At 62.8% G+C, this 55,822-nt stretch carries 53 protein-coding genes, 1 tRNA gene and 3 pseudogenes (1 of these 57 cut by a window edge); 32 read left to right on the forward strand and 25 right to left on the reverse strand.

From position 1 onward, the window contains the following. Nucleotides 1–109: 109 nt before the first annotated feature. From gspL to H3V53_RS18530, 3 genes and pseudogenes are all read left to right on the forward strand, one after another. A pseudogene (gene gspL / locus H3V53_RS18520) lies at nt 110–673 on the forward strand (type II secretion system protein GspL); the annotation flags it as partial. Beyond that, the gene (locus tag H3V53_RS18525) at nt 670–1,173 is read left to right on the forward strand and encodes a type II secretion system protein M (protein ID WP_336599200.1); all 504 of its coding nucleotides are present in this window, start codon (nt 670–672) and stop codon (nt 1,171–1,173) included. The pseudogene gspL and the gene H3V53_RS18525, both read left to right, overlap by 4 nt. Before the next feature lie 22 nt (nt 1,174–1,195). Beyond that, entirely contained in the window at nt 1,196–1,975 is a 780-nt protein-coding gene (locus H3V53_RS18530) for a type II secretion system protein N (protein WP_054918099.1), read from the forward strand. A gap of 139 nt (nt 1,976–2,114) precedes the next feature. Here the strand turns inward: H3V53_RS18530 and H3V53_RS18535 are convergent, their stop codons facing one another. Together H3V53_RS18535 and H3V53_RS18540 are read right to left on the reverse strand one after the other, a co-directional pair. Next, the gene (locus tag H3V53_RS18535) at nt 2,115–3,722 is read right to left on the reverse strand and encodes an efflux transporter outer membrane subunit (RefSeq protein WP_336599201.1); all 1,608 of its coding nucleotides are present in this window, start codon (nt 3,720–3,722) and stop codon (nt 2,115–2,117) included. 313 nt (nt 3,723–4,035) lie between these two features. Then, on the reverse strand, nt 4,036–4,401 hold the full coding sequence (locus tag H3V53_RS18540) for a hypothetical protein (RefSeq protein ID WP_336599202.1): 366 nt from the start codon (nt 4,399–4,401) through the stop codon (nt 4,036–4,038). A 268-nt stretch (nt 4,402–4,669) separates the two neighbouring features. On the opposite strand from H3V53_RS18540, the gene H3V53_RS18545 reads away from it, so the two are divergent. Both H3V53_RS18545 and H3V53_RS18550 read left to right on the forward strand, forming a co-directional pair. After that, nucleotides 4,670–5,206 carry a MarR family winged helix-turn-helix transcriptional regulator gene (locus tag H3V53_RS18545; protein WP_336599203.1) on the forward strand — a complete coding sequence of 179 codons (537 nt, stop codon included), beginning with the start codon at nt 4,670–4,672 and terminating at the stop codon, nt 5,204–5,206. A gap of 251 nt (nt 5,207–5,457) precedes the next feature. Next, complete coding sequence (locus H3V53_RS18550) at nt 5,458–7,005, forward strand: DHA2 family efflux MFS transporter permease subunit (protein WP_336599288.1); 1,548 nt, start codon at nt 5,458–5,460, stop codon at nt 7,003–7,005. 33 nt (nt 7,006–7,038) lie between these two features. Here the strand turns inward: H3V53_RS18550 and H3V53_RS18555 are convergent, their stop codons facing one another. The 6 genes from H3V53_RS18555 to H3V53_RS18580 form a co-directional block, all read right to left on the reverse strand. Further along, nucleotides 7,039–7,770 (reverse strand): OmpA family protein, encoded by a 732-nt coding sequence (locus tag H3V53_RS18555; protein ID WP_336599204.1) that lies wholly within the window; start codon nt 7,768–7,770, stop codon nt 7,039–7,041. Between the two features lie 103 nt (nt 7,771–7,873). Further along, nucleotides 7,874–8,347, reverse strand: a complete 474-nt coding sequence (locus H3V53_RS18560; protein WP_054918090.1) for a hypothetical protein — start codon at nt 8,345–8,347, stop codon at nt 7,874–7,876. Between the two features lie 254 nt (nt 8,348–8,601). Further along, a complete protein-coding gene (gene gshA, locus H3V53_RS18565; protein WP_336599205.1) occupies nt 8,602–10,215 on the reverse strand; it encodes a glutamate--cysteine ligase in 1,614 nt (537 codons plus the stop codon). 362 nt (nt 10,216–10,577) lie between these two features. Continuing rightward, entirely contained in the window at nt 10,578–11,501 is a 924-nt protein-coding gene (locus H3V53_RS18570) for a DNA-3-methyladenine glycosylase family protein (protein ID WP_336599206.1), read from the reverse strand. Beyond that, nucleotides 11,498–12,628, reverse strand: coding sequence for a bifunctional DNA-binding transcriptional regulator/O6-methylguanine-DNA methyltransferase Ada (ada, locus tag H3V53_RS18575; RefSeq protein ID WP_336599207.1), 1,131 nt, complete (start codon nt 12,626–12,628; stop codon nt 11,498–11,500). The genes H3V53_RS18570 and ada overlap by 4 nt, the downstream gene beginning before the upstream one ends. Before the next feature lie 132 nt (nt 12,629–12,760). Beyond that, a complete protein-coding gene (locus tag H3V53_RS18580; protein WP_336599208.1) occupies nt 12,761–13,030 on the reverse strand; it encodes a hypothetical protein in 270 nt (89 codons plus the stop codon). Here H3V53_RS18580 and H3V53_RS18585 point away from each other — a divergent pair. Continuing rightward, nucleotides 13,001–13,414: a VOC family protein gene (locus tag H3V53_RS18585; protein WP_336599209.1), complete on the forward strand. Its 414-nt coding sequence runs from the start codon at nt 13,001–13,003 to the stop codon at nt 13,412–13,414. The two genes, H3V53_RS18580 and H3V53_RS18585, sit on opposite strands and share 30 nt — an antisense overlap. A 45-nt stretch (nt 13,415–13,459) precedes the next feature. Here H3V53_RS18585 and H3V53_RS18590 read toward each other — a convergent pair whose 3' ends face one another. Continuing rightward, nucleotides 13,460–14,038 (reverse strand): YaeQ family protein, encoded by a 579-nt coding sequence (locus H3V53_RS18590; protein WP_336599210.1) that lies wholly within the window; start codon nt 14,036–14,038, stop codon nt 13,460–13,462. Between the two features lie 523 nt (nt 14,039–14,561). Continuing rightward, nucleotides 14,562–14,903, reverse strand: coding sequence for a surface attachment protein Sap1 (gene sap1 / locus H3V53_RS18595; protein WP_054918080.1), 342 nt, complete (start codon nt 14,901–14,903; stop codon nt 14,562–14,564). Nucleotides 14,904–15,401: 498 nt separating this feature from the next. Between sap1 and H3V53_RS18600 the strand changes: the two genes are divergently transcribed. The 4 genes from H3V53_RS18600 (at nt 15,402) to H3V53_RS18615 (ending at nt 17,091) form a co-directional block, all read left to right on the forward strand. After that, entirely contained in the window at nt 15,402–16,028 is a 627-nt protein-coding gene (locus tag H3V53_RS18600; RefSeq protein ID WP_336599211.1) for a LysE family translocator, read from the forward strand. A gap of 148 nt (nt 16,029–16,176) precedes the next feature. Next, nucleotides 16,177–16,341 carry a hypothetical protein gene (locus tag H3V53_RS18605; protein WP_336599212.1) on the forward strand — a complete coding sequence of 55 codons (165 nt, stop codon included), beginning with the start codon at nt 16,177–16,179 and terminating at the stop codon, nt 16,339–16,341. 36 nt (nt 16,342–16,377) lie between these two features. Continuing rightward, on the forward strand, nt 16,378–16,509 hold the full coding sequence (locus tag H3V53_RS18610; RefSeq protein WP_336599213.1) for a hypothetical protein: 132 nt from the start codon (nt 16,378–16,380) through the stop codon (nt 16,507–16,509). Between the two features lie 297 nt (nt 16,510–16,806). Further along, entirely contained in the window at nt 16,807–17,091 is a 285-nt protein-coding gene (locus tag H3V53_RS18615; protein ID WP_336599214.1) for a hypothetical protein, read from the forward strand. A 229-nt stretch (nt 17,092–17,320) separates the two neighbouring features. Here the strand turns inward: H3V53_RS18615 and H3V53_RS18620 are convergent, their stop codons facing one another. Both H3V53_RS18620 and mnmE read right to left on the reverse strand, forming a co-directional pair. Continuing rightward, nucleotides 17,321–18,451, reverse strand: coding sequence for a tyrosine-type recombinase/integrase (locus tag H3V53_RS18620; RefSeq protein WP_336599215.1), 1,131 nt, complete (start codon nt 18,449–18,451; stop codon nt 17,321–17,323). 463 nt (nt 18,452–18,914) lie between these two features. Beyond that, nucleotides 18,915–20,309, reverse strand: a complete 1,395-nt coding sequence (mnmE, locus tag H3V53_RS18625; RefSeq protein WP_336599289.1) for a tRNA uridine-5-carboxymethylaminomethyl(34) synthesis GTPase MnmE — start codon at nt 20,307–20,309, stop codon at nt 18,915–18,917. 344 nt (nt 20,310–20,653) lie between these two features. Here mnmE and H3V53_RS18630 point away from each other — a divergent pair, with 344 nt between their 5' ends. Beyond that, nucleotides 20,654–21,076 (forward strand): transcriptional regulator, encoded by a 423-nt coding sequence (locus tag H3V53_RS18630; protein WP_054918021.1) that lies wholly within the window; start codon nt 20,654–20,656, stop codon nt 21,074–21,076. Nucleotides 21,077–21,171: 95 nt separating this feature from the next. Here H3V53_RS18630 and yidC read toward each other — a convergent pair whose 3' ends face one another. The 4 genes from yidC to rpmH all read right to left on the reverse strand — a co-directional run bounded on the left by yidC (nt 21,172) and on the right by rpmH (nt 23,829). Continuing rightward, entirely contained in the window at nt 21,172–22,824 is a 1,653-nt protein-coding gene (gene yidC / locus H3V53_RS18635; protein WP_054918019.1) for a membrane protein insertase YidC, read from the reverse strand. A 30-nt stretch (nt 22,825–22,854) separates the two neighbouring features. Beyond that, nucleotides 22,855–23,085, reverse strand: coding sequence for a membrane protein insertion efficiency factor YidD (yidD, locus tag H3V53_RS18640; protein ID WP_007581797.1), 231 nt, complete (start codon nt 23,083–23,085; stop codon nt 22,855–22,857). A gap of 73 nt (nt 23,086–23,158) precedes the next feature. Next, complete coding sequence (gene rnpA, locus H3V53_RS18645) at nt 23,159–23,668, reverse strand: ribonuclease P protein component (RefSeq protein ID WP_336599216.1); 510 nt, start codon at nt 23,666–23,668, stop codon at nt 23,159–23,161. Between the two features lie 26 nt (nt 23,669–23,694). Continuing rightward, nucleotides 23,695–23,829 (reverse strand): 50S ribosomal protein L34, encoded by a 135-nt coding sequence (gene rpmH / locus H3V53_RS18650; protein ID WP_004198824.1) that lies wholly within the window; start codon nt 23,827–23,829, stop codon nt 23,695–23,697. A gap of 385 nt (nt 23,830–24,214) precedes the next feature. On the opposite strand from rpmH, the gene dnaA reads away from it, so the two are divergent. The 3 genes from dnaA to gyrB all read left to right on the forward strand — a co-directional run bounded on the left by dnaA (nt 24,215) and on the right by gyrB (nt 29,717). Beyond that, nucleotides 24,215–25,771, forward strand: a complete 1,557-nt coding sequence (gene dnaA / locus H3V53_RS18655) for a chromosomal replication initiator protein DnaA (protein ID WP_336599236.1) — start codon at nt 24,215–24,217, stop codon at nt 25,769–25,771. A 257-nt stretch (nt 25,772–26,028) separates the two neighbouring features. Then, the gene (dnaN, locus tag H3V53_RS18660; RefSeq protein ID WP_054918018.1) at nt 26,029–27,132 is read left to right on the forward strand and encodes a DNA polymerase III subunit beta; all 1,104 of its coding nucleotides are present in this window, start codon (nt 26,029–26,031) and stop codon (nt 27,130–27,132) included. 113 nt (nt 27,133–27,245) lie between these two features. Next, a complete protein-coding gene (gene gyrB / locus H3V53_RS18665) occupies nt 27,246–29,717 on the forward strand; it encodes a DNA topoisomerase (ATP-hydrolyzing) subunit B (RefSeq protein WP_336599237.1) in 2,472 nt (823 codons plus the stop codon). Between the two features lie 104 nt (nt 29,718–29,821). On the opposite strand, the gene H3V53_RS18670 is transcribed toward gyrB, so the two are convergent. The 3 genes and pseudogenes from H3V53_RS18670 to H3V53_RS18680 all read right to left on the reverse strand — a co-directional run. Then, nucleotides 29,822–30,049 carry a hypothetical protein gene (locus H3V53_RS18670; protein ID WP_336599238.1) on the reverse strand — a complete coding sequence of 76 codons (228 nt, stop codon included), beginning with the start codon at nt 30,047–30,049 and terminating at the stop codon, nt 29,822–29,824. 47 nt (nt 30,050–30,096) lie between these two features. Then, on the reverse strand, nt 30,097–30,573 hold the full coding sequence (locus tag H3V53_RS18675) for an AraC family transcriptional regulator (RefSeq protein ID WP_336599239.1): 477 nt from the start codon (nt 30,571–30,573) through the stop codon (nt 30,097–30,099). A gap of 115 nt (nt 30,574–30,688) precedes the next feature. After that, a pseudogene (locus H3V53_RS18680) lies at nt 30,689–30,964 on the reverse strand (helix-turn-helix domain-containing protein); the annotation flags it as partial. A gap of 269 nt (nt 30,965–31,233) precedes the next feature. On the opposite strand from H3V53_RS18680, the gene eat reads away from it, so the two are divergent. From eat to eutC, 3 genes are all read left to right on the forward strand, one after another. Further along, nucleotides 31,234–32,637: an ethanolamine permease gene (gene eat, locus H3V53_RS18685; protein ID WP_054918011.1), complete on the forward strand. Its 1,404-nt coding sequence runs from the start codon at nt 31,234–31,236 to the stop codon at nt 32,635–32,637. 84 nt (nt 32,638–32,721) lie between these two features. Continuing rightward, nucleotides 32,722–34,116: an ethanolamine ammonia-lyase subunit EutB gene (locus tag H3V53_RS18690; protein WP_336599240.1), complete on the forward strand. Its 1,395-nt coding sequence runs from the start codon at nt 32,722–32,724 to the stop codon at nt 34,114–34,116. Continuing rightward, nucleotides 34,113–34,907, forward strand: coding sequence for an ethanolamine ammonia-lyase subunit EutC (gene eutC / locus H3V53_RS18695; RefSeq protein WP_336599241.1), 795 nt, complete (start codon nt 34,113–34,115; stop codon nt 34,905–34,907). Before H3V53_RS18690 ends, eutC begins: the two co-directional genes overlap by 4 nt. 126 nt (nt 34,908–35,033) lie before the next feature. On the opposite strand, the gene H3V53_RS18700 is transcribed toward eutC, so the two are convergent. The 3 genes from H3V53_RS18700 to H3V53_RS18710 form a co-directional block, all read right to left on the reverse strand. Then, on the reverse strand, nt 35,034–35,429 hold the full coding sequence (locus H3V53_RS18700; protein WP_336599242.1) for a DUF779 domain-containing protein: 396 nt from the start codon (nt 35,427–35,429) through the stop codon (nt 35,034–35,036). Nucleotides 35,430–35,506: 77 nt separating this feature from the next. Next, nucleotides 35,507–37,027: an aldehyde dehydrogenase gene (adh, locus tag H3V53_RS18705; protein WP_336599243.1), complete on the reverse strand. Its 1,521-nt coding sequence runs from the start codon at nt 37,025–37,027 to the stop codon at nt 35,507–35,509. 11 nt (nt 37,028–37,038) lie between these two features. Continuing rightward, entirely contained in the window at nt 37,039–37,248 is a 210-nt protein-coding gene (locus H3V53_RS18710; protein ID WP_336599244.1) for a hypothetical protein, read from the reverse strand. 139 nt (nt 37,249–37,387) lie between these two features. Here H3V53_RS18710 and H3V53_RS18715 point away from each other — a divergent pair, with 139 nt between their 5' ends. From H3V53_RS18715 to H3V53_RS18765, 11 genes and pseudogenes are all read left to right on the forward strand, one after another. Next, nucleotides 37,388–38,392, forward strand: coding sequence for a helix-turn-helix domain-containing protein (locus H3V53_RS18715; protein ID WP_336599245.1), 1,005 nt, complete (start codon nt 37,388–37,390; stop codon nt 38,390–38,392). A 489-nt stretch (nt 38,393–38,881) separates the two neighbouring features. Next, on the forward strand, nt 38,882–39,067 hold the full coding sequence (locus H3V53_RS18720) for a hypothetical protein (protein WP_007581925.1): 186 nt from the start codon (nt 38,882–38,884) through the stop codon (nt 39,065–39,067). Nucleotides 39,068–39,081: 14 nt separating this feature from the next. Then, nucleotides 39,082–40,473, forward strand: coding sequence for an ATP-dependent RNA helicase DbpA (gene dbpA / locus H3V53_RS18725; protein WP_336599246.1), 1,392 nt, complete (start codon nt 39,082–39,084; stop codon nt 40,471–40,473). Nucleotides 40,474–40,820: 347 nt separating this feature from the next. Beyond that, nucleotides 40,821–41,975, forward strand: coding sequence for a pyridoxal phosphate-dependent aminotransferase (locus H3V53_RS18730; RefSeq protein ID WP_336599247.1), 1,155 nt, complete (start codon nt 40,821–40,823; stop codon nt 41,973–41,975). A gap of 10 nt (nt 41,976–41,985) precedes the next feature. Further along, nucleotides 41,986–42,828: a carbon-nitrogen hydrolase family protein gene (locus tag H3V53_RS18735; RefSeq protein ID WP_336599248.1), complete on the forward strand. Its 843-nt coding sequence runs from the start codon at nt 41,986–41,988 to the stop codon at nt 42,826–42,828. Nucleotides 42,829–42,858: 30 nt separating this feature from the next. Next, the gene (locus H3V53_RS18740) at nt 42,859–43,650 is read left to right on the forward strand and encodes an ABC transporter substrate-binding protein (protein ID WP_336599249.1); all 792 of its coding nucleotides are present in this window, start codon (nt 42,859–42,861) and stop codon (nt 43,648–43,650) included. A gap of 162 nt (nt 43,651–43,812) precedes the next feature. Beyond that, nucleotides 43,813–44,550 carry an anti-sigma factor family protein gene (locus tag H3V53_RS18745; RefSeq protein WP_336599250.1) on the forward strand — a complete coding sequence of 246 codons (738 nt, stop codon included), beginning with the start codon at nt 43,813–43,815 and terminating at the stop codon, nt 44,548–44,550. Nucleotides 44,551–44,692: 142 nt separating this feature from the next. Next, nucleotides 44,693–45,211 carry a sigma-70 family RNA polymerase sigma factor gene (locus H3V53_RS18750; RefSeq protein WP_336599251.1) on the forward strand — a complete coding sequence of 173 codons (519 nt, stop codon included), beginning with the start codon at nt 44,693–44,695 and terminating at the stop codon, nt 45,209–45,211. Beyond that, on the forward strand, nt 45,208–46,053 hold the full coding sequence (locus H3V53_RS18755) for an anti-sigma factor family protein (RefSeq protein WP_336599252.1): 846 nt from the start codon (nt 45,208–45,210) through the stop codon (nt 46,051–46,053). Before H3V53_RS18750 ends, H3V53_RS18755 begins: the two co-directional genes overlap by 4 nt. A gap of 171 nt (nt 46,054–46,224) precedes the next feature. After that, nucleotides 46,225–46,494 (forward strand): DUF4148 domain-containing protein, encoded by a 270-nt coding sequence (locus tag H3V53_RS18760; protein WP_336599253.1) that lies wholly within the window; start codon nt 46,225–46,227, stop codon nt 46,492–46,494. Between the two features lie 428 nt (nt 46,495–46,922). Then, nucleotides 46,923–47,282: pseudogene (locus tag H3V53_RS18765) on the forward strand (DUF2345 domain-containing protein); the annotation flags it as partial. A 231-nt stretch (nt 47,283–47,513) separates the two neighbouring features. Here H3V53_RS18765 and H3V53_RS18770 read toward each other — a convergent pair. Then, a tRNA-Lys gene (locus H3V53_RS18770) sits at nt 47,514–47,589 on the reverse strand. Nucleotides 47,590–47,829: 240 nt separating this feature from the next. Between H3V53_RS18770 and H3V53_RS18775 the strand changes: the two genes are divergently transcribed. Beyond that, nucleotides 47,830–48,234: a hotdog domain-containing protein gene (locus H3V53_RS18775; RefSeq protein WP_054918102.1), complete on the forward strand. Its 405-nt coding sequence runs from the start codon at nt 47,830–47,832 to the stop codon at nt 48,232–48,234. Nucleotides 48,235–48,288: 54 nt separating this feature from the next. Then, nucleotides 48,289–49,155 carry a patatin-like phospholipase family protein gene (locus H3V53_RS18780; protein WP_336599254.1) on the forward strand — a complete coding sequence of 289 codons (867 nt, stop codon included), beginning with the start codon at nt 48,289–48,291 and terminating at the stop codon, nt 49,153–49,155. A 51-nt stretch (nt 49,156–49,206) separates the two neighbouring features. On the opposite strand, the gene H3V53_RS18785 is transcribed toward H3V53_RS18780, so the two are convergent. Then, nucleotides 49,207–50,220 (reverse strand): D-2-hydroxyacid dehydrogenase family protein, encoded by a 1,014-nt coding sequence (locus H3V53_RS18785; protein ID WP_336599255.1) that lies wholly within the window; start codon nt 50,218–50,220, stop codon nt 49,207–49,209. A 349-nt stretch (nt 50,221–50,569) separates the two neighbouring features. Here H3V53_RS18785 and H3V53_RS18790 point away from each other — a divergent pair, with 349 nt between their 5' ends. Further along, nucleotides 50,570–52,426, forward strand: a complete 1,857-nt coding sequence (locus tag H3V53_RS18790; RefSeq protein WP_336599256.1) for a phosphoenolpyruvate carboxykinase (GTP) — start codon at nt 50,570–50,572, stop codon at nt 52,424–52,426. A gap of 337 nt (nt 52,427–52,763) precedes the next feature. Further along, entirely contained in the window at nt 52,764–53,858 is a 1,095-nt protein-coding gene (locus H3V53_RS18795) for a LysR family transcriptional regulator (RefSeq protein ID WP_336599257.1), read from the forward strand. 190 nt (nt 53,859–54,048) lie between these two features. Here the strand turns inward: H3V53_RS18795 and H3V53_RS18800 are convergent, their stop codons facing one another. Next, a protein-coding gene (locus tag H3V53_RS18800; protein ID WP_336599258.1) for a DNA topoisomerase III crosses the window boundary here: on the reverse strand, nt 54,049–55,822 show its 3' portion. It continues 875 nt past the right edge of the window; the window shows 1,774 of its 2,649 coding nt (coding positions 876–2,649); its start codon lies beyond the right edge, outside the window; it ends in the stop codon at nt 54,049–54,051.

The following is a 55,822-nucleotide window of genomic DNA, read 5'->3' on the forward strand; positions in this document are numbered from 1 at the left end:
TTAATCCGGCTTTCGCCGGGCTATCCCCCACTCCAGGACACGTTCCGATGTCTTACTCACCCGTTCGCCACTCGCCGCCAGGCCGAAGCCCGCGCTGCCATCCGCGTTTGCCGGCGCGCTGCCGCTGTCGTTCGAGACGCTCGCGCGCAACGCAATACAGTGTCGCTTCGATCTCTGCCAGTTCGAGTTCGCGGCGCAGCCGTGGCGCCTCGATCGCGCGACGCTGCGCCGCCTGCGTTTGCCGTTGTGGTTGCTGGTCGGCACGGTGCTGGTCGCGATCATCGGCGCGAACGTGCAGTGGCTGATGCTGTCGCGTCAGCGCGATGCGATCAACGCGCAGATGACGGAGCTGCTGCTCAACACGTTTCCGAAAACGACGGTCGTGCTCGATGCGCCCGATCAGATGGCGCGCCAGTTGCAGCAACTGCGTGTCGCTGCGGGCGAACTGTCGCCGGACGACTTTCTCTCGCTCGCGGACGGGCTCGCGCGTTCGCTGGGACCGGTGCCCGTCAACGGCATTGCCGCGTTGGACTATCACGACCGGCGGCTCGACGTGACGTTCAAGCCCGAGGTGAAGATCGATCCCGGTTTTCAGCAGCGTTTGGCGCGCAACGGGCTGAACGGTGCGATCGACAGCAATACGGGCAAATGGACGATCAGGAACGGACAATGAAAGCAGAACTGTTGAACGCGTGGGCCGGTTTCTGGGAAGTGCGCACACCGCGCGAGAAAGCCTTGCTGACCTGGGGCGGCGCGGTGCTTGCGGTGGTCATCGTGTGGTCCGTGCTGTGGGCGCCCGCGCAGGAAGGCCGCGCGCGTCTGCGCGCATCGATTCCCTCATTGCAGCGCCAGCTTTCGCAGATGACGGCGCAGGCGAACGAGGCGCGCTCGCTGTCGGCGGCGGCGCAGGGCGTGGCGCCGACAGGCGGCGCGCTGAAGGACGCCCTCGCCGCTTCGCTGAACGATCACGGTCTCGCGGCCACGCAGGTCCAGGTGCTCGGCAACGCGGTGCAGATCCAGCTGAAGAACGCGTCGTTCCCGGCGTGGACACTGTGGCTCGACGACGCCCGCAAGCAGTTCAAGGTGCAGGTGGCCGAGACTCACGTGACGGCGTTGAAGGAGGACGGTCAGGTCGATCTGACGGCCTCGTTGCAGCCGGCGGCGATCAAATGACGGCGCTGCCACGGGATCACGCATGAGCTTCTGGATGCGGCGATTGCGCGCCGCGCTGCCTTGGCTCGCCGTCGCGCTGATCGCCAATGTCGTGATGCTGCTCGTGATGGCGCCCGCCGCGTGGGTCACGCCCCAGTTCGCGAAGGCCACGCAAGGGCACGTCAATCTCGTCGAGCCGTCGGGGTCGCTGTGGCGCGGCTCGGCTTCGCTGATGCTGTCCGCCGGACCCGGCGCGGAGTCGGCGACGCTGCTGCCTGGGCGGATCGAATGGCGCACGTCGTTCTGGCCGTTGCTCGTGGGCCGCGTCCACATGCAGATGCGGCAGAGCGAGGCGATGCCCGATCCCGTCAACGTCGACGCGACGCCGCGTAGCGCGACGCTGTCGGGTGGCAGCATCGCCGTGCCGGCAGCATTGCTTGCGGGTCTGGGCGCGCCCTTCAACACGCTCGATCTGCAAGGCGACGTGCGGCTAAGCTGGACGGACTGGCGCAGCTTCAACCGGCAGGCGTTCGGCCAGCTGATCGTGACGCTCAACGACATGAGCTCGCGCGTGTCCCGCGTGAAGCCGCTCGGGTCGTATCGCGTGGTCTTCCAGGCGGCAGGCGGCTCAGGCACGCTCGATCTGACGACCACCAAAGGGCCGCTGCTGCTGAACGGTCACGGCACGGTGAGTCCCGCTTCGACGGCGTTCACGGGCATGGCGAGCTCGACCCCCGATGCCGCCGATAATCTGGCGGGGTTGCTGAACCTGCTCGGACGTCCGGTCGGACCGGGCCAGGTCGCGCTGAGCTTCGTCCACTGAGATTCACCGGGCCGCACCGAAGGTCACCGGACCTCGCTGGGCCCCGCTGAGGCTCTAGAGCCGCCAAAACACGACGGCCGCCATGTTTGCCGGTGGCGGCCGTTTGTGTTGGTGCTCGTCGTGCGGCTGGCGATGCAGATCAGCCGGTTGTCGCCGACGTTCTGGAAACGGGCGCGACAGGCGCGGAGGGCGGCGACGCCGGCGCGGCCGCGGGGGCTGCCACATCGCCTGTTTCGCGGCTCATCTGCGAGACGTCCCAGCCGCCGCCGAGCGCCTTCACGAGCCCCGCCGACGACACCATCCGCTGACCCGCGATGCTGGCGAGCTTCTGCTCGGCGGTGAACGCGGTGGTTTGCGCCGTCAGCACGTTCAGATAGCCGACGGTGCCCGACTTGTACTGGTTCGTCACGATGTCGAGCGCCTGTTGTGCCGACTGCACGGCCTGCTGCTGCACCGCGATTTCCTGCTCGAGGATGCGCAGCGACGCGAGGTTGTCTTCGACGTCCTGGAACGCCGCCAGCACGGTTTGCCGGTACGTGGCAACGTCCTGATCGTAAATGGCGCGCGCGGCGTCCGTCTGCGCGCGGCGCAGGCCGGCGTCGAAGATGGTTTGCGCGAGCTGCGGGCCGAGCGTCCAGAAGCGCGACGGCGCCGTCAGCAATTGCGAGAACACCGAGCTTTCGTAGCCGCCGCTCGCCGACAGCGTGAGCGTCGGGAAAAACGCCGCAATCGCGACGCCGATCTGCTCGTTCGCCGCGGCCGCCTTGCGTTCCGCCGACGCGATGTCCGGCCGCCGTTCGAGCAGCGCGGAAGGCAGTTGCGCGGGGACGGGAGGCGGCACGGCGTCGAGGGGCGCGGGCGGCAGCGAGAACGTCGAGGCCGGCTCGCCGATCAACACGGCGATCGCGTGTTCGTTCTGCGCGCGCGCGACGCCGTTGTCGATTGCCGAGGCCTGTGCCGATTGCAGCTGCGTTTGCGCCTGGATCACGTCCGAGCGCGCGGCAACGCCCTGCGCATAGCGATTTTGCGTGAGCGTCAGCGAGCGCTGGTAAGCGGCGACGGTATCGTCGAGCAGCTTTTGCTGCGCGTCGAGCGAGCGGATGTTGAAGTACGTTTGCGCGAGCGTGGCCTGCGCCGAGAGGCGCGCGTTGGCCAGATCGGCGGCGGCGGCCAGTTGACCCGCCTGCTGCCCCGCCACCGTCCGGCTTACCTTGCCCCATAGGTCGGGTTCCCAGGTGGCATCGAGCGAGAGGCTGTAGCTGTTGCTGATCGTGCCGGAACTGCTCAGCGACGACGTGGTGCCGCCGCCGCCGCCCGTGACCGAGCCGCTGAAGCGGCGGCTCGGCGAACGCGAGCGCGAGCCGTCCGCCGCCGCGCTGATCACGGGGAAATACGCCGAGCGGGCTTCGGCGACGAGCGCGCGCGCCTGCCGGTAGGCGGCGGCGAACTGCGCGATGCTCTGGTTCGACGCGTCGAGCTTGTCTTCGAGCGCGTTCAGCTGCGGATCGTTGTAGATAGTCCACCAGGCGCCGCGATCCTGCTGGTCGGCGGGCTGCGCGACTTTCCAGCCTTCGGCGGCTTCCTTGTATGACGCGGGGATGTCGACGGACGGCCGCTTGTAATCGGGACCGACGGCGCAGCCAGCCAGGGCCACGGCGAGCGCAGCGGCGACGGCCGCCGTCAGGACGCGCGGCCTGGCGTCGTACGCGACAGCGGCGCGGGCGCGCGTAGTTCGATCAAACTGCATGCAATTGAATTCCTGTCGATACGGATGACGCCCGCTGCGCGTGCGTTTCGCGCGGCGGCGGATCGCGTGATTCGGGCGCGTGCTCGCGTTGGCTCGAATGTTAGCTCACGCGAAACCGGGCGAGGAAAACGGAAAGATTAATGCGGGGCTGGCCCAGCGTGTGTTACCGACGGTGAGGCGTCGGTTACGCGCTGTTACGGGGCGATATGGTTGGCCGGATGGCGCGCAAACAGGCCAAAACACAACCAACGCGAAAAACGAAAAGGCCGCCCGATGGCGGCCTTCGTCGGTGAAGCGGCTTCCGATGTGCCCGTCAGACGCGCGGATCGGCCGTGGTCTGCCGCGCCTGTTTGCCCGCTGCGGCGCGGCACGCAGGCGCATCCGGACGGGACTGGCAGACAGTCGAAGCAGGCGCGATCGTCGGATGGCCGGATGTCGAGCGGGCCTTGAGCGGCGCGGCAAGCAGCGCCAGCGGCTTCGCGACTCGTGCCTTGGCGCTGCGCGAGCGCCGATTTTCGAACCACGCGAACAGCAACACCCCGATCGACCCGCCCGGCAGCACGAAGATCACCGCGTACAAGGCGACTTTCCACCAGCGGTTGCCGCCTTGAAACGTTTGCAGCGCAGAATCGGTCAATGAGCGGCCCCAGCCGCCAACGGTGTTTTTCAGGTACAGCATCGCGAGAATCCTCTATGCGCCGGGAAAGGAAGGCGCACGCAAGTGCGGTCAGAACATGGTCTCCGATGACGCGGAACGCGTAACTCGTTGCCTGCCATAATATTGACCATGCAATCATTTTTCAAGATACTGTGCATCGCAGCATGGTCTTGTGTTGTTTTTTGGCGTCGTAACCCACGGATTCTGCAGGTGGTTTTTGGTTCGCTGCCTAAGCAGATACAATCGGCGACACTCTTAGCCAGGCTCAGGCGTTTGCACAACAGCGTTCATGACAGACGGTCCTTATCAGCCGGACTCGATTCATCTGGAATCGAGCCTTGGTTATTTCCTGACGAAGGCGCGCAACGTGTTGGTCGACCGCACCGATCGCGCGGTCGCGCATCTCGGCCTGACGACCCAGCAGATCGGCGTGATTCTGCTGCTTGCGTCCGGCCGAGCGACGACGCCTTTTGAACTGTCACGGGTGATGTCGTACGACAGCGGCTCGATGACGCGCATGCTCGACCGGCTCGAAAAAAAGGAACTGATCGCCCGCTCGCGCAGTGAGGCCGACCGGCGGGTCGTGAAGCTGGAACTGACGCCGCAGGGCCGGCACGCTGCATCGCAATTGCCGGCGATCGGCGCGGCGGTGCTGAACGAACAGTTGCGCGGCTTTTCCGACGCGGATCTGGCCGCTTTGATGGATTTGCTGAGCCGCTTCATTGCGAACGGTATCGACGGCGGAAACGGCGCCTGCGGTTGCGGCACCAACGTCGCCAGCAACGAAGAAGACCCCGGGAAGTCCGTTTCCGGTCACATGGGCTGAATGGCCGCGCTCCGGCGCGGCTTCGTTTTAAACGATTATCTGTCTGGGCAGAGAATGTCGGGACATGAAAATGTGCACGCCGGTCAGGTGCTTTTCCATGTCATGACAAGTTTCGCCGCGCGACAAGGAGAACACGCGAAATGAGCGCATCCATTTCAGCTTCGGCTTCCGCTTCCGCATCGGGCGATACGGCCGTCGACCTGCCGCCGTCCGATCCTGTCGGGCAGGAGGCGCCGCCACCCGGCGGTCCCATGCCGGGGGAGCCGGCGCCCGCCGCGCCTGCCCCGCTCGCGGGCGGCACGCTCGCGCTGCTGACCGTGGGGCTCGCGCTGGGCACATTCATGGAAGTGCTGGACACGTCGATTGCCAACGTCGCCGTGCCTACGATCTCAGGCAGTCTCGGCGTCGCGACCAGCGAGGGCACGTGGGTGATCTCGTCTTATTCGGTGGCGTCAGCGATCGCGGTGCCGCTCACGGGCTGGCTCGCGCGACGGGTCGGCGAAGTTCGCCTGTTCACGTTGTCTGTGCTGCTGTTCACGCTGGCGTCGGCGGCGTGCGGATTCGCTCAGAATTTCAAGTCGCTGATCGCGTTTCGTTTGCTGCAAGGACTTGTTTCCGGTCCGATGGTGCCGCTCTCGCAGACGATTCTGATGCGATCTTATCCACTGGAGAAGCGCGGACTCGCGCTCGGCCTATGGGCGATGACTGTGATCGTTGCGCCGATTTTCGGCCCCGTGATGGGCGGCTGGATCACCGACAACTACACCTGGCCGTGGATCTTCTACATCAACCTGCCGATCGGCCTGTTTTCGGCGGCGTGTGCATACTTTCTGCTGCGCGGCCGCGAAACGCCGACGGCGAAACAGCGCATCGACGGCATCGGTCTGGGCTTGCTGGTAGTCGGCGTGTCGTGCCTGCAGATGATGCTCGACCTCGGCAAGGATCGCGACTGGTTCAATTCGTCGTTCATCGTCGCGCTCGCGATCATCGCAGTCACGTCGCTCGCCTTCATGCTGGTTTGGGAGATGACTGAGAAAACGCCTGTCGTCGACTTGTCGCTATTCAAAGATCGGAATTTCGCGCTCGGCGCGCTCATCATTTCCTTTGGCTTCATGGCGTTTTTCGGATCGGTGGTGATCTTTCCGCTCTGGCTTCAGACCGTGATGGGCTATACGGCGGGACTCGCCGGGCTCGCGACGGCGCCTGTCGGACTGCTGGCGCTCGTGCTGTCGCCGATGATCGGGCGCAACATGCATCGGCTGAATCTGCGGATGGTCGCGAGCTTTGCCTTTGTCGTGTTTGCCTTCGTGTCGGCGTGGAATTCGACGTTCACGCTCGATGCGCCGTTCAACCAGGTGATCTTGCCGCGCCTCGTACAGGGCATCGGGGTTACCTGCTTCTTCGTGCCGATGACGACGATCACGCTATCGAGCATCTCCGACGAACGACTGGCGAGCGCGTCCGGCCTGTCGAACTTTCTGCGCACGTTGTCAGGCGCAATTGGCACAGCAATCAGCACGACGTTTTGGGAAAACGACGCGATTTATCACCATGCGGTTCTGTCGGAATCGGTGAATGCCTATTCGGCGAACACGATGACCTATAGCGACTTGCTGACGTCGTTGGGCTTCAAGGGACAGACGGTGACGGCGCAACTGAACGAGATCGTCACGCAACAGGGCTACATGATGGCGACGAACGACTTCTTCCGCATTTCCTGCGCATGTTTTGTCGTGCTCGCGTGTCTCGTTTGGATTACGAAGCCCCAAAAGGGCGCGGCGGCGTCAATGGGACATTGACGCCGCCGCTGTTTCCGATCTTTCGCGGAAGGCTTACTTGCCGTCGACCTGAATCTCGACACGACGGTTCTTCGCGCGGCCCGCAGCCGTCGTGTTCGGCGAAACCGGCGATGCGCTGCCGTACCCTTGCACGTCCCACTTCGACGCGCGCAAGCCGCCGTTGGCCAGATAGCCCTGCACCGCGCGTGCGCGTGCCGCCGACAGACGGTTGTTCAACCGGGCCGAACCCGTCGAATCGGTGTAGCCGGCGATCGTCAGATGATCGATATCGACGCCCTGGTTCGCCGCGATGAAGTCATCGAGGCGGGCGGTGGCCGCGGGCATCAGCGTCGCGCTGCCGACGGCGAAGTTCGCGTCGCCCTGCAACGTGACCTTGCGGGCCGGGGCCTGGCGAACGGGCGCCGGTGCCGGCGCTGCGACTGGCGCGACCACCGGTGCGACCACGGCGGGCGCCGGCTGAACGGGCTGCTCGACCACAGGTGCGCCGCACTGGAAGGTGATTTCGCGCGGATCATCGTCCGACTTCAGATTGGAGTTGATGCGATCGACGGACGAGACGCGCATCGCCGGCTTGTCGCCGCAGATACGCTTCACTTCGGCCATACAGCTTTTGGCGCTTTCCAGCAGGCCAAGGCACTGGACGCGATACGCCTGAGCGCCGTTCGCGAGCGTGACGACGTCGGTATTGTGGGTGGGACCGGAATAGGACGTGCAGCCTGCGATGCCGGCAGCGCAAGCAATGGCGATCAACGTACGGACGAACATGAGACTTCTCACGAGAAAATTGGAACTCCGAGACGATAGGTGTTGCTAGTCTCGTGACCAATCGGAGAAGTCTTAAAGAAATGTGAAAAATGTCCGAATCGGCTTATTGGGAAGCCGGTTCGCCTGTCGGCGATGTAGTCGATTGCCCGCCCGCTCCCGCCGATTGCCTGCTAGGCGTAGCCGTCGCGTCGGATGGGCTGCCGCGTACGAACTGCTTGAAGTCGGCACCCGCTTCCCACGGATTCGGCTTGCATCCCAGCGAGCTGTCGCAATGCGCGGCAAACCCGATCGTCGACGTGCCGTCGTTGTTCGGCGTCCTCGTGATTTCATACGAGAGCGCGCGTTTGCCGCCTTCCGGGCCGGCCGTCTGAATCAGCGTATCCGTGGACGCGGCGAGCTCGTATTTCGAATGGCTCGTCACCCAGTTATGCGCACGCTGCCACCATGCGTCGCACTGGCTCTTGCTGGTACAGGTCAGCGGCGCCGTGGCGATTTGCATCACGTCGGGGTCGACCTGTCCTCGCGTCGAGCAGCCGGCAGCGACGACGCAGCACGCGGCGATCAGACTTTTGTACATAACCCGGTTTCCTCCCTCGTATGTGGCGAGCGGCGAAGCGCTGCGCTATAAGGGTTGGACCGCGACGCCGCAGAGGCGTTTCATGCGGCGCGCTAATCGAACCAGCGCCAAACAGCGCCGAACAGCGCGAATCAGTTCGATCGCACGGTCAAGACAGCAATTTCCGGCCCCGCCCCGCATCGTGCAGCATGAAAAAAGGGCAGCGCGAAGCTGCCCTTCTGTCCGACCTTCCGGCCGCGTGCTTGCGCGGATCGCTAGACGCTGAAGCGGTTCAACGTGTACGCGCGATACGCCGCAACGAACGCATCGAACGAACCGACTTCTTCGCGTTCGAGCTTCGTCTGCTCAGCAAGCGATTGGGCGGCCAGCGCGGCGAACTCCTGTGCTTGCGCGGCGTCGAGCGGACGCGCGCGGAAATAGTCGGCATGCGCCGCGCTTTGCGCGAGACCGAAGTCGAGGAAGCTTTGCTGCTTGTCGCGCATGATTTGCAGCACGCGCGCCGACGGCGTCAGCGACGCGTCCGCGAGTCTCGCGCGCTGCACCGCCACCGAGCGCGCGTGGCTGTCGTCGCCGCGGATCGAATCGAGCGCGGCGGCGGTGTGATCGATCTTCGCGAGCAGCTCGTTGGCCCAGTCGAGCATCTTGACGGGCTGTCCGTCACGCATCAGTTCGAGGCCCGGCATGCGCCCTTCCATCGTCACGCGGCCGAAGTTCTGGTTTGCCTCCGTGTAAGCCGGCGGCGGCAGCGGCGCGCTGTCGTCGAGCGCGCACACGAGAAGATAGGCGTCGAGAAAACGCGCGGTTTCCAGCGAAATACCCGTCGGCTCGAACGGATCGATGTCCATGCAGCGCACTTCGACGTATTGCACGCCGCGCGCGGCGAGCGCATGCAGCGGACGTTCGCCCGGATAGGTGACGCGCTTCGGCCGGATCGTCGAATAGAACTCGTTTTCGATCTGCAGCACGTTGGTGTTGATCTGCACCCATTCGCCGTCGCGCTGCGTGCCGATCGCTTCGTATTGCGGATACGGCTGGCTGACGGCTTTCGCGAGCGCGTCGAGATAGCCGGGCAGTGTGTCGTAGTCGGCGTGCAGCGCGGCTTGCGCCGTCGTATTCGAATAGCCGAGGTCGCTCATCCGCAGGCTGGTCGCGTACGGGCGGTACAGCGTGTCGGCGTCGAACGTGTCGAGTGTGTGGGGACGTCCGCGCAGAAAGCGACGGTCCAGCGCGGGCGATGCGCCGAACAGATACATCAGCAGCCAGCTCGTGCGCCGGAAGTTGCGGATCAGCGCGAGATAGCGGTCCGATTGAAAATCGACGGCATTGGCCGTCGACTGCTGATGGGCGTGCAACTGGCGCCACACTTCTTCGTTCAACGAATAGTTGTAGTGGATGCCCGCGATGCATTGCATCGTGCGTCCGTAGCGCAGCGCGAGACCCACGCGGTACACGTATTTCAGCTTGCCGATGTTCGACGTGCCGTAGCGCGCGATGGGAATCTCGTCGTCGTTGGGCAAGAGGCCCGGCATTGAGTTGTTCCACAGCAGTTCGTCGCCGAGCACGGAATAGACGAAACGATGCAGCGTGTCGAGACGCTCGAGCGTGATCGAAGGATCGCGGTCGGCGGGCGTGATCAGTTCGAGCAGCGCTTCGGAATAATCCGTCGTCAGCGAGGGATGCGTGAGCGCCGAGCCGAGCGGGCGCGGATGCTGCGTCATCGCCAGATGACCGTCGGGCATGACGCGCAGACTTTCTTTTTCGATGCCGCGCAAACCAGCCGTCAGCGCGTCGCGCTGCGGGCCGGAAGTCAGCACGGAGAGGCGCTGCAACAGCGCGTCGGTCGTGCGGGAGGATGTCGTGTTTGGCATTGATGCGGATCGAACAGGGTCGGCCGCCATGCGCCGCACGGAGCTGCTTTGCGCGGTCGACCACGTTCGGCGGAATTTTCAGTAGCGGGCACTTTAACATCTCGCCAGAAGGGCTGCTTGCCGCCGCCTCAGGCCGCTGCGGCGCCCCTGTCGGCCATGCTGGCAATGTCTGGCGCGCGCCTCTCACTGTACGCCGCGCGGGGCCGCGAAGTCGATTGGCGGCATGCGCTGGAATGTGCGCAAAGCCGCTCGCCGCCGTCACGGCGGGCGGCGGATATCGGCTGATATATCGGATAAAAAAGCGCGAGTAAAAGCGCGCCGCACCAGCGGCTAGGCCGGCGGCTAAAACAGCAGTTGCAGCATCACCCGCCGCGCGCCGCGCCGGCGCGATCGGCCACGTCATTCCACAGATGCATCGCGGCGTACGCGCGCCACGGCCGCCAGGCGTCGCTGCGCGCGCGCTGCTGGTTGGGGCGCACGAGCGCGGGATCACGCGCCGCGATCGCCTGCATCAACACGAGATCCCACGCGGGCCACGCGTCGGCATCGCGCCACGCGCGCATCGCGACGTATTCGACGGTCCACGGCCCGATACCCGGCAATGCGAGCAGCGACGCGCGCAATTGCGCGATATCGAACGACGCGCTGTCGACGTTGTCGATGGGCACGCTCCCGTCGGCTACCGCGCGCGCAAAGCCTTGCAGCGCATCGATGCGCTTGCCTGGCATGCCGATCTGCGCGAGCTCGGCGGCGGCGAGCGCTGCCGGGCTCGGAAAGCGCCACGCGGTGGTGTCGTGCGGATGACCGTCGATGCGTTCGCCCGCGCGCTGCACGATCCGTCCAATGATCGTCGTCGCTGCCTTCACACTGACCTGCTGCCCGACGATCGCCCGCACCACCAGCTCGAACCCGGACCACGCGCCCGGCACACGCAGGCCGGGCGCCGCGGCGACGAGCGGCGCGAGCCATGGATCGGCGGCGAGACTCGCGCCGATCGCCTTGGGATCGGCGCGCAGATCGAACATGCGCGCGATCGGCGCCCCGAGTGCCTCGGCATGGCGGCTCACGCCGCCGTCGAGCGTCGCGACGATGCAGTGCTTGCGCGGATGCTTGCGCACGGCGAGCGTGCCGCTGTCGCCATTCCAGCCGATCGCGCGGCGCCAGACGCCATCTTCGACGACTTCGACGCCAGGCGTCGCGCGCGCGCCGAAGAAGCGCAGGACGCGCGGCCAGTCGTAAGGCGCCTTGAAGGGGAGTTCCAGCGTTGCGGTCGGCGCGGTGCTCAAGCGGCGTGATCCATGTCGGCGGCAGGTTGAGCGCCCGTGTCGGCGCGGCGCGCGTCGGAATGCGCCTCCGTGTCGAGCAGCGTCGCCTTGCGCGCGACGCCCCACCGATACCCCGCGAGCGCACCACCCTTTTGTACGACACGGTGGCACGGTATCGCGAGCGCGACGGGATTGGACGCGCACGCGTTGGCGACGGCGCGCACCGCGCGCGGCGAGCCGACCGCTTCGGCGATTTGCGAGTAGGTGCGCGTCTCGCCGTAGGGAATGTGGCGCAGCGCTTCCCACACGCGCTGCTGGAACGCTGTGGCGGCGATGTCGAGGGGCAGATCGAAGCGCTGGCGTGTGCCGCGCAGATAGGCGTCGATCTGCGCGACGAACGGCGCGAGCCGCTTCGGATCGTCGATCAGTTCGGCACTCGCGAATTCCTCGCGCAGGTCGCTGAGGAGCTGCGCTTCGTCGTCGCCGAACGCGATCTTGCAGATGCCTTTGTCGGTCGTCGCGACGAGGACAAGACCCAGCGAGGTTTGCGCGCTCGCGTAACGGACGCGCAGCCCGGCCCCCTTGCGCCGATAGACGGAAGGCGCCATGCCCAGCTCGGCCGCCGCCATGCCGTACATGCGCGACGGCGAGCCGAAACCCGCGTCGACGGTCGCGCGCGTGACGTCGGTGCCTCGCTGCAGTGCGTCCCGCAGCGCCGCGCCGCGCTGGGCCGCCTGATACTGTCGCGGCGACACGCCGACCACGCGTTTGAAAAGGCGCTGCAAATGAAACGGGCTGACGTGCACGGCGTCGCTCAGTTGCGCGAGCGTGAGGCGCTGCTGCGGATCGGCGTCGAGCGCGGCGCACGCGCGATTGACGATCTCCAGCTCGCGCGGCAGGCCGCCGGGCTGACAGCGCTTGCATTCGCGATAGCCGGCGGCACGCGCGTCGTCCGCGGAGGCGAAGAAGTCGACGTTCTCGCGCCTCGGCAGGCGTGACGCGCACGATGGGCGGCAGAACACGCCCGTCGTGCGGACGCCGTAGAAGAAGGCGCCGTCGGCGGACATGTCGCGTCTCAGGACGGCCGTCCAGCGCTCGTCATCGCTGGCGAAGGCGGCGGCCATGGCTTCAGGGAAGGGAGTGTTCATCGTTTGCCCCGGAGGACGGTTTCGATGCTTGCCACTTTAGCGGGCACCTGCACACAGTACGCTCCGGTTCTTGCGGTGTCATTTGGGCTGTTGTCGGGACGCTGTTTGACCGCTATCGGTTGCCGCGGATTCTCAAATATCGGGACAAATCGGGCCTGAAAAAAAGTTGGGGTTTTCCCTTAAAAAGTTATTGCGTCGCATCAAGGTGGCGTGTATAGTGGTTCCTGTCTCCTCCATGTCTCCTCCTGATATGGATTCAGCCCGCTCCAACCGAGCGGGCTTTTTTTCGTCCAGCGTTTCCCCTCGCTTCTTCGCGGCGCGAATCCCTCTACACTGGTTTTCCACTGGAACGCCAACCACGGACGCCGCGCCATGAATTTCCAGATTCTCGATATCGACCACGTCGTCATCCGCGCGCTGAACGTCGACGCAATGACGCGCTTTTACTGCGACGTGCTGGGCTGCACGCTGGAAAAGGCGCAGCTCGACCTCGGCCTGATCCAGCTGCGGGCGGGACGCGCGCTGATCGATCTTTTGCAGGTGGGCGGGCCCATCGACCGGCCGGAAAGCGGCACGCCGGGCAGGGGCTGCAACATGGATCACGTTTGTCTGCGCGTCGAGCCGTTCGATGCCGACGCGCTGAAGGCATGGCTCACGGAGCGCGGCGCGCGCCTGGGGGAACAGGCGACGCGGTATGGTGCGGATGGTTATGGACCTTCGTTGTATCTGTTCGATCCGGAAGGCAACATGATTGAGCTAAAAGGGCCGCCGACATCATCGGCCTGATTTGTGACGTCGGTTTTTGGTACACAGGCACGCGTGGGGCAGTGATCAGCGGCCGCCATGCGCTGCCGGACGGGCATCGGCGGCGGCTTTCAGAACGGTCCATTCGATCGGTACGGCGTCAGCGGTCTCGCTGCCCAGCCAAGCCGCGTTGTCCTGAACCGTGCATTGCAGACGCATCGTCCGCTCGGCCAGCCCGCCCAGTGCGGCGGCGACATTTTCGCCAAGCGACCAGACTGTCACGTTGCGCAGACGGTCCACCTTGTTGCGTGCGCCTTGCCACCAGATGTCGGAGGTGCGGCCGCCATAAGCGATGACGATCACTTCGTTCGCGCGGCTGCTGGCCTTCGCGATGCGGCGCTCGTCGGGCTGGCCGACCTCGATCCATGTATCGATTGCGCCCGTCAGGTCTTTCGCCCACAGGTCCGGTTCCTCGATGTCCGAAAGCCCCTTGCAGAATTCGAGGCGTTCCTGCGCGAACAACGCGAACGCGGCGACGCGAACCATCATGCGCTCGTTGGTTTCTGACGGGTGCAGCGCGATCGTCAGCGAATGGTCGGCGTAGTAATGCCGGTCCATGTCGGCGATCTGCAGTTCAGCCTTATAGATTGTCGATTTGAGAGCCATGCTACAACCAGGTCCCGCAAACGCGGACCGGATAGTGAATAAAGAGTCGGCGTACCTTGCCATGATCGTTCGTCCCTGCGGTGCAGCGTCACGCCAGGCCGCGCGTCTCGCCGTTGAAGCACATTTGCCGGATCGCCGGGACGTTCGGGCTTAGCCCGTGTCGCGTCGACCTCCCTGCTTTCGCTTGCTACACATACAGCAACAGGCGTGCCGGGCGCGGCGGCGGATCTCGGACGAAACGGACATGCGCAAGGTCGGAGCGTGATGATACCGAATATGCGGGGGCGGTATGACAGCGCGATGAGACGTCGACGGCGCGCTCATGCGGGGATGGAATAAGCCGGCGGCGGCTCGCGCGCGAGATGGCGTCTTTCCCGACGGGAACGATCACGTGAAAAGACTGCGCGCGGAAAATGAAAATGGCCGGTCAATAAGCCGGCCATGCGAAATCGCGAGGGGCGTTTTCGTTAAAGCGTTGGTATTTACCCGACATTGAATGTCGGGGGAAATCCGACTTTATTCGCTATTGCTTGATAAAGCGGTCGTTGGTCCAAAGGCCTTGCGTATCGCTATTGCCCGCATTCACGAACTCAACGTCATGTCCGACTACGCGAACCACGCGAAAATCCGAATGTTCGGGCGTCGAAATACATTCGTAGCCGGAGAAGAACTCCTGCATCTTTTGTTGCTCGCCGGCCTGCGCGTGTTGCGTGACCGCGTCGAGCTTGTCTTTTGACAGGCAGCCATACGCGTTGGCCTTGAACTGCACGGTTTGCTGGGGCTTGATCACGACGTCCTGCGCCTGCGCGCCGGCTGCCGTCAATAAGCCCGTCAGTGCGAAGAAAATGGCGACTTGTTTTTTCATGATTACCTCCGTGCGGCAAGGCTCGGTTAGCCAGGCATTTAACTGTCGAAGAGGGCACGCATTTTCTAAATCTAGAAGAACGGATCTGAAGCGCAAGCACATCTTGTGTGCGGTCGCAACAGCGGCGAATTGTCGCAGTGCGAATGGAGGCGTTTCGATAGGGCGCTTATGACGCAATCCCTACGGTATTCGGCAGATTGCGAATAGAAACGTGGAAGAGAAAAGCCGAGCACATAACCTTTTGCAGGCAGTATTCGCGTTTACTCGGACACTCTTTTAAGCGAATTGCGATACATGTCTATCGAGTTTGATGCGTCGCACACAAAGTCATTCGCGCGACTCATTAAATGCTGGCTTTGAGTGGAGCGTGCGCAGAGTAAGAAAGATGCCTGAAGCCGAGTAGCCCGGGTCGGCGTGTCGCTTCGATAGAGTGGCTTGCACGGGCGCCGCGTTCATGGATAAATCAGCCGTCCATCGACATAACACTGGAGACAACGCATGACACTCGCACACTGGCTGCCCTTCGCCATCGCTTCGGCGATTCTGGTCGCGATTCCTGGCCCTACCGTGCTGCTTGTTATTTCTTATGCGCTCGGGCACGGACGCCGGTACGCGATGGTCACGACGGCGGGCGTGGCGCTGGGCGATCTGACGTCCATGACCGCGTCGATGCTCGGGCTCGGCGTCATTCTCGCGGCATCGGCCACGCTGTTCACGGCGCTCAAATGGATCGGCGCTGCGTACCTTATCTATTTGGGCATCAAGCTGTGGCGCGCGCCCGTTTCCGCGGGCGACGCGCCCCCGACGGCCGAAACGCGCACGAGCCGCGTCTTCGCGCACGCCTATGCGGTGACGGCGCTCAATCCGAAGAGCATTGTGTTTTTCGTGGCGTTCGTGCCGCAGTTCATCGATACGCAGCTCGCCACGTGGTCGCAGATTGCTGTGTTCGAGGCAACATTCGTCGCGCTCGGGACGCTGAATGCGTTGGGCTACGCCGTACTTGCATCGGCGGCACGGCGCGCGATCCGCAGCCCGCGCGTGCAGCGCGGGGTGAACTGCACGGGCGGAACACTGCTGATCGGCGCGGGATTGCTGGCCGCGGCATGGAAAAAATCGGCCGCGTGACGAGCCGCCGACGCGCATGCGGCGCAAACCAGGCCCGTGGCTTGCTTCGGTTCCATTGGCTGGCGCGCAGTGCGGGATGGGTCACACGCAGCGGCACCTAACGCGCCTACAATGAAATCGTCGTTGTTCCATCGATCAGGAGGTCACTGTGATCGAGCATCTGATTCTGGGCGCGTTCCTCATCGTGCCGCTTCTCATCGTCGCGTTTCTGTTTTCCGACGAACTCTGGCAAGAACACCGCCAGGCGCTACACGACGACGACCACAGACGCATGGACTGGCGACATCCGATCCGCAGCCTGCTGCACCACTGAGCGATCCGCGTACGTCTGAGACGAACGGAGGCTGTCATGCTGGCCTTCCCTTTTTCGTCGGCGGAGTCCTGGTTGTGCGTGCTGGCGCTGATCCTCATCAGCGTCGCGTTGACGTCACTGTGCGGATCGGCGCCGGACACGTCGCACTCTCCGCCTGACGACGCCTAAGCGCATTCGCGCGTCCTACCTCCCATGCTGTTGCTCGCTCGTTCGTGACGCCGTCCCCGCTGTTTGCGCGCCGGCGCCGATACCTCGCCAAATTGGCGCCGAAACCTCGTTCTGTTCACCCGATCGGCCTGCGGCGCGCATGCGTACGCTTCCATCCAACGCTGTCGTGTAGCGCTCGATGCCCGCATCAGCGAACACCCTATTTGTTTTTATAGGTAGCGACTGGGTAGAATCCGGCTAAAGTGAATCATCAGACGTAAATGCACTTCGGCCTTGTCGAGACGTACGGGGGAAGCCATGAACCGATTGATCGATCAGGAAATCGCGCATATCTCGCGCGTCATGTGGCCATCGCTGCTCGGGGATATGGGCGGCGCGATTCTCTCCTCCGGATATTGGCGCATGCGTCTGCATGCGCTGCTCGATGCTCCATTCCTCACCAAGGTCCAGCTGTGCGCCCTCGACAGCCTGTTGCTCCAGCTTGACGAGTACGACCGGCATGGTCCCGATGCCTACCTGACGCCGGCGGCCTCCGCTGTCAAGAACGATCGCGGCATAGAAGCTGTCGCGGTGCATGGCTGAACCGAGCTGTTCCCAAGTCTGCGGCAGGTGCGTAACCTCGCTATATCGCCCTGCTCCTTGCGCCTGCATGGCATCTGTGAGCCCATGCGGCGGGCTGTGTACTTAAAAATGCATATGCGAGACACGCATTCCACCCGACGTCAGAACCCTGTTTAAATGGCGGTCACACGGTCTGAGAAAGGATCAGCGCGTGCCGTCATAATCCCTGTGTACCAATCGCGCATTCGAGTCAATCCGTCACCCGCTGGTGATCCGATTCCTCGACGAAGTCCGCCCATGTCTGCATGTCCCGCGCGCTCAAAGCACGCCCGTCTTCCGCGCCGAGGTGCGCGAGCGCCGTACGCCTGAAGTCATGCAGCACAAAATGCTCGATCGCGAGGCCGAGCGTCTTGACCGCCTGATTCAGCGTGCCCTTCGCAATCGGACGATTCGCGCTACCGCGCACAGACGGGAACAGGTAGATTTCGGCGCGCCCCCTCCCGCGCAGCTCGGCCAATATCGCCAGCGCCTGAGCCGAAAGTGGCACGCGACGCTCGCGGCCGTTGGTCGAGCGCACGGCTGGAATCGTCCACATACCCGCGTCGAGATCGAACTCCCGCCAAGGCGCCTCGATCAATTCGGATTTGCTGGCGACAGTGAGCACAAGCAGACGCAACGCGAGTTGCAGCGGGCGGCGAATGTTCGAAGTACGAATCGCATGGAGCAGCGTGCCGATCTCGCTCGCGCTCAGCAGGCGCGAGCGGCCGTCCTGCGTGGCAATCGTCCGGGCCGGGATGGCCGCGGCAGGATTGACGCTCGCGAGCCGACGGGCAATCAGGAATCCGAACAGACGCTTCGCGACATTGCGCGTATGAAGCGCCATCTGGGGCGCGCCGCGGCGCTTGATCGCGTCGCAAATGCACTGGATGTCGTCGGCCGTGATCTGCGCGATGGGCTTGTGCCCGATCGCGGGAAGAATGTCTTTTTCGAGCGCGCGCTGCGTGGTGCGGCGATACTCGTCGGACTTGCGCGCCATTTCCGAGGCCAGATAAAGCGCTGCACCGTCGCGCAGCACGTCGACTCGCTTTTCGACGCCCCGGTCCTGTCTTGCCATCGACACGGGCGACAAACCCTTCGCGACGATCTCCGCGTATTTTTGTGCCCTTGCCCGCGCGACTCGCAGCGACATCAACTGATAGTCGCCGATCGTAACCATCGGTTGCCGGCGACCGTCGAGCGTATAGCGGAACCGCCAGACCTTTTTGCCCGTCGGCATGATTTCGAGGATAAGGCCTTTGCCGTCGGCGACGCTGTAGCGCGTCGCGCGCGGCTGAAGGCTACGAATGTGGGATTCGCTGAGAGGTGTCGCGAGTTTCGGCATGCGGCGAATTCAGGTACACGAAGCGTGCAAAAGAGCCAAGTGTACCGTTTTGTGTACCGAAAATTGAGGGGTGCCCAGCCCTTGGTAACGATGACAACGGGCCATGAGAAAAGACGTCGCCCGAATCGCGAAGCCGTTGCTTTTGTCGCCGCCAGGATCTGCGCGCTGGCGTTGGAACCTGGCTCACGGCGGCATGGGCGTGTCCGCGGCGGCGGCGCGCTTCGAGAGCGCTGCGAGCCAGCCGCGTGAGCGCGCGAGCAGCAACCGGCCCACAGGTGTGTCGTAGTACCTGTCACGATGCCGGGTATCCAGGTCACGGCGCTCACGACGGATGGCCTTCGCGATATTGCCGGACCGTGGCGCCTTTAGATGAGCTCGCCTCGGCGCATTCTCATTCGCGCGCCTCGCCTCGTGGCGCGGCTGATCGACAGGAGCATCAGAACTGGCGCAGCTTAACAGCAGGTTACTTTCCGATGCAGAACCTGCTGAAAATTACGCCGAGCAGATCATCAGAAGTAAATTCGCCGGTGATCGAATTCAATTGATCTTGAGCGAGGCGCAGTTCTTCAGCGAAAAGATCGAGCGCCTGTGCGTTCTGATCGGCGTGATCTGCGGCAAGTCCGAGATGTTCTTGCGCAGCTCGAAGCGCAATCAGATGGCGCTCACGCGCCAGATACACGCTCTCGGCACCAGCTTGCCAACCGGCAATCCGCAGCAGCTCGCCGCGCAGCAAATCGATTCCATCCACTTTCTTCGCTGACAGGCGAACTTCGCACAAATCCCTCTCGTCGCTCAATCTTTCGACGCCCGGCGCGGTATCAGTCAGATCAGTCTTGTTTAGTACGCGCACAACGGGCACGCCGTTAGGAAAACGCGCGGCGATTGCTTCATCGTCGGCGGTCATACCTGAGCGCGCATCGAGCAGGTGCAGCACGACGTCGGCGCGTTCGATTTCGCCCCACGTGCGCTCGATGCCAATCTTCTCGACCTCGTCCTCCGTTTCGCGCAGGCCCGCCGTATCGATCACATGCAGTGGAATGCCCTCGATCTGGATCGTCTGCGCGACCTTGTCGCGCGTCGTGCCCGCGATGGGTGTGACGATGGCGAGCTCCGCGCCTGCCAGCGCGTTGAGCAACGACGATTTGCCGACGTTCGGCTGTCCGGCCAGCACCACCGACAGCCCTTCGCGCAACAGCGCGCCCTGCCGCGCCTCGCTCAACACGAGCGCAAGGCGCTCGCGGATGCGTGCTAGCTTGCCGCGTGCGTCGGCGGCTTCGAGGAAGTCAATTTCTTCTTCTGGAAAATCGAGGGTCGCTTCGACCAGCATGCGCAACGTGATCACGTCCTCGACGAGCGCATGGATGTCGCGCGAAAACGCGCCTTCGAGCGAACGTCCGGCCGAGCGCGCGGCCGCTTCCGTGCTCGCCTCGATCAGATCGGCGACAGCCTCGGCCTGAGCGAGATCGAGTTTGTCGTTGAGAAACGCGCGGCGCGTGAATTCGCCGGGCTCGGCGAGGCGCAGCCCGAAGGCACGTCCGGCGTCGATGCAGCGCTGCAGGACGAGTTGAAGCACGATCGGGCCGCCGTGCCCCTGCAATTCGAGCACGTGCTCGCCCGTGTACGAACGCGGCGCGGGAAAGTACAACGCAATGCCCCGGTCGAGCGCATTGCCGCCATCGTCCAGGAACGGCACGTAGCTGGCGTGACGCGCCGCGAGCGCCTGGCCCGTCAGCGCTTCCATCATCGGCGCGGCGGCTGCGGCGCCTGCGCGCCCGAACGAAATCCGCACCACGCCGATTCCGCCGCGACCGGGCGCGGTGGCAATGGCGACGATAGGATCGGAGTCGGTGGCGAGCATGTTGGGGACGGTTTGCAATGGCGTGGAGCGGCGCGGATGCCGCGCGGGACGGCTGGCATTGTAGCGCGCCGTTCGATCGCGAATCGACGCGGGGGATAGCGCAACGGACATGTTCGCGTCTGTGTATTTATCTTAAGCAAGATAAGTGTGTGGCGAACCATCAATAGGAATATTGCTGGTCGTGCTGTAGTCTAATCCCTACAAAACCTATATTTGATCGGCCTCGACCGATCAAATGGGATTCTTCCAACTATTTGCTGCGACGAGATAGGCAAACCTCAGACGCGTTATTTGTAACGTGTACAGTTGTCTACCTGCGGCGTGTCGGACTGCACAATCTGCGGATGCCAACCGTCGAAGAAAAAGCGGCTTTTGCCGAGCGACTCAAGTTCGCGATGAGACGCGCCCCTGAAAAACTCAAGGGCGGGACCGATCTCGCATTGCATTTCAATCTGCGTCATCACGGGGATCAACCTGTGTCGCCGCAAACCGTGCACAAGTGGCTGAGCGGCCGAACCATTCCCACCGACGACAAGCTGCGCACCCTCGCAACGTGGTTTGAAGTCGACATCCACTGGTTGCATTACGGGCCGTCGCCGCATGGATCGACGCGGAATGTTCCTAAACCCTTGGTGCGCGACGAGAAATATCCGCTCTCAGCTGAGACGCTTGAACTCGCGTCCAAGATCGAATCACTGACGCCGCATCATCGCTATCTGGTGCAGGAACTGATCGCGCAGTTCTACGGCGACGCAGACAACTCTTAAGAACTCACAGGTACAAAAAAACCGCCCGGCTAAAACCGGGCGGTTTTTGTTTGAGCATCGGATCGGCTGATCAGCAATCCGATCCGAACATCAGATTAGGCAGCCTTCCTCTTCTGACCCATCATTCGCGTGATGTAGTACTGCTGCGCGATCGACAGCACGTTGTTCACGACGTAGTACAGCACGAGACCCGCCGGGAAGAAGAAGAACATGACCGAGAACGCGATAGGCATGAACATCATCATCTTGGCCTGGACGGGGTCCGGCGGCGTCGGATTGAGTTTCGTCTGAACGAACATCGAGACGGCCATCAGAACCGGCAGGATGAAGTACGGATCTTGTTGCGACAGATCGTGAATCCACAGAATCCACGGCGCGCCGCGCATTTCCACCGACGACAGCAGCACCCAGTACAGCGAAATGAACACCGGAATCTGAATCACGACGGGCAGACAGCCGCCGAACGGATTCACTTTCTCAGTCTTGTACAGCTCCATCAGAGCCGCATTCATCTTCTGCGGGTCGCCCTTGAAGCGTTCGCGCAGCGCCTGCATGCGCGGCGTGATCTCCTTCATGCGCGCCATCGACTTGTAGCTCGCCGCCGACAGCGGGAAGAACACGGCCTTGATCAGCAGCGTCAGCAGCACGATCGCCCAGCCCCAGTTGCCGACATAGCCGTGGATCTTTTCGAGCAGCCAGAAGAGCGGCTTGGCGATGATCGTCACCCAGCCGTAATCCTTCACCAGCTCCAGACCCGGCGCAATGCCTTCGAGCATGCGTTCTTCTTCCGGACCAGCGAACAGACGCGCCGTCACATCGACCGTCTGGCCTGGGTTGATCGTCTGCAGCGGCTGCTTCACGCCGACGCGATACAGCGACGGATCGATCTTCTCGACATAAATATCGCGCTTGACGCCCTGCTGCGGAATCCACGCCGACGCGAAATAGTGTTGAACCATCGCGATCCAGCCGTTGTCCGCCGACTTCGCGTAGTCTTCCTTGTTTTTGTCGATGTCGCCGAACGTCAGCTTCTGGAAGTGATGCTGCTCGGTGTAGACAGCCGGCCCGATGAACGTGTGCGAGAAGCGCGGCGTCTCGACGGGCTGACTGTCGCGCACGAGTTCCATATAGGCGGTCGGCTTGACGGGCGTCGTGCCGACGTTCTGGATCTTCGTGTCGACGTCGATCACATAGCTGCCGCGCGTGAACGTGTACGTTTTCACGACCTTCAAGCCGCCCTTTTCCGGCGATTCGAACGACAGCTTCAGCGTGTTGCCCGTCATGTCGGTTGCCTGTCCGGGAACGGGCGTGAACACGTCGGTGTGATTCGGGAAGTCGCCGCCGAGCAGGCCCGTGCGCGCCAGATACGTGTGGTCGGCCGTATGGTCGAACAGCGTGATCACCTGGTCGGGCTGCTTGCCCTCGCCCGGCTTGACCAGCGTGAGCTTGGACAGCGTGCCGCCGCGCGTGTCGATCTGGCCGCGATAAACGTCAGTGCTGAACGAAACGAGCTGTGCCTGCTGCGCGGCGGGCGTCGTCGAGCCCGGCGCAGCCGCGCTCGTCTGCGGCAGATCGGCGGGTTGGGTTCCCTGCGTCGACGAACCAGGCGCAGCGGGGCTCGCCGATTTGGTCTGCGTCGCGCTCGGGAAGAACATCGACGGGCGTCCGTGGTCGCGCTGCCAGTTGTCGAACAGCATGACAGCTGACATGAAGAAGATGACCCATAGGACGGTGCGTTTGATATCCATGCGTTGTCTCAGTGTCGATGGCACAGCGCGTCAGCGCTTCTTAGGAGTGGGAGGCGGGACAAGATCGATGCCGCCCGCCGAAAACGGGTGACAGCGGCACAGGCGCCTTGCGGCGAGGTAAGTACCACGCGCGGCGCCATGATACTGGATTGCTTCGCGCGCGTAATCCGAACAGGAGGGATAAAAACGGCACCGGTTGCCGAGCATGGGACTCACGGCAATCTTGTAGAAACGCAGCAAGGCGAACAGAACCGTTTGCATGACTAGTGCGGCCCGATGGAGCCGCCCGATATGAAGCGCCGATGCATCGTTGCGCTCCCGGACTTCGCGGATGTCATGGCGTGGCGCCCGGCGTGCCCGCCGGCTGCGCTGCCCGTCCGGCTTGCGCTTCGCGACGGGCGATTTCGCGCGCCGCCTTGTCGAGCAGCACGTCGATTTCACCGCGGCACAGCGCTTTCAACGGTGGCGACGATCCGCTGGGCATCGCCTTCCTGTCGAGTTTCGTATGCAGACGCAGCAGCACGTCCCAGCCGCCCAATTGCGCGCGGCGCACGCGAAACGCTTCGCGCGCGAGGCGCTTGGCCAGATTGCGCGTGACAGCGCGCGGCGCGTACTTCTTGCCGATCACAAGGCCGAGGCGTGCTTCGTTGCCAGTCGGCCGTGCGTACACGACGAAGTGCGCAGTCCGGCGCCATGGGCGCAAACGAAAAACGGATGAAAATTCATCCGTTTTTAGCAGCCTTGCGGCTTTGGGGAAGGCGGCGGACGCCTGCAACGGAACGAAGTTCTGCTGCGGCGCGTCTGCCGTTCCCGCAGCGTCGCGGGTGTCGGACACAGCGCGCACTCGGCTTGACCGCGTTTCAGCCTGCCTTAGATGGCGAGGCGCTTGCGGCCCTTGGCGCGACGTGCGTTGATGACCTTGCGGCCGCCTGCGGTCTTCATGCGAACGCGGAAGCCATGGGTGCGCTTACGGCGCGTCACGGAAGGTTGGTAGGTACGTTTCATGTTGCTCTCACTTGTTTGAGAAATAACCGCGCGAGCATCGCTGAAAGTGCAATGGCCGGAGGTTCGAAAATTGGTTTTCGCGGAACCCGCTATTTAAACCGGTTTACTCTGAGTCGTCAATAGTTTAGGGCGATGATCCACAGGCAGCGTGTATCGGCGCCATTTGATCGGACCCTGTGGATAACTCACTTTGCACGCCGTTTTGGCGGTAGAATCTCGCCTTACTTCCCAAGAATCCTGCCCGCCGCCCCGGCCCGCTTGACCCCGCAAACCCTTGTGGCACAAGCGTCTGGGGCTTTTCCGCCTGGCAGCTTCGGGCCTCGTCGCGTATCCCGCGACCAGAGCGCGGACGGAAAAGCGGCGCAACCATAACGATAGCAACTTGATGAACGAATTCTGGCAACACTGTTCCGCACTGCTGGAGCGCGAATTGACGCCCCAGCAGTACGTGACGTGGATCAAACCGTTGGCCCCGGTCGCCTTCGACGCCGATGCGAATACGCTGAGCATCGCGGCGCCGAACCGTTTCAAGCTGGACTGGGTCAAGAGCCAGTTTTCGGGCCGCATCACCGACCTTGCGCGCGATTTCTGGCATTCGCCCGTCGATGTCCAGTTCGTCCTCGATCCGAAAGCGGGCGCGCGAGCCGCGCCGGCGGCACCGCCGCGGCCGGCAACGGTCGGCGCGAACAGCGCTGCGGCGGCTATCGATGCAGCCGTTGGCGCGGTGCAAGCCGCGCACGCGGCGCGCGGCGCGGGCGGCATGGCGGGCCTCGCGTCCAGCAACGCCGCCCAGCTGACGGACGATGCCGCCGACCTCGACCTGCCGAGCCTCGATGCGAACGAAGCTGCGGCGGGGCGCCGGACGTGGCGGCCGGGCGCAGCAGCCGCCGCGTCGAGCGGTGAGAGCGATTCGATGTACGAGCGCTCGAAGCTGAACCCCGTGCTGACCTTCGACAACTTCGTGACCGGCAAGGCAAACCAGCTCGCCCGCGCGGCCGCGATCCAGGTCGCCGACAACCCCGGCATCTCGTACAACCCGCTGTTCCTGTATGGCGGCGTGGGCCTCGGCAAGACGCACCTGATCCACGCGATCGGCAATCAGCTGTTGATGGACAAGGCGGGTGCGCGTATCCGCTACATCCACGCGGAGCAGTACGTATCCGACGTGGTGAAGGCCTATCAGCGTAAGGCGTTCGACGATTTCAAGCGTTATTACCATTCGCTGGACCTGCTGCTGATCGACGATATTCAGTTCTTCTCGGGCAAATCCCGTACGCAGGAAGAGTTTTTCTACGCGTTCGAGGCGCTGGTCGCCAACAAGGCGCAGGTGATCATCACCAGCGATACCTATCCGAAGGAAATCTCGGGCATCGACGATCGTCTGATCTCTCGCTTCGATTCCGGCCTGACCGTCGCAATCGAGCCGCCTGAGCTTGAGATGCGCGTCGCGATTCTGATGCGCAAGGCGCAATCGGAAGGCGTGAGTCTGAATGAGGACGTCGCGTTCTTCGTCGCGAAGCATTTGCGCTCGAACGTGCGCGAACTGGAAGGCGCGCTGCGCAAGATTCTCGCGTACTCGAAGTTCCACGGCCGCGAAATCACCATCGAACTGACGAAAGAGGCGCTGAAAGACCTGCTGACCGTGCAGAACCGGCAGATTTCGGTGGAAAACATCCAGAAAACGGTCGCCGACTTCTACAGCATCAAGGTCGCCGACATGTATTCGAAGAAGCGGCCGGCCAACATCGCGCGGCCGCGCCAGATCGCGATGTATCTGGCGAAGGAGCTGACGCAGAAGAGCTTGCCGGAAATCGGCGAACTGTTCGGCGGGCGCGACCATACGACGGTGCTGCACGCGGTGCGCAAGATCGCCGACGAGCGCGGCAAGGACGCGCAGCTGAACCATGAGCTGCACGTGCTCGAACAGACGCTGAAGGGCTGAAAACGGAATTGGGGGCCGCAACATATCGAAGGGTTACTCGAACCTGTCGGAAAAATCGATCTGTTTATTGCGCAAGTCGCCCCCAATTTAGGGAAGTGCTTCCATTTTCAGGCACAATACAGGTTTAACCGCCCGGCAAAAGCGGGCGGGATTTAACGCCATGACTGGCGCAGCACGGCGCCGGCGGGGGGCCGGGGCAGCGCGCTCGAACATTGCCGGGCAGGGCGCGCAGGCCGTCACATCAATGAAGGAACTCTATGCAACTGGTCAAGACCGAACGCGATAACCTCCTCAGGCCGCTGCAAACCGTGAGCGGCATTGTCGAACGCCGTCATACGTTGCCGATCCTCGCCAATTTGCTGATTACCAAGAACGGCCCGGACGTCTCGTTCCTGTCCACCGACCTCGAACTGCAAATCACCACGCGTGCCGACTTCGGCGTCGGCGGCGAATCGGTGGCCACCACGGTGGCGGCACGCAAGCTGCTCGACATTCTGCGCGCAATGCCCGACGGGCAAGTCACGCTCACCCTGAACGACAAGCGTCTGACGGTGCAATCCGGCAAGAGCCGTTTCGCGCTGCAAACGCTGGCGGCCGACGAGTTCCCGACCGTCGCTCAAGCCAAAGACTTCGGCGCGAACCTCGCGGTTCCCCAAAAGACATTCCGCCAGCTGCTCGGCATGGTCCACTTCGCGATGGCGCAGCAGGACATCCGTTACTACCTGAACGGCATGCTGCTGGTGGTCGACGGCGATCAGCTGATGGCTGTCGCAACGGACGGACACCGTCTCGCATTCTCGTCGATGAAAATCGAAGGCTCGTTTGCGCGCCAGGAAGTGATCATTCCGCGTAAGACGATTCTCGAACTTCAACGTCTGCTGGAAGACATCGATGACGTCCTTAAGATCGACATCGCGCCGACCCAGGTCAAGTTCACGTTCGGCGGCGTCGAGCTGGTGTCGAAGCTGGTCGAAGGCAAGTTCCCCGACTTCCAGCGCGTGATCCCGAAGTCGCACAAGAACACGTTTGTGATCGGTCGCGAAGAACTGCAGCGCTCGCTGCAACGCGCGGCCATTCTGACCTCGGACAAGTTCAAGGGCGTGCGCTGCATCGTCGAGCCGGGCCAGCTGAAGATCATGTCCACCAACGCCGACCAGGAAGAAGCGCAGGAAGAACTCGAAATCCCGTACCAGGGCGACAGCATCGACATCGGTTTCAACGTCACGTACCTGCTCGACGTGCTCGCGAACCTGAAGGTCGACATGCTGGAAGTGAGCCTCGGCGACGCGAGTTCGAGCGCGCTGATCACGATTCCCGAGAACGACGAGTTCAAATACGTGGTGATGCCGATGCGCATCTGACGCGTCCAACACGAAGAACACATCAAGGGGCGCAGCGCCCCTTTGGTGTTTTTATGGTGTTTTGAAAAGCCTCGAGCAGTAACGAAGCAGTAACGCAGATCCGGAAGAAATTCATGACTGATACGAACAACTCGCAACCCGATAACAGCTACGGCGCCTCGTCCATTCAGATCCTCGAAGGTCTGGAGGCCGTGCGCAAGCGGCCGGGTATGTACATCGGCGATACGTCGGACGGGACGGGTCTGCATCACCTCGTGTTCGAGGTGCTCGACAATTCGATCGACGAAGCGCTCGCCGGTCATTGCGACGACATTCAGGTCATCATCCACGCCGACAACTCGATCTCCGTGACCGACAACGGCCGCGGCATCCCGACGGGCATCAAGCGCGACGACAAGCACGATCCTAAGCGCAGCGCCGCTGAAATCGTGATGACGGAACTGCACGCGGGCGGCAAGTTCGATCAGAACAGCTACAAGGTGTCGGGCGGCCTGCACGGCGTGGGCGTGTCGTGCGTGAACGCGCTGTCGTCGTGGCTGCGCCTCACCGTGCGGCGCGACGGCAAGAAGCACTTCATGGAATTCCACCGCGGCGTCGTGCAGAACCGCGTGATCGAAGAAGCGAACGGCGAACGCCTGTCGCCGATTCCCGTTGTCGGCGACACGGAAAACCGCGGCACTGAAGTCCACTTCATGGCCGATGAGACGATCTTCGGCAACGTCGAATATCACTACGACATTCTTGCGAAGCGCATCCGCGAACTCTCGTTTCTGAACAACGGCGTTCGGATTCGTCTCACGGATCAGCGCTCGGGCAAGGAAGACGATTTCGCGTTTGTCGGCGGCGTGAAGGGTTTCGTCGAGTACATCAACAAGACGAAGACCGTGCTGCATCCAACCATTTTCCATATCGTCGGCGAGAAGGACGGTGTGGGCGTCGAAGTGGCGATGCAGTGGAACGACAGCTACAACGAAAACGTGCTGTGCTTCACGAACAACATCCCGCAGCGCGACGGCGGCACGCACCTGACCGGGCTGCGTGCGGCGATGACGCGCGTGATCAACAAGTACATTGCCGATCACGAAATCGCGAAGAAGGCGAAGGTCGAGACATCTGGCGACGACATGCGCGAAGGTCTGTCGTGCGTCCTGTCGGTGAAGGTGCCCGAGCCGAAGTTCAGCTCGCAGACGAAGGACAAGCTGGTGTCGTCGGAAGTGCGCGCGCCCGTGGAAGAAGTGGTCGCGAAGGCGCTCGAAGAATTCCTGCTGGAAACGCCGAACGACGCGAAGATCATCTGCGGCAAGATCGTCGATGCCGCGCGTGCTCGTGACGCCGCGCGCAAGGCGCGCGAAATGACGCGACGCAAGGGCGTGCTGGACGGCGTCGGACTGCCGGGCAAGCTGGCGGACTGCCAGGAGAAAGATCCTGCGAAGTCTGAGATTTATATCGTCGAGGGTGACTCGGCAGGCGGCTCGGCGAAGCAGGGCCGTGACAGAAAATTCCAAGCCATTCTGCCGTTGCGCGGCAAGGTGCTGAACGTCGAGAAGGCGCGTTACGACAAGCTGCTGTCGTCGGAGCAGATCGTCACGCTGATCACCGCGCTGGGTTGCGGTATCGGCAAGGAAGACTACAACCTCGACAAGCTGCGTTATCACCGCATCATCATCATGACCGACGCGGACGTCGACGGCGCGCACATCCGCACGCTGCTGCTGACGTTCTTCTATCGTCAGATGCCGGAGATGATCGAGCGCGGCTACATCTACATTGCGCAGCCGCCGCTGTACAAGGTAAAGGCGGGCAAGGACGAGCGTTATCTTAAGGACACGGCCGAGCTGAACGCGCATATGTTGCGTCTCGCTCTGAATGGTTCTGAGCTGATTCCGTCAGAAAACGCGACGCCGATCGCTGGTGACGCGCTCGGCGAATTGGCGCGTTCTTATCTGCTCGCACAGGCTGTCGTCGATCGTCTGAGCAAGCTTTACGATGAAGCCGCACTCGGCGCAGTGATGGACGGCGTGACGGTCGACCTGTCGAGCGAGCAATCGACGGAAGCGTCGGCGCGCGCGCTCGAAGCCAAGCTGCGCGACGATCCGCTCAAGCCCGAAGTCAACGTAATCGCGATGTACGACCCGGTGCGCGAACTGCGCTCGTTGCGCGTCGAGCGCCGTCATCATGGCAACGTGAAAGTTTCCGTCATCGACGAAGAGTTCCAGCTGACGGCCGATTACCAGCAGCTCGTGAACACGGCGAACACGTTCAAGGGCTTGATCGGCGAGGGCGCCGTGATCAAGCGCGGCGAGCGCAGCATGGCTGTGGGCGATTTCAAGAGCGCCATGAAATGGCTGATCGCCGATGCGGAGCGCAATGTCTCGAAGCAGCGCTATAAGGGTCTGGGCGAGATGAACCCCGAGCAGCTTTGGGAAACGACGATGGACCCGAACGTGCGGCGCCTGTTGCGCGTGCAGATCGAGGACGCCATTGCCGCCGACGGTATCTTCACGACGCTGATGGGCGACGAGGTCGAACCGCGTCGCGCGTTTATCGAGAGCAATGCGCTGCGGGCGGGGAATATCGACGTTTGATCGTCGTTCGAGTTCTTCGCAGGCACAAAACACCGAACCGACCCCGCAGCGACAAAAACTCCAACCGTCATTCGCCGGTTGGAGTTTTTATTGCGTCACCAACTTCACGCGAGTCTTTTCGCGTACCGGTCTTGTACCACCTGCGAGATGTACGTCGACAGCCCGCGCCCGCGAGCCGCGCGTCGCTTCATCTCTTCGACATCCCGCTGTCCTGTAGCGGCGTAGTTGTACAGGTAGATCTTCCCGTCCTTGAAGGCGACGAGAATCGCGTCCTGAGCGCTCTCATAAGCGACCACTCCGGACTCACCGCTCAGATCCCGATAGCGTGGCATTGGTGCTCTCCCGAACTACGCCTCGCGAAGCGCAGCACGGACTATTCCTAAACCACCGGCAAGCAGATGTCCGTCAGCAGATTGGCGGGCGCGGTCTCCTTAGGATTATTCAAATACTCTTCGAACACAGGCGCATTCGCCGCCTCGTGTTCCGAGTTGACGAGCCACTCGCCGTACAGCCACTGATACGCCGACACCATATCCGCATACGGCCCCTTGTGCCGCAACACCGCATACTTGCCGCCAGCGATCGACGTCACGCTTACCAGCGCATCGCCGGATACGTCGATGGCACGCGGCAGCCACACGCCCGCCTTGGAGCGCAGCTCGCCCTCGGGCACGGCGGTCGGATCGTCGTAGTAAATCCCGATCATCCGCATCTCGTTCGACAGCAGGCCGCGGGATGCAAGCCATCCCATCAGCGTGTCGAACGCCTTGCCGATCTGCATGTACGGTCCGACATGATCGACCGTGAGCACGTCGAAGCCTTCGATCTCGCGAATCACCACATCTCTCATCGTCATTTGATGACCTCCTGAGCCCGCAACCCACGGCCGGAACCGCTAATGCGTTTCCCGCCTTCCGATACTGCGCGGGCGGCATGCCGAACATGGCGCTGAACGTCCACGTGAAAGACTGCAAGCTGCTATAGCCGGTGCGCGCGGCGATCTCTGCAACGGGCATCGTGCCGTTCACGAGAAAACCGGCTGCGCGGTGCAAGCGCAGCCGGCGTACCGTCGTCGCGACGCTCTCACCGTGCATCGACTGAAAGAACCCGTGCCAGTGATACGGCGACAGGCGCGCAATGTCCGCCAGCCGGTCAATATCGAGCGGTTCGTCGAGATGATCGTAGATAGGGTCGCGCACGCGGGCGAGCCGGGCGGCGTAGCGGGCGCGGTGGCCGATATCGTTCATGGCGAGCGGGCAAACAGGCGTTGAAAAACACCGAACACGATAGCACGCGGCGATTTACCAAATCCTGCGAACTTTCGCAGCTATTCAGCGACGGCTTAACGCGGATTCACCGGACATGCGCATGCAAGGCCGCCGCAACTTTGCCGATTTTCGATAACACCTCGATTTATGGCTTCCTACCATCGCCAGATGACCGCCGGTAAAGGCGGCCGCGATGCTGACCCGCAGCGCGCGCCCGTCAACCGGCAACTTCAAAAAGGGAGCCTCCGATGAAACCAGAGTCGACAACCCAGCACAAAGGCAGCGTCACGCATCACGAGCTGAAGCAGACGCTCGGCACCTGGCAGCTTTGGGGCATTGCCGTCGGCCTCGTGATTTCCGGCGAGTACTTCGGCTGGAGCTATGGCTGGGCGAGCGCCGGCACGCTCGGCTTCGTCATCACGGCGATTTTCATCGCCGCGATGTACACGACGTTCATCTTCAGCTTCACCGAACTGACGACATCGATTCCGCACGCAGGCGGCCCGTTCGCCTATGCGCGCCATGCGTTCGGCCCGACAGGCGGCTATATCGCGGGCGCGGCGACACTGGTCGAATTCGTGTTCGCGCCGCCTGCCATCGCGCTTGCGATCGGCGCGTATCTGCATGTGCAGTTTCCCGGTCTCGAGCCGAAGCACGCGGCGATGGGCGCGTACCTCGTGTTCATGGCGCTGAACATCGTCGGCGTGCAGATCGCGGCGGCGTTCGAACTGTGCGTGACGCTGCTCGCGATTTTCGAGTTGCTGGTGTTCATGGGCGTCGTGTCGCCGGGATTTCAATGGTCGAACTTCACGAAGGGCGGCTGGGCGGGTTCCGACACGTTCAGCATGGGCGCCTTCCACGGCATGTTCGCGGCAATTCCGTTCGCCATCTGGTTTTTCCTCGCCATCGAGGGCGTCGCGATGGCCGCCGAAGAAGCGAAAAACCCCAAGCGCTCGATTCCCATCGCCTACGTGACGGGCATCCTGACGCTCGTCGTGCTGGCTATCGGCGTGATGGTGTTCGCGGGCGCGGCGGGCGACTGGACCAAGCTGTCGAACATCAACGACCCGCTGCCGCAAGCGATGAAATACATCGTCGGCGAAAACAGCGGCTGGATGCATATGCTCGTGTGGCTCGGCCTGTTCGGTCTGATTGCGTCGTTCCACGGCATCATCCTCGGCTACTCGCGGCAGATTTTCGCGCTGGCGCGCGCGGGCTATCTGCCGGAGTGGCTGTCGAAGGTGCATCCGCGCTTCAAGACGCCGCATCGCGCGATTCTCGCGGGCGGCGTGGTCGGCATCGCCGCGATCTACAGCGACGAGCTGATCCAGTTCGGCGGACAGACGCTGACCGCGAATATCGTGACGATGTCGGTATTTGGCGCTATCGTGATGTACATCATCAGCATGCTGGCGCTTTTCAAGCTGCGCCGCAGCGAGCCGAATATGGAGCGTCCGTTCCGCGCGCCGCTGTTTCCGTACTTCCCTGCGTTCGCGCTGGGCGCGGCGGTGATTTCGCTGGCGACGATGATCTACTTCAATCTGCTCGTCGCCGTCGTATTCGCTGCGTTCGTCGCGCTTGGGTACGGCTACTTCCTGATGACGCGCAACCAGCGCGAAGTCGCGCCCGCCGACGTGCTGCTCGAAGAATGATGCCGGCCTGAACGCCGACGCGCCTGCAACACGTGCACTACGTGCATTACGCCGCGCAATCGCCGCGGCGATGGAGTACACAAGATGAGTTACACGGAGACAATCGGCAGCCGCACCTATCGTTTCGCCGATCTGAAAACCCTGATGGCCAAGGCGAGTCCGCTGCGTTCCGGCGACCAGCTCGCCGGCATCGCGGCGGCGAGCGAGGAGGAACGCGTCGCCGCGAAAATGGCGCTCGCGGACGTGCCGCTACGCATGTTCCTGAACGAAGCGCTGGTTCCGTACGAGCGCGACGAAGTCACGCGGCTCATCGTCGATACGCATTCGCCCGAGGCATTTTCAGAGATCTCGCATCTCACCGTGGGCGAGTTTCGCAACTGGCTGTTGTCGGACTCGACCGATACGGACGCGCTCGTGCGCATCACGAAGGGTCTCACGCCCGAAATGGTCGCGGCCGTGTCGAAGCTGATGCGCAATCAGGATCTGATTCTCGCCGCGCGCAAGCGGCCCGTCATCACGCGCTTTCGCAACACGGTCGGTTTGCCGGGACACATGTCGGTGCGTCTGCAGCCGAATCATCCCACTGACGACGTGAAGGGCATCGCGGCATCGATGATCGACGGCCTGATGTACGGTTGCGGCGATGCGATGATCGGCATCAATCCCGCCTCCGACAGCCTCGCCGCGATCACGAATCTGCTGTTGATGATCGACGATTTCCGCACGCGCTATCAGGTGCCGACGCAGTCGTGCGTCCTCACGCACGTGACCAACACGATTTCGGCGATCGAAAAAGGCGCGCCCGTCGATCTCGTGTTCCAGTCGATTGCCGGCACTGAGCAGGCGAACGCGGGCTTCGGCATCACGCTCGCGCTGCTGCAGGAAGCGTACGAAGCGGCGTTGTCGCTCAAGCGCGGCACGGTCGGCGACAACGTGATGTACTTCGAAACGGGGCAGGGCAGCGCGCTGTCGGCCAACGCGCATCATGGCGTTGATCAGCAGACGTGCGAAGTGCGCGCGTACGCCGTCGCGCGCCAGTTCAATCCGTTCCTGACCAATACCGTGGTGGGCTTTATCGGCCCCGAGTATCTGTACGACGGCAAGCAGATCACGCGCGCCGGTCTCGAAGATCATTTCTGCGGCAAGCTGCTCGGCGTGCCGATGGGCTGCGACATCTGCTACACGAATCACGCGGAAGCCGATCAGGATGACATGGACAATCTGCTGACGCTGCTCGGCGTGGCGGGTATCAATTTCATCATGGGCATTCCCGGCGCAGACGACGTGATGCTGAATTATCAGAGCACGTCGTTTCATGACGCGCTCTATGTGCGCGATGTGCTTGGCTTGCGTCGCGCGCCGGAATTCGAAGAGTGGCTGGAGTCGATGCAGATCGCCGACACGCGCGGCGCGCTCATCAATGCGCCTGCGCGTCAGCCGCTGCTGGAAGGCGCGAGCGAATGGATGGGCATCGCATGAGCGATTCGATCGAAAAGAACGCATGGCAGACGCTGCGCGCGTTCACGAATGCGCGTATCGCATTGGGCCGCGCAGGAAACAGTCTGCCGACGGCGCCGCTGCTCGCATTCAATCTGTCGCACGCGCAGGCGCGCGACGCCGTCCATCATCCCCTTGACGCCGACGTCCTGCATCAACAGTTGCGTGCGCATGGCTTCGCGTCGCTCGACGTGCACAGCGCGGCGCCCGATCGCGCGCATTATTTGCGGCGGCCGGATCTGGGACGTCGCCTGTCCGACGAGAGCCGCGAACTGTTGCACGAGGCCGCCACGGAAGGCGACACGCCCGATGTGGTTTTTGTGATCGCCGATGGGCTCTCTGCGTTCGCTGCATCCAAGCAGTCGATCCCGTTTCTGCAGGCCATCACGAAGCGCCTCGGCGACTGGAAAATCGGCCCGGTCGTGGTGGCGCGTCAATCGCGCGTCGCGTTGGGCGACGAGATCGGCGAGTTGCTGAAGACGAAGCTCGTCGTGATGCTGATCGGCGAACGGCCAGGTCTCAGTTCGCCCGACAGCCTCGGCATCTATCTGACGTATGCGCCGAAAGTCGGATGCAGCGACGCGCAGCGAAACTGCATTTCGAACGTGCGGCCGGAAGGGCTCAACTATGAAGCCGCCGCGCACAAGCTGCACTATCTGCTCACGCATGCGCGCCGGCTGGGGCTGACGGGCGTCGGCCTCAAAGACGATAGCGACGCGCTGCTTCAGTCGGCCAACGCGCCGGATGCGATCGCCGGCGGTTCGAAAGCGTGAAGTACGACGTGCCCGGACGCATCTCGCGTCCGGGCACGCGACACAACTTCGAAGCACAACTTCGTATCACAGCGTCGCATTACAGCGTCGCATCACAGCGTCGAATCACAACGTCCAATCACAACCTCAAACCGCGTCCGCCTTGCTCACGGGATGCTGCTCGAGCCAGGCGTTCTCGTCGTCGTCGAACAAACGCGAGCGCGTCAGAAAACGCATACCTGTCGGACGTTCGAGAGAAAACATGCCGCCGTTACCCGGCACGACGTCGATGATCAACTGCGTGTGCTGCCAGTATTCGAACTGCGATTCGCTCATGTAGAACGGCACGCCGCCGATCGTCCCGAGCCGCACGTCCGACGCGCCCACCATGAACTCATTCGACGGAAAGCACATGGGCGCGCTGCCGTCGCAGCATCCGCCCGACTGGTGAAAGATGATCGGCCCGTGCTCGGCGCCCAACTGCTGGATCAGCTTGACGGCTGCATCCGTTGCGACGACACGCGCCACGCCTCGTTCGCTCATCGCGCTTCCTCCTTGCTTGAGCCGCTGAAAAAGCGGGCGAACCGCTCGACGCGATACGCCCATCAGGAGCACTGCGCTTAAAAGAAGCCCAACGGTTGGTCGCTATAGCTGACGAGCAGATTCTTCGTTTGCTGATAGTGGTCGAGCATCATCTTGTGATTCTCGCGTCCGATGCCCGACTGCTTGTAGCCGCCGAACGCGGCGTGCGCGGGGTAAGCGTGATAGCAGTTGGTCCACACGCGGCCCGCTTGAATCTTCCGGCCAAAGCGATACGCGCGCGTGCCGTCGCGCGTCCACACGCCGGCGCCGAGGCCGTAGAGCGTGTCGTTGGCGATTTCGAGCGCTTCTTCTTCGTCCTTGAACGTCGTGACGGAAACGACGGGCCCGAAAATCTCTTCCTGGAAGATGCGCATCTTGTTGTTGCCGCGGAACACAGTCGGCTTCACGTAATAGCCCTTCGCCAGTTCGCCGTCGAGCTTGTTCTGCTCGCCGCCGATCAGGCATTGCGCGCCTTCCTGCTTGCCGAGATCGATATACGACAAGATCTTTTCGAGCTGTTCGCGCGACGCCTGCGCGCCGATCATCGTCTTCGTGTCGAGGGGATGACCTTGCTGGATGGCGGCAACGCGTTTCAACGCGCGCTCCATGAAGCGGTCGTACACCGACTCCTGGATCAGCGCACGCGACGGGCACGTGCACACTTCGCCCTGATTCAGCGCGAACATCGCGAAGCCTTCCAGCGCCTTGTCGAAGAAGCTGTCGTCCTTGTCGAGCACGTCCGCAAAGAAAATGTTCGGACTCTTGCCGCCCAGTTCAAGCGTGACGGGAATGATGTTCTGGCTCGCGTACTGCATGATCAGGCGGCCCGTCGTGGTTTCGCCCGTGAAGGCGATCTTCGCGATCCGCTTGTTCGACGCGAGCGGCTTGCCCGCTTCGAGGCCAAACCCGTTCACGACGTTCAGCACACCAGCGGGCAGCAGATCGTGAATCAGTTCGATCAGCACGAGGATCGAGGCGGGCGTCTGTTCCGCGGGCTTCAGCACGACGCAATTGCCCGCCGCGAGTGCCGGCGCGAGCTTCCACGTTGCCATCAGGATCGGGAAATTCCACGGAATGATCTGGCCGACTACGCCGAGCGGCTCATGGAAGTGATACGCGACCGTGTCGTGATCGATTTCCGAAATGCCGCCTTCCTGTCCGCGAACGACGCCTGCGAAATAGCGAAAGTGATCGATGGCGAGGGGAATGTCGGCGGCCATCGTTTCGCGCAGCGGCTTGCCGTTGTCGATCGACTCGGCGACGGCGAGACGCTGCAGGTTCGCTTCCATGCGATCGGCGATCCGGTTGAGGATGTTCGCGCGCTCCGTGGTGGAGGTGTTGCCCCACGACGCTTTCGCGCGATGCGCAGCGTCCAGCGCGAGTTCGATGTCGGCTTCGCGCGAGCGGGGAATCGACGTAAACGGCTCGCCCGTAATCGGCGAAATATTGTCGAAGTACTCACCGCCGACAGGCTTCACCCATTCGCCACCGATAAAATTCGCGTACTGCTTTTTGTACGGAAACTCGGTCGTCAGAAACTTCATTTCTGCGTGGTTCATCTGTGTGCTCCTCACATGTTCAGGTAGTCGATGTATTCGCCGCGATATCTCACGAGGCTGCGCGATGATCCGCTGGCCGACTCCCTGATCGCCAGAAGCGTGCCAACATCGGCGCGAACGCGGCCGATGCCGGTGCATGCGGCACTGTCGCGAGGCACGCGGCGCGGCGCGTGCGGCGTGTTGTTCACCGGCACCGTTGCATCCGTGAGCAACTCGAACACGAATGTTCATCGAATGAACAGCGCGCGGCCGTGCGCAACGGAGAATGCGCAACAGCCCGTTCGGCATGAGACTTGCGTCGCACTGTGCCCGTCTGGTTCACTGTCACATGCAGGTGCATCTCCAACCTCGACACCCCATATGACGACCGATCTTCTATCCGGGCATGCCGCCGCGGCGTGCCGAGTCGAGACCAGCGTCGCGCACGACGCCGACGAGCAGGCGCGCAACCTGCACGGCTGGACGCAGACGTACGACCAGCTGACGCCGGGCCGCTTCGTCGGCAGGCTGACGGGACTGCATCTCGACGGCATGCACGTGTTCTGCGAGACAACGAGCCAGTCGCTGCGGCAGACTTGCGAAGTGCCGCCCGATAGCGACTGGTTCGGCATTCCCGCTGCCGACGACAGCACGGGCCGCATCGGCCCGCAGCCGATTCGCGGTGGATCGCTCGCCTTCCAGCGCGGCGGCGTCGAATTCGAACTGCTGACGCCGGGCGACTACGCGATATTCGGCGTGGTCGTGCGCGACGAGCTGCTGCAGCGTCACGCGTCGACCGTCGAGCATGACGATCTCGTCGCGCGCGCCGCGCATGGGGGCACCATCCCGGTCGATAGCAGCGCCAGGACGCGTTTCTGCGCGCTGTTGCGCGACGTGCTCGACGGTACGGCGCACACCGTGCTGTCCGAACGGGCGCGTCGCAACGTGCAGACGTCCGTGCTGTCCGCGCTGTTCGAACTTTGCGCGGCGACGGGCCCGGAACCCGTGGCGGTACCCGCGCGCCCGCGCAGGCAGTGGATCGTGTCGGAAGCACGCGACTACGCGCTCGCGAATCGCGAGCGCCCTGTCGGCGTGCCGGAGCTGTGCGAGCGTCTGCACGTCAGCCGGCGCACGCTGCAATATTGCTTTCAGGATGTGCTGGGCCTCGCGCCTGCGAGCTATCTGCGTGTCATCCGCCTGAACGGCGCGCGCCGCGATCTGTGCGGCGCGGTGCCGGGCGAGCGTACGGTGCAGGATGTCGCGGCGGCATGGGGCTTCTGGCATCTGAGCCAGTTCGCCACTGACTATCGCAAGCTCTTCGGCGTGCTTCCCTCCGATACGCTGAAGACGGTTCACACGCCCGCGACCGCGCGGGCCGCTCACTAGCACACTCGCTCTCGCTTCTCGCTTCTCGCTTCTCGCTTCTCGCTCTCTCGCCGTCCCATCGTCCGGGCCGGATTGGCGCATCCGCTAGAATTGCGGCATGCGAGGCTCCGTCTCGCCGCCTGACCAGACATCCGCATCGAAGCAGTCGCCCGCCTCCCGCCTGTCCCCGTCTATACACAGCAAGCAGTGGATAACCACTGGGATAGCCGGGCGAAACGCGTGTGGAATCGATGTGGACGTAAACGGGGTAACTCTGCGCGCGCGTTCGGGCCGAAAAAGTTGTTCGTCGAACGCGGTCGGCTGCGCACATCGACCACGCGGGGTTATGGGTCCCGCAAAACGCTGATTCGTTTCGGTAAACCTGTGTTATCCACAGAAAAGCGGTGCGCTTGTTAACTTCTACTACGTATATATACAGGTAAACCTATTGTCTATAAGCCTTCGCGCGTCGGGAGACAGCGCACGGAGGACTCACGCTGGAGAATCACCGTGTTCACATGCATCAACCAGAGCTGCGGCGCACAGTGGGAACTGTCCGACGTCGTTATCAAGAACGAAGGACAGGGACTGCTGTTTCGCTGCCCGATGTGCGGCGCGCGCAACTACGTCGAACGATTCGATGCCGACGACGGCACGATCGTCTATGAACAGATCGAAGGCCGCCCGTACAACTAAGACCGCATATCGACATGACCGACAAGGCCCGACCTTTTAGCGAACTGCCGCTTTCGCCCGCCGCGCTCGCCAATCTTGCGCAACTCGGCTACGCCGAGATGACGCCCATTCAGGCCGCCAGCCTGCCCATCGCGCTTGCCGGTCACGATCTGATCGCGCAGGCGAAGACGGGCAGTGGCAAGACGGCGGCGTTTTCGCTTGCGCTGCTCGCGCGGCTCGATACGCGTCGCTACGACGTGCAGGCGATGGTGCTGTGCCCGACGCGCGAACTTGCCGATCAGGTGACGCAGGAAATTCGCCGCCTTGCCCGCGCCGAAGAGAACATCAAGGTGCTGACGCTGTGCGGCGGCACACCCATGCGTCCGCAGACGGCGAGCCTCGAGCACGGCGCGCATATCGTCGTGGGGACGCCGGGGCGCATCATGGACCATCTGGAGCGCGGCAGCCTCGCGCTGGGCGCGCTCAACACGCTGGTGCTCGACGAAGCGGACCGCATGCTCGACATGGGTTTCTTCGACGATATCGCGAAGGTAGCGCGCCAATGCCCGAAAGAGCGGCAGACGCTGCTGTTCTCCGCCACGTATCCCGAGGGCATCGCGAAACTGAGCCAGCAGTTCCTGCGCAACCCGAAGGAGGTGAAGCTCGAAGAGCGGCACGACGACAGCAAGATCCGCCAGCGCTTCTACGAAGTCACGGAAGACGAGCGCCTGCATGCCGTCGGTCTGCTGCTGAATCACTACCGGCCTGTCAGCACGATCGCGTTCTGCAACACGAAGAACCAATGCCGCGACCTGCTCGACGTGCTGCGCGCACAGGGCTTTCATGCGCTCGCGCTGCATGGCGAGCTCGATCAGCGCGAGCGCGATCAGGTGTTGATCCAGTTTGCGAATCGCAGCTGCTCGGTGCTGGTTGCCACCGACGTCGCCGCGCGCGGCCTCGACATCGCGCAGCTCGAAGCCGTTATCAACGTCGACGTGACGCCGGACCCCGAAGTGCACGTGCATCGCATCGGCCGTACGGGCCGCGCGGATCAGGAGGGCTGGGCGCTCAGTCTCGCGAGCATGAACGAGATGGGCCGCGTGGGCAGTATCGAAGAAGCGCAGGGGCGCGATGTCGAATGGCACCCGCTTTCGTCGTTGAAGGCGGCGAGCGATGAACCGCTGCTGCCGCCCATGGAAACGCTGCAGATTCTCGGCGGCCGCAAGGAAAAGATCCGTCCCGGCGACGTGCTGGGCGCGCTGACAGGCGACGCGGGCTTCAGCGGCGCACAGGTCGGCAAGATCAACGTGACGGAGTTTTCGACCTACGTGGCCGTCGAGCGGAGCATCGCCCGCGATGCGTTGCGCAAGCTGGGCGCAGGCAAGGTCAAGGGCAAGAAGGTCAAGGTGCGTCTGATGGACGAATGAAGCACGAATAGTCGTGCGAGCGGGGCGGCGCGCGTCCGGTGCTGCCTCGCGTTAACTTCATACGAATCACGAAAACGCAGCGGCGCATCACTCCATTTCATACCCGTGCGATGTGCAGCCTCCACGCGCATCGCGCCCATCTCGCGCATCTGGCGCTGCATCAAAGACATGCGCAGTTTTAATCTGTTTGCCCGCCGGCATGAACTCGCGCCGCGCATGAGCCAAACGCATGCCGCGCATGACAAACTTTCGATTGTTCTCATGCGCGCCTTGTTGCCTAATCGTTCAAACTGAACGGGCCTGTCGCGTCGCGCGGCCCGCCAATTGCAGCGAGAAGGAGGAATCTCATGCAGAGCGCCTTGCAAGCACGCTCGAAGTTGCCGGACGTCGGCACGACAATTTTCACGGTCATCGGCCAACTAGCCGCCGAACACAATGCGTTGAACCTGTCGCAGGGCGCGCCGAATTTCGCGCCGGACGAAGCGCTCGTCGACGGCGTGACCAAGGCGATGCGCGCGGGTCACAACCAGTACGCGCCGATGGCGGGCATCGGCGCGCTGCGCTCGGCGCTCGCCGCCAAGGTCGAAACGCTCTATGGCGTGCACTATGATCCGTCGACGGAAGTGACCGTGATCGCGAGCGCGAGCGAAGGGCTCTATTCGGCGATCAGCGCGCTCGTGCATCCCGGTGACGAAGTGATCTACTTCGAGCCGTCGTTCGACAGCTACGCGCCCATCGTGCGCCTGCAGGGCGCGACGCCCGTGGCGATCAAGCTGTCGCTGGACGGCTTTCGCGTGGACTGGGACGAAGTGTCCGCCGCGATCACGCCGAAGACGCGCATGATCATCGTCAACACGCCGCACAATCCCACCGCGTCGATCTTCAGCGACGCCGACATCGAGCGCCTGAAAGCCGTGACGGGCAACACGGACATCGTGATTCTGTCCGACGAGGTCTACGAGCACGTCGTGTTCGATGGCGCGAAGCATCAGAGCATGGCGCGTCATCGCGAGCTGGCGGAGCGCAGCGTGATCGTGTCGTCGTTCGGCAAGTCGTATCACGTGACGGGCTGGCGCGTCGGCTATTGCCTCGCGCCCGCCGTGCTGATGGACGAGATCCGCAAGGTTCATCAGTTCATGGTGTTTTCGGCCGATACGCCGATGCAATACGCGTTCGTCGAAGCGCTGTCTAATCCGCAGAGCTACCTGGGTCTGTCCGATTTCTATCAGCGCAAGCGCGACCTGCTGGCGCGCGAGCTGCGCGAATCGCGCTTCGAGCTGCTGCCGAGCGAAGGCAGCTTTTTCATGCTGGCGCGCTTTCGCGGTTTCTCGGAAGAAAGCGACAGCGACTTCGTGCTGCGCCTGATCCGCGACGCGAAGGTGGCGACCATTCCGCTGTCGGCGTTCTATACGGACGGCACCGATTCGGGCCTGATTCGCCTGAGTTTTTCGAAGGACGACGCGACGCTGATCGAAGGCGCGCGGCGTTTGCGCGATATCTGAGGAGCACGCGATGATGCAGCAATCCGTCAAGGCCGCCGTCGTGCAGATGAGCAGCAGCGCCGACGTCGCGCACAATCTCGGCGAGGCGCGCCGCTGGGTGCATCAGGCGGCACGCGAAGGCGCGACGCTCATCTGCCTGCCCGAATACTTCTGCTGGATCGGCGACGACGAAATGCAGCGCGTCGCGATCGCCGAGACGTTTGGCGACGGGCCCGTTCAGCAGGCGCTGTCCGAACTCGCGCGCGAGACGGGCGCGTGGCTGATCGGCGGCACGGTGCCGATCCGGCCGTCGCACGGGCCGCAAGTCGGCACGCACGCGTACAACACGTCGCTCGTGTTCGATCCGTCGGGGCAGTGCACCGCGCGCTACGACAAGATTCATCTGTTCAGCTTCAATCAGGGCGCCGAGCAGCACGCCGAAGGCGACACGATGGTCGGCGGCGACAGCATCGGCACGGCGCAGGGGCCGTTCGGCGCGTTGCGCCTGTCCGTCTGCTACGACTTGCGGTTTCCCGAGCTGTATCGCGCGGGCCCGCAAGCGGACGTGATCGCCGTGCCTGCCGCCTTCACGCATACGACGGGCCTCGCGCATTGGGAGCTGCTGCTGCGCGCGCGGGCCGTCGAGAATCAGGCATTCGTGCTGGCGTCCGGCCAGTGCGGCACGCATTCGAATGGCTGGCGCACTTTTGGCCACAGTATGATCGTCGGGCCGTGGGGCGAAGTGCTCGCGCGGCGCGACGACGAACCCGGCATCGCGCTCGCGATGCTTACGCAAAGGGCGCTCGACGAAGCGCGCAATCGTCTGCCCGTACTCGAGCATCGGCGTATCGCCACGCCGTCCGATGTACGGTGAACCGCATAAACCAAGGGGAAGGAGATCGAAATGAAGCTTGTGAAGAATCTGCTGGTGCTGGCGTGCGCGTTCGCATCGGTGGCGACGGGCTCGGCGCTTGCCGCCGATGCGACGTCGCTGCGCTATGGGCTCGAAGCGCAATATCCGCCGTTTGAATCGAAAGGACCGAACGGTGAGTTGCAGGGCTTCGATATCGACATCGGCAACGCTGTCTGCAAGACGGCGAACCTGAAATGCAGCTGGGTGGAAACATCGTTCGACGGGCTGATTCCCGCGTTGCAGGGTCGCAAGTTCGACGCGATCAACTCGGCGATGAACGCAACGGAAAAACGCCGTCAGGCGATCGACTTCACCAACGTGATCTATCGCGTGCCGACGCAGCTGATCGCCCGCAAGGACAGCGGGCTGCAGCCGACGCCCGAGTCGCTGAAGGGCAAGCGTGTGGGCGTGCTGCAGGCGTCGATCCAGGAAACGTATGCGAAGGCGCACTGGGAGAACGCGGGCGTGTCGGTCGTGCCGTATCAGGACCAGAACCAGGTCTATACGGATCTCGTCGCCGGGCGCCTCGATGCGACGCTCGTGCTCGCGCCGGCGGGGCAAACAGGATTCCTGTCGCGTCCCGACGGCAAGGATTTCGCCTTCGTCGGCCAGCCCGTGCGCGACGACAAGATACTCGGCAGCGGGATCGCGTTCGGCATTCGCAAGGGCGATACGTCGCTGCGTGACCAGCTGAACGCCGCCATCGCCAAGGTGCAGGCGGACGGCACGGTCAAGACGCTGGCTCAAAAGTACTTCGGCAATATCGACGTTTCGGCGAAGTAAGCGTCGTCAGTTTCTCGCAACGCGCCGCATGGCTTTTCGTCATGCGGCGCGTTTACTTTTGGGCTTATGTCTGACGAATGGATTGTCAAAAGCCGATGGAATAAAGGCCGCAGCGCTTCTGTTAGCGCAGCAGAAGCCCGAAATCCGCACGATCGAACCATCATGTCCCGCACCCGTCCACCGCCCGACACGCCGCTCACTGAAGCCGACATGCAGGCATTCGCCGACGGCAGTCTGCCGCCCGAACGGGCGGCGCGCGTGCGCAGCTATCTGGGATCGCGCCCGCGTGAAGCCGAACGGATCGCCTTCTACCGGCAACTGAACATGCAGATGCGCAGCGTGTTTGAAGGCGCATTCCCGCAGCGCTTGCGGGAGCCTCATGTCAATCGGGCGCAACCGATCGATTTCCGCACGAAGATGCACCGGTTTTTCGTGCGCCGGGTGGGCATGGCGGTGATCGGCGTCGTGCTGGCCGTGCTGGCGGCGAGCGGGTGGTTCGCTGCGTCGCGGGTATCGTCGGAAATGCTCGATGCCGCCGCGGTGATGGCGCTGATGCGCAGCTCCGCGCGGCACGCCGGCGAGGTGCCCGCCGCCACGCTCAATGATCCGCATGCCGTCGATCTCGCGTCCGTAGGCCTGACGCTCGTCGGTGCGCGAACGCGGCATCCGAACGTGCTTGCGAGCATCGATATACTCGATTACCGCAATGCCGATGGCGAAGCCGTCGTGCTGGTTTCGGCGGCAGCGCCGTTCGCAGGCAGTGATCCGCACTGGGCGGGGCAACGGGTCGGCGATGTGCGGCTCCTCACGTGGACGGCGAACGGCAGGCGTTACGTGCTGGCGGGACGCGCCACCACGCACGGACTGATGCGTGCCGCCGATGCGCTGACCTTGCGCTAGTAAAGGGGCAAGGCCGATTTGCGTGCATGTGTCGGCTTGACGAAAAGCAGGCGGAATAAAATGCGTCAGATTGTGTTCTCTGCTTCAAGAGGCGATGCGCGCGGCGGATTGCGCGCCGCTCGACATCTGATGGGTAGAGCCAATGGACATTCGTAACGAGTTGATGGATCACGTGCCGCGTTTGCGCCGCTACGCGCGGGCGCTGATCAGCAATCGCGATCTCGCAGACGATCTTGTGCAGGACACGCTCGAGCGCGCGCTCACGCGCACGAAAATGTTTCAGGCCGGGACGGATCTGCGCGCGTGGCTCTTCACGATCATGCATAACGTGTTCGTCAATCAGGTGCGCAAATCGTCGGCGCGCGCGGTGCACGTTTCCGTCGATGACGAAAGCATTGTGGAAAGCGAATTTGCCGTGTCGGGGGAGCAGACGCATTCGCTCGAAGTGCGCGATCTCGATTACGCGTTGCAGCGTCTGCCTGCCGATCAGCGCGAAGTCGTGTTGCTGGTCGGGCTGGAGGAAATGAGTTACGCGGAAGTGGCGATTGCGCTCGACATTCCTGTCGGCACGGTGATGTCCAGGCTCTCGCGTGGGCGGGAGCGCTTGCGAGCGTTGATGGCGGGCGCGCAGCCCGGCGCGAAACTGAAGGTGGTGCGATGAGCGATCAACAAACTCCAATCAGCGAAGAAGACATTCATGCATACGTGGACGGCGTGCTGTCCGACGAGCGGCGTGAACAGGTGGAGCGCGCGATCGAATCGAATCCTGCGCTGGCCGCGCGTATCAGCGATTATTTTTCGCTGAACAACATCTTTCATGAGCGCTATGACCGCGTGCTGAACGAGCCCGTTCCCACGCGCCTGCGCACGCCGGAAAAGCGACCGTGGTTGAGCGCGGCGAACTGGCCGCAATTCGCGGGCATGGCGGCGGCGCTGGTGCTGGGCGTCGGTATCGGCGTCGGCACGAATCTCGGCAAGGATGTGCCCGCGCCCTGGGCGGGTGGATCGCCTGGGGCGTCGTCCGGGACATCGGATACGCGGCCGGTCAGTGCCGACTCTTCGGAAGTGTTTGCAAAGAAGGCGGCGCTCGCGCACGTCGTGTACATGCCGGCCGTCGATCGCCCGGCGCAGATCAGCGAGGATCACGAGCAGGAGTTCGTTCAGTACCTGGCCGACAAGCTCGGCACCGACGTGCATCCGCCGATGTTGACCAAGAGTGGATTCGAACTCGCGGGCGGCCGCATATTGCCCGGCGACGATGGGCCCGTCGCGCAGTTCATGTATCACAACGCGAATGGCGAGCGTGTCACATTGTGCATCTCGCATCGCAAGGTGAACGCGAACACGACGGCGTTCAAGCTCTATCAGGAAGGCCCGGTAAACGTGTTCTATTGGGTTGATGGCGACTTTGGCTATGCCGTGTCGGGCGGGATCGATCGTAAGGTCATGCTGCAGATTGCGCATGACGTATATGCGCAATTGACGAGCGCGACGCCGGGTTGATACGGGCACTTGCCTGCTTTGCTAAAGCGACTGCATCCATGATGCGGCCGTTTTTTCGCCTTTGATAATTCGTTATCCGAATCAATTTTTTTTTGAACGGCGAGCGGGAATAGATTGCGGTGTCGCGTGGTTTGTCACTGTGCGTACCGCACGTTTTCAAAGGAGTTGGAAATGAAGATGCTCGCACTGCTGGCCGTTTCCGTTGCCGTGCTCGGCTCGACCGATGCGTTCGCGCAAGGCAAGACGCGCGCACAGGTGTATCAGGAGTTGGTCGAGGCGCAGCAGAACGGACTGAACTTTGTCACCGACTCGTCGTATCCCGACGTGAATCCGATGTTTCAGGGCACCGTCGATTATCTGAAGAAGCAGGCGCTCGCTAAAGCCGATGCCGCGAACAGGATGGCGAAGGCGGCTTCGGATGCAGTCGTGCCGGGAAATTGAAGAGAGGGGCCGGACGAGGGGAAATGAAAAAGGCCGGTCAGCTTGCGCGAGCGGCCTTTCAATTCTTTGGTGGGGCGTGAGTGACTCGAACACTCGACCTACGGAAAGAGTGTCCGCGCGAATGTCCGCGGAGTTGGCATTTTTGTCCGCATGCGTGTTCGCATGCGAAGGGCTGAAAGCCTTGCCAGAAGCGCTTTTGAGCGAATCGTGTTGCGGCATGCGAACACCTTTGCGGACACCTAGCTACTGCCAATCGGGGCGTCTTCGCACCCACATATCGATTTGGTCCCACGAAGGACCCATCGCAAGCGGGCGGCGCGAGCGGGCGAATGTCCTGGGACACTTCGCATTGCACCCGCCAGCTACTGAAACAAATGGTGTAAAAAATAAGATATTGGCAACAGACGCGAGAGCGTAGCGGAGGCCCGATGTCATTTATTGCGGACAAGGACCTGACGATGGCGAGTGTCAACGGCGCGGTGCATATCAAGGCGCGGAAAGAACTCACGCTCGAATCTGGCGGCGCGTTTATCCAGATGAAGGACGGCAGCATCACGCTGGGTGGCCCGTTCGATCTGTTCCTGGAGGTCATCACGATCCAGAAAAAGGGCAAGGCATCACAGGGACCGAACTTCGACGTGCTGCCATCCGGCAAGGTGGGCGATTCGCCCAACTTCCTCGAAATCGTGCACCACTATGACGACCTGGAGCCGGTCAAGGACGCGCCGTACACGGTATCGTCGTCGCCGCCAACAACGACTTCAGTGCTACGTCTGCTTCGCCGATAACCCCATATCGCTATAGAGATGGGTGCGGCGCATGGCGGATTCCCGTGCGGAGTTGCGTAACTGGATACTCCTCTTCTCGAAGGTTACGCGCATCGCTCGGCGTCCGCATCGCAGGTTTATGGGAATGCGCCGAGACTCCGTAGGTTGGCGAAGATTGCCTACACAGTGCCTACACGAGCCCGAAAAGCAAAAAGCCCGGTCGCGATGACCGGGCTAAGTGCTTGAATTCTTTGGTGGGGCGTGAGTGACTCGAACACTCGACCTACGGATTAAGAGTCCGCTGCTCTACCAACTGAGCTAACGCCCCCAACAGAAGCGAGAGTATGCAGGAGTTTTTCTTGCTTGGCAAGCCTATCTCGCAAATTTCTTAAAAAGACCGCGTGACGAGTCGTCCACAGCAGCGGACGGATTCCACAGAAGCCCCAATAAGCCCCCAAACGCGCCCATATTCACGTTGGGCACCATCGAAGCGCACGGGCGTTCGTCCCGGTATCATGTCGCGACATCATGTCGTGCGGTCGTCCGCGCGGCGCAACCGGAACTCACGATGGACGAAAACGAAGTCCGGGCGTTGCTCGATCAGGTGCTCGCGCCGTGGGTGCGGTCGCTGTCGCTCACGCCCGTCAAGGTCGACGATGAAAGCGCGACGCTGCGCCTGCCGTTTTCCGGCGAACTGCGCCACAGCGGGGGCGTGATCTGCGGCCAGGTTTTCATGGCGGCCGCCGACACCGCGATGGTCGTCGCCATTGCCGCTGCGCTCGGCGGCTTCAAGCCGATGACAACCGTGTCGCTTAACATCAGCTTCATGCGCGCCGTCCGCAAAGGCGACGTGCTGATCACCGCGCGCGTGCTGCGCATGGGCCGCAACCTCGTGTTCGGCGAAGTCGAACTCACCGACGAGGATGGCAAGATGGCCGTCCACGCTACCACCACGTACGCGCTGCTCAATTGAGCGCGCATCCGCCGCCTATGCCTAGAGCGCGGCGGTAATCGAAGGACTAAACGGATGTTCGATCAGGTCGTATTCGCCGGCGGCGGCAATCGCTGCTGGTGGCAAGCGGGGTTCTGGGACGTCGTCCAGCCGGAACTGGCGATCAAACCGCGTGTGATCACGGGCATCTCGGCCGGCGCGGCGACGGCCTGCATGCTTTACACGCGCGACGCCGCCTGGGTCATGCGCTATTACGAGAACGCGCTGCGCCGCAACACGAAGAACGCCTATTGGGGCAATTTGCTGCGCGGCGAATCTGTGTTTCCGCATTACCGGATCTACCGGCAGGCGCTGCTCGACATCTACGGCGACAGCTTCTCGCAACTCGCGAAGGCGCCGGAAATCCGCATCGGCGTGTCGCATGTGCCGCGCTGGCTGGGCGCGCGCAGTGCCGTCGCGGCAGGTTTGATCGCATACAACATCGAAAAGTACATCCGCAAGACGCTGCACCCGACGCTCGGCCAGTCGCTCGGATTTCATCCCGAATTCGTGCGCGCGCAGGATTGCGCGAGCGTCGACGAACTCGCCGACCTGATTCTTCAGTCGTCGTGCACGCCGCCGTTCACGCCTGTTCTGCGACGCAACGGGCGCCCGGTGCTCGACGGCGGAATGGTCGACAACGTGCCTGTCGGCGCGCTCGACCCGACGCCTGGCAACGTGCTGGTGATGGTAACGCGCATTTATCCGCGTCCGCAGATGTTCGTCGTCCCGCACGGCGAGCAGCATCGGTTGTACGTGCAGCCGTCGCGCAAGGTGCCGATTTCCAGCTGGGACTACACGAGCCCTTCGCAGATGCAGCACGCCTACGATCTCGGCCGCGTCGATGGCGAGCAGTTTCTACAACGGATGCCCGATTTGCTCGCCGCCGCCGCGCACGACTGAAGCGCGCGCATCAATAAAAAAGCCCGGAAACGCCTCCGGGCTTTCGAACGATTACTTGCGGCGCCCGCCCTGCAACGCTTCGGGATTGGCAACACTCGACGTATCGCCCTTATCGAACGCGAGAATGTTCTTGAACGCCGCGCTGAAATACAGCTCGTAGCTTTCCTTCTCGACGTAGCCGATGTGCGGCGAGCAGATCACGTTTTCCATGCGCAACAGGCTGTAGCCCTGCAGGATCGGCTCGCTTTCGTAGACGTCGATGGCCACCATGCCCGGCCGGTTGTGCGACAGCGCGCCCATCAGCGCGTTTTCTTCCAGCAGCTCCGCGCGGCTCGTATTGACGAACAGCGCCGTCGGCTTCATGCGCATCAGATCATCCTGCTTGACGATGCCGCGCGTGTCGTCGTGCAGGCGCAGATGCAGCGACAGCACGTCGCTTTGCTCGAACAGCGCCTCGCGGCTGTCCGCGACCTGATAGCCATCGGCGAGCGCGGCCTCACGCGTATGCTCGCGGCCCCAGATCAGCACGTTCATGCCGAACGCCTTGCCGTAGCCCGCCACCAGCCGGCCGATCTTGCCGTAGCCCCAGATGCCGAGCGTCTGTCCGCGCAACACCTGCCCAAGACCGAAGTTCGGCGGCAGCGCCGACGTCTTCAGGCCCGATTGTTGCCAGGCTCCTTGCTTAAGGTTTGCCACGTATTGCGGAATGCGACGTTGCGCGGCCATGATAAGAGCCCACGTCAGCTCGGCGGGGGCGATCGGCGAGCCGACGCCTTCCAGCACGGCGATGCCGCGCTCCGTGCAGGCGGCCATGTCGATGTGGCTGCCTGCGCGGCCTGTCTGGCTGATCATGCGCAGATGCGGCAACTTGTCGAGCAGTTGCGAGCTGATGCGGGTGCGTTCGCGAATCAGGACCAGCGCGTCGACTTCCGACAGACGGCTGGCGAGCTGGCCCAGGCCGCGAACGGTGTTGTTGAAAACCTTGACCTCGTGGTCGGCGAGCAGTTGGAAACAGTCGAGCTTGCGGACGGCGTCTTGATAGTCGTCAAGGATGGCAATCTTCATGGCGTATATGTTTTGCGACGCATCCTGCGAAGGATGCGGAACGGAGAGTCTTATTCGGGTGTCCCACCATGTGATCTGGACCACATGATGCTTGAGTGGAATGCCGTACCGTACAAGGAGCCGCGAGGACGGAACCACAACGGTAGGGCAAGTTCCCTCGTTTTTAACAGTTTGTTGCATGTCCGCGCAAGCCGCTTTACACACGGTTGCAAGGCGTCGGCGACAGGCTGCAAGGCCCGCACGACCTGCACGATCGCGCGCGACACAACCTCGCGCCGATTGCCGCCTCTCGCATGCAGCGGCGTTGGGCTAGCACCGATTCTTCTTCTACCAAAACGGAGACAGCTCGATGAATCATCCCGCATTCGCAGGCCATTCGACGGTCGAAGCGCCTGCCTGGGTCAAACACCAAAAACTGATCGAGTGGGTGCAGCGCGTGGCGGCGCTGGCTAAACCGGAGCGGATCGTCTGGTGCGACGGGTCGCAGGAGGAATACGACCGACTGTGCGAACAGATGGTCGCGGCCGGCACTTTCAAAAAGCTCAACCCGGCCAAACGGCCTAATTCCTATCTGGCATGTTCCGATCCATCCGACGTCGCGCGCGTCGAGGATCGCACCTTCATCTGCTCGCAGCGCCGTGAAGACGCGGGCCCGACCAACAACTGGCTCGCGCCCGCCGAGATGCGCGCGACGCTCGACGGCCTCTTCGACGGCGCGATGCGCGGCCGCACGATGTACGTCGTGCCGTTCTCGATGGGCCCGCTCGGCTCTCCTATCGCGCATATCGGCGTCGAGCTGAGCGACAGCCCGTACGTCGTCACGAACATGCGGATCATGACGCGCATGGGCCGCAAGGTGTATGACGTGCTCGGCGAGGACGGCGACTTCGTGCCGTGCGTGCATTCCGTCGGCGCGCCGCTCGCGGCTGGCGAGAAAGACGTCGCGTGGCCGTGCAACGATACGAAGTACATCGTCCATTTCCCCGAAACCCGCGAAATCTGGAGCTACGGCTCGGGCTACGGCGGCAACGCGCTGCTCGGCAAGAAGTGCTTCGCGCTGCGCATCGCGTCGACGATGGGCCGCGACGAAGGCTGGCTCGCGGAGCACATGCTGGTGCTCGGCGTGACGTCGCCGGAAGGGCACAAGCATCATGTGGCGGCGGCGTTCCCGTCGGCGTGCGGCAAGACCAATTTTGCGATGCTGATTCCGCCCGAAGGCATGAACGGCTGGAAGATCACGACGATCGGCGACGACATCGCGTGGATCAAGCCGGGCAAGGACGGGCGTCTCTACGCGATCAACCCGGAAGCCGGCTATTTCGGCGTCGCGCCGGGCACGAGCGAAAAGACCAACTTCAACGCGATGGCGACGCTGAAGGAAAATGTGATCTTCACGAACGTCGCGCTCACCGACGACGGCGACGTCTGGTGGGAAGGCATGACGGACGAGCCGCCCGCGCATCTGATCGACTGGCAGCGCAAGGACTGGACGCCCGCGATTGCGAAGGAATCAGGCCGCAAGGCGGCGCATCCGAACGCCCGCTTCACGGCGCCCGCGTCGCAATGTCCGTCGATCGACGCCGATTGGGAGAACCCGGCCGGCGTGCCGATCGACGCGTTCGTGTTCGGCGGACGTCGCTCAACTACCGTGCCGCTCGTGACAGAAGCGCGCGACTGGGTCGAAGGCGTCTACATGGCGGCGACGATGGGTTCGGAGACGACGGCGGCGGCGGCCGGGCAGCAGGGCGTCGTGCGGCGCGACCCGTTTGCGATGCTGCCATTCTGCGGCTACAACATGAGCGACTACTTCGGCCACTGGCTGAAAACGGGCGCGCGGCTCGAGCAGTTGCAGGCGCGCGTGCCGAAGATTTTCTGCGTCAACTGGTTCCGCAAGGGCGACGACGGCAAGTTCGCGTGGCCGGGCTTCGGCGAGAACATGCGCGTGCTGCGCTGGATGGTCGACCGGATCGAGGGCAAGGCAGAGGGCGAAGAGCATGCGTTCGGCGTGTCGCCACGCTATGAGGACATCGACTGGAGTGGCCTCGACTTCACGCGCGAGCAGTTCGAACAGGTGATTTCCGTCGACGATGCCGCCTGGCGCAAGGAACTGGCGCTGCACGACGAACTGTTCGATACGCTCAAGCACGGCTTGCCGCCTGCACTGCAAGATACGCGCAGCGCATTGGAGAAAAAGCTGGCCGCCTGATTCGGTGCCCACGCACTTACGACCCACGTTTGACGAGCCGCCTGCGGGCGGCTTTTTCATGTCATTCGCTGTCGATTCGTCTGATCTTTCGAGGTCCATTCCGGCGCCGACGCGTCGCTTTCGCTGTTCGCACTCCGTCCGCGTTGTCGACGCAATGCAGCAAATTGTTTCCGCATCGGGAACAATGACAGTTCTGCCATGTTGTCCGCGAAGATATTGACTCAAATTTTTATAAAATTTCGACGATCGTAGGCAACTTCTGCAGGATTTCCCTGGTCGTAGGAAAATTCCAAGTGTGCTTCCTGTTCGCGGGAGCGGAAATACGGCAGGAGTTGTCATGGATCATTTGCAGTCGATGCGAGTTTTCGTCAAGGTGGCGGATCTCGGTAGTTTCGCCCGCGCGGCAAGCGCGATGGATATTTCAAACGCAGTCGCCACACGCCACGTCGCCGATCTCGAAGGGCGTCTCGGTACGCGGCTGCTGAATCGCACCACACGTAGCCTGTCGCTGACCGAGTCCGGCCAGGTCTACCTGGAGCGCGCGCGCCAGATCCTCGACGAACTCGAGGATGTCGAGCAAATGGTGGTCGCGCGCAATCACGAGCCCGTCGGTACATTGCGCATTGTTGCGCCCGTTGTGTTCGGGTTGCACAACCTCGCGCCCGTGCTGCAGACGTACGCGGAGCGCTATCCAAAAGTCATCCCGGACGTCACGCTGGTTGACCGTCAGGTCGATCTCGTCGAAGAAGGGTTCGATGTCGGCGTGGTGATTGCGCGCCACATGCGTAGCGCGAGCATCGTCACGCGCCGGCTGACCACGGGCTGCATGACCGTCTGCGCGACGCCCGCCTATCTGGAAAAGCACGGCACGCCGACCCGCCCCGAACAGCTGCTCGAGCACCCGTGTCTGTCGCTGCCGTCGGAGTATTGGGGCGATGAGCGCGTGTTCACGGGGCCGGAAGGCGAAGTGCGCGTGCGTCCGACCAACGTGATCGTCGCAAACAACACGGAAATGCTGCGCCAGTTCGCGCTGCTCGGTATGGGCATCGCGATCCTGCCGAGCTATCTGATCGGCCGCGACACGACGCGCGGCAAGCTGGTGCGTCTGCTGAGCGACTATCGGCTGCCGCAGGTCGAGATCAACATCGCGTACCCGAGCCGGCGCCACTTGCCGGCCAAGGTCCGCACGTTCATCGATCACCTCGTCGAGCATTTCAACCAGACGCCGAACAGCCAGCTTGGCGAGCAGTGGGTCAAAGATGGTGTGGAACGGTCACCGTCGATGCTGGAGTCGACGGCGATGTCGATGCCGCCCGAGGCCTTCGACGGCGCCGAGCCGCTATCGAGCCTGCTGGATAGCGAAATCACGGCCAAGCCTGCGACGCGCACGCTGAACCGCTCGCGCGGCGGCATCGTCACGCCCACGCACTGAACCGCCTCGCGTCCGGGTAGGCATTCGCAACGGCGCCTCAGTGATGAGGCACGTTGCGCGGCGATTAAAAAAAGCGCAGTCACCTTTTGCGGTGACTGCGCTTTTTGTTGGCCGGCGTCCGCGCGCCAAACGGTGAAGCGCAGCGGGCAGGGCAGTGTCGCGCTTCGCCTTGCCCCGCTTTGCGCAGAGCCTATGAGCCTGTCTTGCGCGCCGCCGTTTTCGCTGCGGCTGTCTTGGCGGCGGCTTTTTTCGCCGGCGCTTTCTTGGCCGCCGCGGTTTTCGTGGCAACCTTCTTCACGGGAGCACCGTTGGCAGCGCCGTCGTCGTCGGACGCGGCTGCCGCCTTCGCCGCCGCCGATTTCGCCGCCGCGCCTTCCTTCGGTTCCTTCTTCTCGAACTCGAAACCGATCTTGCCGTCGTTCTGCTTGACGAGATAAGCCTTGAAGTTGCGGCCCGTGCGCGACGACTTGAAGTTGGTCAGCAGATCGGTGCGTCCGTCCGTCAGCAGCTTCGCCATCTGCTCGCGCGGGATTTCCTGTTGGAGGATCACCTTGCCCGAGCGGAAGTCGCACGTTTTCGGATTCGCGACAGAGTTTTCGCAGACGTAGCTCATGCCGTGCTCGAACACGCGGCTGCCGCATTTCGGGCATGCGCCGACGGGTTCCTGTTCGGAGAAGTCCGGCGCCTCGCCGTCTTCGCCGCCCTGGTCCTGCCCAAAGTCAAACTCGAGCTTGTAGTTCTTGATTTCGTCGTCGAACGAGAGCTTCAGAATTGCCGAGAACGGACGGCCCATCTTGCTGCGGAAACCCGAAAGCGGCCCGATTTCCTTCTTCTGCAACAGCTCTTCGACTTCCTCGATTTCGAACTGCCGGCCACCCGGAATTTTCGAAATGGAGAACTCGCATTTGGTGCAGGCGAAGCGCCGGTAGTTTTCCTTCACCTGGCCACCGCAATTGGGGCAAGGCGTTTGCAGCGTTGCGTAGTCGCCGGGAATGGTGTCGGAATCGTATTCCTTCGCGCGCTTCACGATGGTCTGCGTCATGCGGGCAATTTCCTGCATGAACGCGTCGCGCGGCAGCTTGCCGCGCTCCATCTGCGACAGCTTGTATTCCCACTCGCCCGTCAGTTCCGGCGCGGTCAATTCCTTCACGTCGAGGCCGCGCAGCAGCGTCATCAACTGGAAAGCCTTCGCGGTCGGAATCAGCTCGCGCCCTTCGCGCACCAGATACTTTTCGCCTAGCAGACCTTCGATGATGGCAGCGCGCGTGGCCGGCGTGCCGAGGCCCTTCGCGGCCATTGCTTCGCGCAACTCGTCGTCTTCGACGAGCTTGCCCGCGCCTTCCATCGCCGACAGCAGCGTGGCTTCGTTGTAGCGCGCGGGCGGCTTGGTCGTGAGTTGCTGCGCGGCGATCTTGTCGGTTTTGACCTTCTCGTCCTTTTGCACCGGGACGAGATTCGCGTCTTCTCCACCCGACTCGCGGCCATACACCTGCAGCCAGCCCGGCTCGACGAGCACCTTGCCTTCCGTCTTGAAATGATGGCCGACGACTTCGGTGATGCGCGTGGTCACGCGATATTCGGCCGCCGGGAAAAACACGGCGAGAAAGCGCTTGACGACGAGGTCGTACAGCTTCTGCTCCGGTTCGGACAGCGCCTTCGGCGCCTGCAGCGTCGGGATGATTGCGAAGTGGTCGCTGATCTTCGAATTGTCGAAGATGCGCTTGTTCGGCTTCACCCAGCCCTTGTCGAGCACCTGCTTGGCGTGCGGCAGATAGTTATTGCTCTCCTTGAGCATCTCCATCGTTGCCTTGACCGTGTCCAGGTAGTCTTCCGGCAGGGCGCGCGCGTCGGTACGCGGATACGTCAACACCTTGTGCTTTTCGTACAGCGCCTGAGCGAGGCCGAGCGTGTTCTTCGCCGAAAAGCCGAAGCGGCCATTGGCCTCGCGCTGCAAGCTGGTCAGG

The organism is Paraburkholderia bengalensis (genome assembly GCF_037126505.1).
Lineage (GTDB): Bacteria > Pseudomonadota > Gammaproteobacteria > Burkholderiales > Burkholderiaceae > Paraburkholderia > Paraburkholderia bengalensis.

What these genes read in the sequence shown, in the direction of transcription:
- H3V53_RS18525 (WP_336599200.1), top strand. Translation starts at nt 670, where the DNA reads ATGAAAGCAGAACTGTTGAACGCGTGGGCCGGTTTCTGGGAAGTGCGC.
- H3V53_RS18530 (WP_054918099.1), top strand. Translation starts at nt 1,196, where the DNA reads ATGAGCTTCTGGATGCGGCGATTGCGCGCCGCGCTGCCTTGGCTCGCC.
- H3V53_RS18535 (WP_336599201.1), bottom strand. Translation starts at nt 3,722, where the DNA reads ATGCAGTTTGATCGAACTACGCGCGCCCGCGCCGCTGTCGCGTACGAC.
- H3V53_RS18540 (WP_336599202.1), bottom strand. Translation starts at nt 4,401, where the DNA reads ATGCTGTACCTGAAAAACACCGTTGGCGGCTGGGGCCGCTCATTGACC.
- H3V53_RS18545 (WP_336599203.1), top strand. Translation starts at nt 4,670, where the DNA reads ATGACAGACGGTCCTTATCAGCCGGACTCGATTCATCTGGAATCGAGC.
- H3V53_RS18550 (WP_336599288.1), top strand. Translation starts at nt 5,458, where the DNA reads ATGCCGGGGGAGCCGGCGCCCGCCGCGCCTGCCCCGCTCGCGGGCGGC.
- H3V53_RS18555 (WP_336599204.1), bottom strand. Translation starts at nt 7,770, where the DNA reads ATGTTCGTCCGTACGTTGATCGCCATTGCTTGCGCTGCCGGCATCGCA.
- H3V53_RS18560 (WP_054918090.1), bottom strand. Translation starts at nt 8,347, where the DNA reads ATGTACAAAAGTCTGATCGCCGCGTGCTGCGTCGTCGCTGCCGGCTGC.
- gshA (WP_336599205.1), bottom strand. Translation starts at nt 10,215, where the DNA reads ATGCCAAACACGACATCCTCCCGCACGACCGACGCGCTGTTGCAGCGC.
- ada (WP_336599207.1), bottom strand. Translation starts at nt 12,628, where the DNA reads ATGAACACTCCCTTCCCTGAAGCCATGGCCGCCGCCTTCGCCAGCGAT.
- H3V53_RS18585 (WP_336599209.1), top strand. Translation starts at nt 13,001, where the DNA reads ATGAATTTCCAGATTCTCGATATCGACCACGTCGTCATCCGCGCGCTG.
- H3V53_RS18590 (WP_336599210.1), bottom strand. Translation starts at nt 14,038, where the DNA reads ATGGCTCTCAAATCGACAATCTATAAGGCTGAACTGCAGATCGCCGAC.
- sap1 (WP_054918080.1), bottom strand. Translation starts at nt 14,903, where the DNA reads ATGAAAAAACAAGTCGCCATTTTCTTCGCACTGACGGGCTTATTGACG.
- H3V53_RS18600 (WP_336599211.1), top strand. Translation starts at nt 15,402, where the DNA reads ATGACACTCGCACACTGGCTGCCCTTCGCCATCGCTTCGGCGATTCTG.
- H3V53_RS18610 (WP_336599213.1), top strand. Translation starts at nt 16,378, where the DNA reads ATGCTGGCCTTCCCTTTTTCGTCGGCGGAGTCCTGGTTGTGCGTGCTG.
- H3V53_RS18615 (WP_336599214.1), top strand. Translation starts at nt 16,807, where the DNA reads ATGAACCGATTGATCGATCAGGAAATCGCGCATATCTCGCGCGTCATG.
- H3V53_RS18620 (WP_336599215.1), bottom strand. Translation starts at nt 18,451, where the DNA reads ATGCCGAAACTCGCGACACCTCTCAGCGAATCCCACATTCGTAGCCTT.
- mnmE (WP_336599289.1), bottom strand. Translation starts at nt 20,309, where the DNA reads ATGCTCGCCACCGACTCCGATCCTATCGTCGCCATTGCCACCGCGCCC.
- H3V53_RS18630 (WP_054918021.1), top strand. Translation starts at nt 20,654, where the DNA reads ATGCCAACCGTCGAAGAAAAAGCGGCTTTTGCCGAGCGACTCAAGTTC.
- yidC (WP_054918019.1), bottom strand. Translation starts at nt 22,824, where the DNA reads ATGGATATCAAACGCACCGTCCTATGGGTCATCTTCTTCATGTCAGCT.
- yidD (WP_007581797.1), bottom strand. Translation starts at nt 23,085, where the DNA reads ATGCAAACGGTTCTGTTCGCCTTGCTGCGTTTCTACAAGATTGCCGTG.
- rpmH (WP_004198824.1), bottom strand. Translation starts at nt 23,829, where the DNA reads ATGAAACGTACCTACCAACCTTCCGTGACGCGCCGTAAGCGCACCCAT.
- dnaA (WP_336599236.1), top strand. Translation starts at nt 24,215, where the DNA reads ATGAACGAATTCTGGCAACACTGTTCCGCACTGCTGGAGCGCGAATTG.
- dnaN (WP_054918018.1), top strand. Translation starts at nt 26,029, where the DNA reads ATGCAACTGGTCAAGACCGAACGCGATAACCTCCTCAGGCCGCTGCAA.
- gyrB (WP_336599237.1), top strand. Translation starts at nt 27,246, where the DNA reads ATGACTGATACGAACAACTCGCAACCCGATAACAGCTACGGCGCCTCG.
- H3V53_RS18670 (WP_336599238.1), bottom strand. Translation starts at nt 30,049, where the DNA reads ATGCCACGCTATCGGGATCTGAGCGGTGAGTCCGGAGTGGTCGCTTAT.
- H3V53_RS18675 (WP_336599239.1), bottom strand. Translation starts at nt 30,573, where the DNA reads ATGACGATGAGAGATGTGGTGATTCGCGAGATCGAAGGCTTCGACGTG.
- eat (WP_054918011.1), top strand. Translation starts at nt 31,234, where the DNA reads ATGAAACCAGAGTCGACAACCCAGCACAAAGGCAGCGTCACGCATCAC.
- H3V53_RS18690 (WP_336599240.1), top strand. Translation starts at nt 32,722, where the DNA reads ATGAGTTACACGGAGACAATCGGCAGCCGCACCTATCGTTTCGCCGAT.
- eutC (WP_336599241.1), top strand. Translation starts at nt 34,113, where the DNA reads ATGAGCGATTCGATCGAAAAGAACGCATGGCAGACGCTGCGCGCGTTC.
- H3V53_RS18700 (WP_336599242.1), bottom strand. Translation starts at nt 35,429, where the DNA reads ATGAGCGAACGAGGCGTGGCGCGTGTCGTCGCAACGGATGCAGCCGTC.
- adh (WP_336599243.1), bottom strand. Translation starts at nt 37,027, where the DNA reads ATGAACCACGCAGAAATGAAGTTTCTGACGACCGAGTTTCCGTACAAA.
- H3V53_RS18715 (WP_336599245.1), top strand. Translation starts at nt 37,388, where the DNA reads ATGACGACCGATCTTCTATCCGGGCATGCCGCCGCGGCGTGCCGAGTC.
- dbpA (WP_336599246.1), top strand. Translation starts at nt 39,082, where the DNA reads ATGACCGACAAGGCCCGACCTTTTAGCGAACTGCCGCTTTCGCCCGCC.
- H3V53_RS18730 (WP_336599247.1), top strand. Translation starts at nt 40,821, where the DNA reads ATGCAGAGCGCCTTGCAAGCACGCTCGAAGTTGCCGGACGTCGGCACG.
- H3V53_RS18735 (WP_336599248.1), top strand. Translation starts at nt 41,986, where the DNA reads ATGATGCAGCAATCCGTCAAGGCCGCCGTCGTGCAGATGAGCAGCAGC.
- H3V53_RS18740 (WP_336599249.1), top strand. Translation starts at nt 42,859, where the DNA reads ATGAAGCTTGTGAAGAATCTGCTGGTGCTGGCGTGCGCGTTCGCATCG.
- H3V53_RS18745 (WP_336599250.1), top strand. Translation starts at nt 43,813, where the DNA reads ATGTCCCGCACCCGTCCACCGCCCGACACGCCGCTCACTGAAGCCGAC.
- H3V53_RS18750 (WP_336599251.1), top strand. Translation starts at nt 44,693, where the DNA reads ATGGACATTCGTAACGAGTTGATGGATCACGTGCCGCGTTTGCGCCGC.
- H3V53_RS18755 (WP_336599252.1), top strand. Translation starts at nt 45,208, where the DNA reads ATGAGCGATCAACAAACTCCAATCAGCGAAGAAGACATTCATGCATAC.
- H3V53_RS18760 (WP_336599253.1), top strand. Translation starts at nt 46,225, where the DNA reads ATGAAGATGCTCGCACTGCTGGCCGTTTCCGTTGCCGTGCTCGGCTCG.
- H3V53_RS18775 (WP_054918102.1), top strand. Translation starts at nt 47,830, where the DNA reads ATGGACGAAAACGAAGTCCGGGCGTTGCTCGATCAGGTGCTCGCGCCG.
- H3V53_RS18780 (WP_336599254.1), top strand. Translation starts at nt 48,289, where the DNA reads ATGTTCGATCAGGTCGTATTCGCCGGCGGCGGCAATCGCTGCTGGTGG.
- H3V53_RS18785 (WP_336599255.1), bottom strand. Translation starts at nt 50,220, where the DNA reads ATGAAGATTGCCATCCTTGACGACTATCAAGACGCCGTCCGCAAGCTC.
- H3V53_RS18790 (WP_336599256.1), top strand. Translation starts at nt 50,570, where the DNA reads ATGAATCATCCCGCATTCGCAGGCCATTCGACGGTCGAAGCGCCTGCC.
- H3V53_RS18795 (WP_336599257.1), top strand. Translation starts at nt 52,764, where the DNA reads ATGGATCATTTGCAGTCGATGCGAGTTTTCGTCAAGGTGGCGGATCTC.